Raw genomic sequence first — 45,098 nt, 5'->3', positions numbered from 1 at the left:
TGGTGACAGAAAGTTAAGCAAGTGAGCGTCAACTGATGTGAGCAATCTGGTGACAGCTCATGAAATCACTAACAATATTTTGATTCACATAATTTCAATGAGGATATTTTTATTGGAAACGGAGTGGTAAATATTATTTTATAATGGAATCTTTCTTCCTAGTTGATTTTGAAGGATTAGGAGTAGAAGGGGAGTGTTGTTGAATCCTAGAAGTCAATTGCTCTGGTTTAGGGGGCTGGTAACTAAAACCAGCTGAAGGTAAACCTCCTCCGATTATAGCTACATGATTAATTAATTTTGCTACATAATTCAGTAAATTACGCATTACGTTTTCTCCTTCCTACTTTTGGGAATTAAAATTAATATTACCATAGTTATAGTTGATTCCATTGCAATTATTGAGTATGTTTCTGGAAGTGGAGACAGGCTTAATATAATATACATTGAAAGTTCAACAGTCAACAATAAAAAAAGAGTTTTTTTATAAGAGAAATCTATTAGAAGAATAGTTATAAAAAACAGATATAATATACAAATGGTATAACATAATAAAATTATTGAGTTTAATATTGGGTGTACTATTACAAATTGCGGTAAAAATAATTCGCAAATGAATAACGTGTTAGTTATTAAAAAGCATTTTCCATAAGAAGGTGCATGATAACCTCCGAGAATAAATCTTGGAATTGCAAAATAGCTTATGAATATTAAACCTGAAACTATACTCTGAAGTAGTGTAGCTGTTATAAGTATTGTAATAGCAGTTATAAAAGTTGAGTAAAAAAGATTAAAGCCATAAATATATATATCTTTTTGTTGCAATTTTATACATCCATATCGTATTAGCAAATTCGTGCTTTTTTCAGAGATATATTTTAGCATTATTATTACCTACCAATCTAAATCATTCTATCATAAAATAACACAAATTAATAATATGTCCGTAAATTGTTAAAAATTGACTGCGTATTATGTTCAGGGGTCAAATAAAGCTTAATTACAGACAAAATGATAAATTAAAAAAATATGCTATTATATGTCTGGATAAAGGTTTAATATTAAACGCATGTTTTCTAAAAGATATTTCTTTTGCGTTGGAGTAAGCAATGTTAGCATTTCTAAAATTTTTTGGGAATCATTATCTGAGTAAAGTCCAGCTATATTTATATAATCACAAAGTATAATTTCTAGGCCAGAATTAAGGGCTTCGCAGATATCAAGCAAACGCTCCAGACTGACCATATGCATACCTCGTTCTAAACTACTTATTGTTGACCAGGATACTCCGACTTTTTCTGCCAGCTGTTCCTGCGTTAAACCTATCGACATTCGAGAAGCTCTTATACGAGAGCCTATTTTTACACCTAAATCCGTACTTTGCATTAGGTTTGCCTCCTTTTCGATTAGTGTATCAGTATTTAGACTAATGTTGTATTGAGTAAAATGCGATGTTCTTTACAAATATGCTATATACTGATAGGATTATTATTGGTATATTAGGAAAGGAGAATACAGTAATATGAAGAAACCAGAAGATTTTGTGGAAGAGGTAGAGGCAATAAAATTAGCATTAGGAACAGTTCAATATAGTGGGATATCTATTAAAGTATCGTTTGAGTTATGCCTTAGAAAATATCTTGAGCTATTTGAACATACTGGAGATAGTAGATATTTAAGAAATGCATTGCTGCATATGCAAGCTTTTCTTGAAATGGGATTTGTATATGAAGAATTTGCAGATTTATTTGATAGAATATTAAGTGAAATAGGATTTGACAAAGAAGAAGTGTTTCCAAAGAGATTTTATAGTGCAGCTAAAGTAAAGTTAGTTAAAGGAGAGGTAAGAAAGATGATACCTAGATGGTCAGCTTCAAAATATCATACTTTGCCAATAAATGAAGTTGTGAATGATATTATTGAAAAAGTAACAAAAAAAAGAGAAGGACATTACTATTACCATAGTAATCAAAATCCACAAAAAAAAGATGATGATATTTATGAATTGGTAATTACAAATGAGGAATGTTTTTTTTATGATATTTCCAGGAAAAAATATTATATGTTTGTTGAATGATCGGTGGAGGTTTAAGTTTGAAACAAAGAGGTAGTGGTTAGAGAAAAATAAAATTGCATAACAAACAAACCATCCTTAGGGTGGTTTCAAAAAAAGTAAATATAGACACGACACTTAATTCATGGCAGGTGTGAGATCATCTTTGATAATATAACCACGTTGTTTTAATAAATTAAGAGCCTGTGAGGTGGTCAGTACTTTTGATTCGTTCACAGGACGTGATTCACGAAAGCCTTCCGCTGTATAAGGTTTTAAATCTGAGAGTATGTGCCAGATAGCGGTCAGGAGCATACGGCAGATTGCAATGATGGCTTTCTTGTGACCACGACGTGCTTTTATACGTTTATAGCGGTCAGTTATTTCCGGATGTTTCTTAGAACGTAATAAACCATTTGCAACTTGTACCAGAACTGGTTTAAAATAAGAACCAGCACGGGAAATTCGAGTTGATTTGATTTTTTTGTTGCTTTGGTCATTGCGCGGACAACATCCTGCCCATGAAACGAGGTGCTTTGCTGAGGGGAAAACAGACATATCACCACCGATTTCAGAAAGGACTTGGATGGCAGTCATAGGATTTTTGTCAAATCCAGGAACTGTGCGGATCAGATCAAGAGCAGCCTGATATTTATCAGAGAGACGAAGGATTTCCTGTTCTATTTCTTCAAGATGCTTTTCTAATTCATCAATGTGGTTGAGACACTGACGAAGTTTTACGGCCTGTTCAGGAGAAATAGCTCCATCAACAGCAGCCTGAATTTCTTCGATTGGCGTCTTACAACGTCTGTCCACAAAAGGAGTCACATCAAATAAATCCCCTGGATGTTCAAGAATATATTCAGTAATTGAATGGGAAGACTTTCCAAACACATCACTGAATACATCGTCAAGCTTAAGATTAGATACAGTAAGACAGTTTTGAGCACGATTCTTTTCACCTGTAATCATACAGATGAGTTTGAAACGGTATCTTACCAAATCTCTTAAGTGGCGGATGTCAGCAGGTGGGATAAAGGAAGGTTTTACCATATCACACATGAATAAATCACATATCCATTTAGCATCCTTACGATCAGTTTTATTTCCTTTTTGTGGTTTGGTATATTTAGGGTGAGAAAGAATAACAGAGACATATGCTTTCTCAAGAACATTAAAAACAGGGATCCAATACTTGCCGGTAGATTCCATACAAACTTCAGTACAGTGATATTTAGCAAGCCAGTCAGACAATTCCTTCAGTCCTTTAGAAAAAGACGAGAAACGAGTTTGCTTATAATCAGTTCTGCCGTTTGTATCGGTAATACCGATACAAGCATAAATCCAGGTTTTGTGGACATCAAGTCCACAGCAATTTTTACGAAAGATTTTAAAAGACAATAAAATAACCTCCTGATTTTGTAGTAATAAAACTGACAGTGACTGGTCATCCGGCAAAATCGAGTCGACTTTGGAAGAGATAAGTTTACGGGCTACTGTTATGCGCCATTCATTGATGCCTTAACGGATGACCGACAACATATAATTATGCGAGGTCGCCGCTATACAGCCCCGCCACTCACCTCCACGTGTTCTGTAGTGTGTCAGTCTTATCAAAAAGATAATATCAGAAGGAAGATAAATTAAAAAGCGGAAGTTAGCCAACGGGTTTCATGACCCCATCGGTGCCTTTCGCAGAAAGGTGGAAAATAATTATGGTACTGAAAATGGCAATTGTTGATGACGATACATTGTTTTTACAGGATATAGAAAAAATATCATATGAATTTCTAAAAAAGGAAAAAGTTATTGCTTCTATCGATACATTTACAAGTCATAGAATGCTTTTATATGAATTGGATGAGGATTCTTATTATGATCTTTTTCTATTAGACATAGAAATGAAGGATGACAACGATATAAACGGAATACAAATTGCAAAAAGAATTCGCGAATACAATAGGGATTCAATTATTATTTTTGTTACATCGCATATGAAATATACATTAGATGCATTTAAAGTCATTGCTTTTCGTTATATTCCAAAGAATGAATTAAAAAAGGGTTTGGAAGAAGCATTGCAAGAAACTATTAAGGAATTACATGAGAGAGAAAAGAGTTTTTATCTGATTGAAACAATAACTAAATATATAAAATTGTATTATACAAATATTTATTACATATATAAGGTTGGAAAATATTCAATATTTGTTTCTACAACTGGAGAATATAAAGTTCGAAAAAGTTTGGCTACAGTATTTAAAGAGCTTAATTCTTTGGAATTTGTATTTGTAGAAAGGGGATTCATTGCCAATATAACACATATAGACCGGATGGAAGATGAAAAAGTATTTATGGATAATGGTATAGTGCTAAAGGTTAGCAGACCACAGATACATATGGTAAAAGAAAAGATAGCAGAATACTGGGGAGAAAATACATGATTGTTTTATACAATGTAATAGAATTTTTGATTTCCTTTGTAGAAACGTTAATTTGCTATAGATTTGTTAATCTTTTTTTCAAAGACAGATTAAATACTAAAAGAAAAAAAATTATGGAATTGTTATATTCATTACTTATAACAATTTGTATTTTTTTAAATAATCAGATTAGTCTTTTCTCAAATTTTTTGTTGATTTTTGTAATTGTGGTTATGGGGATCTCTTCCATGCTTTTATTTAAAGCAAAGTTCTTTCAAAGCGTAACAGTGGTAGGAGTATACTATCTAGGAATTATGATTTTCGATTTGTTTTCAATTTTTATAATAAGTGTATTAACAGCTAATGATAAAGTTGGGGGAATTTTAATCAGCCAACAAGGATTGGAACGAATTCTGTATATCTGTGCGATGAAATTATGCTTAATTGTTTTTTATTTATTCTTGAGAGATAAAAACATTAAGTATGAAGTGTTTTTAAAATATTGGGGATTCTGGCTTACATTATGCCTTATTGGATATAGCGCTCTATTTTATTTTCAGAGGTTTGCAGTTCGCAATCTAACAGAAGTATTGGCCTCAAATTGGCTTTTCTTTTTAGCTATTTTATTAATGTTTCTGTTATTGTTTTATATGTATATTAAATATAGAGACTATGAGGAAAAAAACGCTATTATTAACGTGAGAAATGAAGTGCTGGAAAAAAGTTATGCAAATATACGAAAATTGTATAAGGATAATGGACATGTGATGCATGATTTTAAAAATCATATTGCTATTATCTCAAACTATATAAGAAGTTCAGATTATCAAAAAGCACTAGACTACATTGATAGTATTGCACAACCTATTCGTAAGATTGAAAATACAGTATGGTCTGGCATTGAAATTGTTGATATCGTATTAAACTGTAAAATTGCTGAGGCTGAGATGTATAATATAAAAGTGACGATCGATGTTAATATTGCATCGCCACGTGTAATAGATATGGATTTTTGTACGATATTATCGAATCTTATGGATAATGCTATAGAAGCATCTATGGAAGATGTGGAAGCAAGAAGATACATTAAATTTACTATGAAATCTGTAAATAATATGCTTGTGATAAAGGTCAAGAATAATGTTGCAGAAAAGCCGAAACTATTAGAGGGTTCGAGACTTGAAACAACAAAAAAAGATAAAAAAGCTCATGGTATTGGTTTGGAAAGTGTGGAGTTTTGTGTTAACAAGTATAATGGTAATATGAAATTTAATCTAGGAGATACTTATTTTGAGGTGCGGGTTTTGCTTCTTTCAACATAATTGCGGTCAAAAAACTACAATTCACAGCCAAATTTGACTATAAAGATAGTAAATATGGTAAATTTGAAACTAAAAAGAAAGGAGACAATAAGTTTGAAACAAAGAGGTAGTGGTTAGAGAAAAATAAAATTGCATAACAAACAAACCATCCTTAGGGTGGTTTCAAAAAAAGTAAATATAGACACGACACTTAATTCATGGCAGGTGTGAGATCATCTTTGATAATATAACCACGTTGTTTTAATAAATTAAGAGCCTGTGAGGTGGTCAGTACTTTTGATTCGTTCACAGGACGTGATTCACGAAAGCCTTCCGCTGTATAAGGTTTTAAATCTGAGAGTATGTGCCAGATAGCGGTCAGGAGCATACGGCAGATTGCAATGATGGCTTTCTTGTGACCACGACGTGCTTTTATACGTTTATAGCGGTCAGTTATTTCCGGATGTTTCTTAGAACGTAATAAACCATTTGCAACTTGTACCAGAACTGGTTTAAAATAAGAACCAGCACGGGAAATTCGAGTTGATTTGATTTTTTTGTTGCTTTGGTCATTGCGCGGACAACATCCTGCCCATGAAACGAGGTGCTTTGCTGAGGGGAAAACAGACATATCACCACCGATTTCAGAAAGGACTTGGATGGCAGTCATAGGATTTTTGTCAAATCCAGGAACTGTGCGGATCAGATCAAGAGCAGCCTGATATTTATCAGAGAGACGAAGGATTTCCTGTTCTATTTCTTCAAGATGCTTTTCTAATTCATCAATGTGGTTGAGACACTGACGAAGTTTTACGGCCTGTTCAGGAGAAATAGCTCCATCAACAGCAGCCTGAATTTCTTCGATTGGCGTCTTACAACGTCTGTCCACAAAAGGAGTCACATCAAATAAATCCCCTGGATGTTCAAGAATATATTCAGTAATTGAACGGGAAGACTTTCCAAACACATCACTGAATACATCGTCAAGCTTAAGATTAGATACAGTAAGACAGTTTTGAGCACGATTCTTTTCACCTGTAATCATACAGATGAGTTTGAAACGGTATCTTACCAAATCTCTTAAGTGGCGGATGTCAGCAGGTGGGATAAAGGAAGGTTTTACCATATCACACATGAATAAATCACATATCCATTTAGCATCCTTACGATCAGTTTTATTTCCTTTTTGTGGTTTGGTATATTTAGGGTGAGAAAGAATAACAGAGACATATGCTTTCTCAAGAACATTAAAAACAGGGATCCAATACTTGCCGGTAGATTCCATACAAACTTCAGTACAGTGATATTTAGCAAGCCAGTCAGACAATTCCTTCAGTCCTTTAGAAAAAGACGAGAAACGAGTTTGCTTATAATCAGTTCTGCCGTTTGTATCGGTAATACCGATACAAGCATAAATCCAGGTTTTGTGGACATCAAGTCCACAGCAATTTTTACGAAAGATTTTAAAAGACAATAAAATAACCTCCTGATTTTGTAGTAATAAAACTGACAGTGACTGGTCATCCGGCAAAATCGAGTCGACTTTGGAAGAGATAAGTTTACGGGCTACTGTTATGCGCCATTCATTGATGCCTTAACGGATGACCGACAACATATAATTATGCGAGGTCGCCGCTATACAGCCCCGCCACTCACCTCCACGTGTTCTGTAGTGTGTCAGTCTTATCAAAAAGATAATATCAGAAGGAAGATAAATTAAAAAGCGGAAGTTAGCCAACGGGTTTCATGACCCCATCGGTGCCTTTCGCAGAAAGGTGGAAAATAATTATGCAAAAAGAAAGCAAAACAGATATTCTTAAACAATCAGGAGACTTACTAGGAGAAGTTTGTGAAGCGAAGAAACTGAGTAAGGCTTCAGATGATGAAATTATTACACTTACTGTTGAATGTAGTGCCTTTTTTACTCTTGTTTGTTGCTGATATAGTATGCCAAAGTGGGAGCAATGCTGAAAAACATTTGCTCCCGCTTTTTAGGAGTTGCAAATGCGAAAAGATAAAAATTTGTATGAAGTTACATTTGAAAAAAATAATATAAATTTGAATTTAGATTTATTAGAGTACTGGCAGAGGATAATTGGCATTTCGAGCGTTGAATATGTGAAAAAAAAGTGGCCATTTGTTTTCACTTGTCTAAATAATTATTTAGATAAAGATAGTGAAAATTTGAAATACGAAAAAATCAAGGAATATTATTGGGAACATGAAATAGAAGTGGATAAATGCATTGTAGAGAATTATAAAAGTAAAAATCTGGGATGCTTTTTTTATGATTTTTTATCATTAACTTTTAATATTCTGAAGGATAATAATAATTTAATCTATATTTGCAAGGAAGTATACTTAAACTATTTGGATTCAATTTATAGTAGGTTAATGCTTGTTACTGTACGCTCATTAATATTTGAAATGAATTTATGGAATAAAAGCCATTCTTTTGCCGGTACTGCAAATGAGGCATATCAAAATTATTGTAATAGATGTTTGCTAGATAGAAACTATCGAATTTCTTTTTATAATAAATATCCCGCAGTGTTTCGGGGGGTACTGGAAACAATAATTTTTTCGATTGAAAATTTCAACACGTTTATCAAAAGACTTTTGAATGATAAAAATCAGATTGAAAATGTTCTTTGTCAAGAAAATAAATTCTCTAAGATCGTAAAATTGGAAAGTAATTTTTCAGATTTACATTGTGGCGGGAAAAGTGTTTTTAAAATACAGCTAGATAATGATTATACAATAATTTACAAACCACATTCAGTTAAGAATGAAGTTGTATATCAACAAATTACAAAAAAAATAGGAAGAAAATGCGGAATACGGATGTACACTTATAAATGTATTGAACATGCAAATTATGGATGGACAGAATATGTAGATTATGTACCCTGCAAGAATTTGGCTGAGGTGAGACGTTATTATAGAAGGATGGGAATCCATATTTTTGTATGCTATCTTTTAAATTCTTCAGATATACATGCAGAAAATCTTATTGTCCATGGTGAGTATCCAGTAATTGTTGATATGGAGACGATTATTTCACCGTATGAAAATAATAAATTCATAGAGCTAGAAGATAAAATAGATGTTATGATTCATCAATCTGTTTTACATTCAGGATTATTACCTTTTTACATATGGTCACAGGAAAATGAAAGTGGGGTTGATGTTAGTGCATTGAACAGGAGTTTAGGTCAAGTTTTGCCAATTAAAGTGCCTGCTATTGATAATGCATTTCGTATAGATATGAAAATAAAATATGTTAAAGCTATTAGCAATATAAGAAATAACTTATTATTTTTGGATGGAGAGCTTATGGCTCCATATGAATTTCGAGAATTAATAATTGAGATGTTTAGAGAGGCATATTTAGTATTTCTCAAAAATACAAATGATATTCTTAAGATATTTAAAAGACTCTCAAGTACAAAAATTAGAGTTGTTATGCAAAATACTCAGCAATATTCTATGATGTTATCTTCATCTTTTCATCCTGAGTTGACGAAAAATGTGATAGATCGACAGATATTTCTTTATGGATTATACGATATGAAGAAGAAATGTAATGAAGATGTATTAGAGTCAGAAGTGAAAGATCTACTACAAGGAGATATACCATATTTTTATTGCAATATGAATAGTTTAGATATATACGATTCAAGAAATGACAAAATTGAGGGATTTTTTCAGCATAGTATCATGGAACAAATCATAAAACATATTCAATTTTTGAATAGGAAAGATATAGAAAGACAATGTATTTTTATACGAATATCACTGAGTATGACAAAATATTCAGAACTAAAACATAAACTTAACGTATCTGCAGTATATAAATCAGAGGTTGGATTTAAAAAAGAAAAAGTAATTACATTAGCAAAGAAATATGGCGATTTTTTAATTAACTCAGCAATATATAACAATGATAAAACAGATGTTAATTGGATAGGGATTAAGGTACAAGATAATGATAGAAGTGATTGGCATTTGGCTCCACTTAATAGGTACTTTTATGACGGGAAGGCGGGAATAGCATTTTACTTTCATGTATTAAAAAAAGAAGGTATGAAAGAATTTAACCATATATGTGATATACTTGATGAAAGTTATTTTAGATATACAAATCAAATGCTAGCAGATTGCAAACAAGAGAAAGTATGTATAGGTGCCTATTATGGTGAAGCATCAATATTATATCTATATGAATTATGTTATCATCTTTATAAAGATGATAAGTATTTATTTTATTGTGAAAAACAAGTAGAAGTGTTGGAAAAATATTTTAAAAAGGATAATAAATATGATTTGATTTTCGGAAATGCGGGAGCGATTCTAACAATAATTAATTTATATGATTTGACAAATAAAAGTAAATATTTGTCTCTTGCAAAGGAGATGGGAAACTATTTATTAAAAAAAAGTAGTTATTTGGATAAGGGTATTGGTTGGAAAAGTGATATTAGCCCGAATTATCTGGCAGGACTTTCTCATGGGAACAGTGGATTCTCTTTAGCTTTTGCTTATTTATATAGTAGGACAAAAGAAAAACAGTATATAGAGATTATAAAGGATATTTTAGAATATGAAAATTCGTTGTATAATCCGGTCACTAATAACTGGAAGGATCTTCGAAGAGGAGATTTTGATAATAACATCGATAGTATGGCATGGTGTCATGGAGCTTCAGGCATTTTAATGTCGCGACTTAAATTGCTAGAATTAATGAAAGGAACTGTATTAGAGAGCCTTATTTTAAATGATGTTATAAGAGCTGCGCAAAAGGTGATGAAGCTTCAGATATTGCAAGGAAACTGTTTATGTCATGGGAATTTTGGTACAATCAGTATATTAAGACATTATGGGGAAAAAATGGGATGTTATGAAGCTATTGAATTGTCAAAGTTCATGTTAAATTATATTATGAAATCTAATGAAGATGATTTTATAAAAGATTGTGAAAGATATAACCCAGGTATTATGATTGGCGCAACAGGAATCTATTATGCAATGCTTAAGCAAGAAATATCCCTGTTACCAGAAATACTATTATTGGAAATTTAACTATAGGATAGAGGTAGTGCTCTGAGTTACAGGAATGAAGTATAATCGATGGTGTCAAGCGATTTATGAAAAACTGAATTAAAAACTATGAATGAGTAAATCTCAAATATTGCACAAAATAAAGACACCCTCTATTGAATGATGTATAATTGTAATAACGACAAAACAATCTTACACATACAACAAGGGGGTGCCTGTTGCAAACAGTATACATTGTATACATCATTCTAATCATATTTACAATTACTTTAAATCTTTAAAACTCGGATTATTCTTATCCGATGTGTACCTCAACCATTTAATGACTATCATGGTCTCGATTTTCTTGCGTGGTTATCGAGGAAAAACCATTGATTTCGCTGAAGTCAGCTGTCAGCACAGAACTACAACCGCTTATTTCCTGAATCATGGAAAATGGAATGATTCTGAACTCCAAGATGTTTTGAAACGCAGCGTGATACAGACTATTTACCGGGAGGCACTGCTCTCTGGTAAGCCCATTTTCTGTATTGTGGATGATACAATCGCTTCGCATACAAAGCCCTCGTCACAGCCATTGCATCCTATTGAAGCGGCGTATTTCCATCAGTCTCATTTAAAGGGCTGTCAGGATTATGTGCATCAGGTCGTTTCTGTCATGTTATCCAGTAATGGCATCATCTTGAACTATGCAGTTATCCTGTACGACAGATCAAAATCAATCAAAAATCCGAATTGTACAGAAGTTTGCGGAAGAACTTCCTGTGGCACCTGTGATCTCTTACTTTCTGAATATTCTTGTGCGGGAGGAGCCGCCAGTCCGGTGTGGCGAGGTTCTTCCGCAATTATCCGTTTTTATCTTGCCTCATATAGCACAGTTTTGCTTCCAGCAACTCTCTGTTACATTTTCCGTGACAGAAACAGGTTCCCTTTTTGCCGGAAGTAAGTCTGAACTGATTTCTGGAGCATCGAGTAGCGCAGTGAAATTCTGCTGAATGATTTCCAGGGTTTTCTGCTTTTTCTGTAATTCCTGTTTTTCCCGGAGGGTAGCAGCCTGTTCAGATTCAAGATTTTCAATCTGCTTCTGGATTTTATTAGAGCTTGGGATTTTGGTAACACCGAGATCCTGAAGCTCTTTTTTTAGTGAATCGTGGAGCTGGTATTCTGCCAGATGCTTGGAACGGTATTCTTTTGGATTTTTTGCAGATTTGCAATCTTCTATCACTTTACGACAGAGCCGGTAAGAATCACAGTGTTTCTGAATGACTTTCTGCGTGCTCAGATCACTGGTGATTTGTGCTATTCTCAGATCAGCCGCTTTAACAGAAGCATCAACATCAGAAATATGCTGTTGGAAATCTTCATAATTCAGCAGGTTATTTTCAGAAAGATAGTTGAAAGTACGAGCCGCTTCTTTCAGGTTATTGAGTTTTGCCCATCGTTCAAATCCTTCTCGATTGCCGGTCGTAACATACGTGGAGATATTGATATACAGGCGGGCTTCTCTGGACAGATGCTTTGGAGCTTTCGCTTTGCTACGATTTTTAGCCAGACGGATACGGACATTTTCTTCCGAATAATAGCTTCCGAGAGATTTCATATAAGTGAAGTTTTTCTGTTCCGGTGCACGGAAGGACAGATGTTTTCCCTGTCGAACTTCATATCCTGCTAACTGCATCTTTTGTAGAAATTCCTCATAGTTGATGGAAGTCCAGATTGCCTTATCAACTGCAACACGCAGTTTGGCTTTCCAACTGGTGCCACGATGATATTCCATATTCTCTTTATAGCTTTTACCTTTTTCTCCGGTTGGCATACTGGTGGCGAGTCCATTTTCATAGCAGATACAATTACTGATTCTGCAGAGTTTGTGGTAGCTTCGCTTATTGGAAACATACTTGTGATGGTCAACAAAGCTTGCGGCATTGAAGATGATGTGATTGTGTATATGATTTTTGTCAACATGGGTGCTGATCACGTATTCATATTTTCTTTTCAGTACTTCGTCTGCAAATTGCTGTCCTAAGCGATGGGCAGTTTCGGCATCAACTTCTCCAGGTTTAAATGACTGGATCAGATGAAATGCCAGGTTATCACCTTTGTCCATTCCATTCTTTTTTGCCATTTCTCTAGTCATAGAAAATTCAAGATCTGCAGTTTCCGGGGAGCAGCCAAAACTGGAAACTAACAGTTTTTCATCTGTCTTATCTGGATTTGTAATATAGTCCAGAGCTTTCTTGTCTGTTACTTTAATTGGGAAGATCTTAAGATACGCCATAATTCTTTCACCATCTCTTTCAATTCTTGCATTTCTTCCGGATATAGATCTCCGGTGGTATTTACTTTCTTTGCAATCTGATTAATATTCACACCAATCTTGTGCATTTCCTCATACTGTTTCTTCAGAGGAGTTGTATCTGTGTTGACGATGTAGCCGTCGATTGCCATCTTACGCAGATAAGCTCCCATGTTCTTGGTTTTTGATTCTATCATCTTCCTGCGGATTAGCTTTCGTTCTTCTTCGGTGACATAAAAATGAATTTCTTTGTTTCTTTTTCTTTCAGCCATTAGCAGTTCCTCCTTTCTGCGAGGGCAGTATTACCGTTGCTTTCAGCATTTTCAATTTAGGGCAGGGTACCCTAAATTGGGATTTTCCGGAAGTGTATCCTCACTTCCTGTCCTTGCTGTTTTACCCCTCTATTAGTTAAAGTCAGGAGATAAAGAGAAATGCAAAAGAATTTGGCAGGTAGTATGCTATACGAAAATGTGATATGATTATGGACAGGACATCAGAAGAAGCAGGAGTTGAACAGATTTTGAAAAAGGAAGAAATATTTGATTATGTGAAGAAGCAGTACGGTACAGTTCCAGAATATCTATGGAGTAAACTGCCGGACAGTGCAGTTCTTCGCCACAAAAATGGAAAATGGTATGCGGTGCTCATGACTGTTGAAAAATCGAAACTTGGATTAGATGGAAATGATACAGTTGATATCATGGACGTAAAGTGTGATACGGAAATGACCAACATGATTATTCAGACTTATGGGTTTTTACCAGGATACCATATGAATAAGCAACATTGGATTACGATTTTACTGGATGGTTCAGTCAGTGAAGCTAAGACACTGGACTTTTTGGATATGAGCTATGACCTGATTGACGGAGCAGGCAGAAAGGAAGAAAAATGAGAAAAGCAATCGTATATGCATCAGTACATCATGGAAATACAGAAAAATTAGTAAAGAGGATAGCAGAAGAGTGTCAGGTAGATTTAATTGATACAGTAAAACAGCAGAAGGCAGACTTGAGTGACTATGATATGATTGGATTTGCGTCAGGAATCTATTATTCAAAATTTCATCAGTCGATTCTGAAATTTGCAGAGAGAAATTTGCCGGAAGATAAAAAAGTATTTCTGATCTGCACTTATGGCGGAAGTGAGAATTATAAATCCATAGAACAGACTTTGAAGAAAAAACATGCCAGCGTAATTGGAAAATTTGGCTGTAAAGGCTATGACACATTCGGACCGTTTAAACTGGTTGGTGGTATCGCAAAAGGACATCCGAATGAAGAAGATATGAAGAATGCAGTAGACTTCGTAAAAGGATTACATTGATTTTTGAGCAAAAGGAAACCGGGGCTTTTTTTGCGCCTCGGTTTTCTGGCTGCTGTGCTTCAGTCTTCAACTTGAAAAATATCTTCTACTGGCACTTTCAGGTAATGTGCCAATCGGATTGCAATCTCAAGGGAGGGATTGCGTTCCCCACGTTCGATGCGGCCTATGGTCTGGCTGCAGGAACCGACAGCTTCTGCCAGATCTGCTTGAATGAGATTTCGCTCTTCACGAATGTCTTTCAGGGTATTATTGATCGCCATTCAATCACTTCCTTTACTTATTGTTATCAGCAGAATCATGAATCTGCTGTTGAAATCTAATGAAATCCTGGAATTTCTTCACCTTTGCATTTCCCAATTACTTTTCCAAAAATCTTAAAAGAGTCAGATTCCAGAACCTGAATAGGACGGTATTTTTTATTTAAAGAGATCAGATAAACACCGTCTGGCTCATCATGTAATTCCTTAATGTAAGTATTGCCATTGAGATAAAAGATTCCAACTTCACCATTGGCAAGGGAGTCTTTTTTCTGAATCCATGCAACATCGCCAGTATGATAAAGTGGCTCCATACTGTCACCGGAGATTCGTACACCAAAGTCTGTCTGATCAGGAGCAAGATGCCCTACATCATAAGTTTCCTTTACAGAATCCTCAAGATAATTTCCGGTACCAGCAGAAACCGATTCCCAGGTAATATCTACAGGATGATGGAACGGGATAATTTTTGCAGACAGAGGAGAGAACTTTTTAGAAGCTTTCAAAATATCTGCAAATTCAATCAATTTATTTCTGCCCTCTTCATTCAATCCATTCATAATGTTATATGGATTTTCTCCAAAGAAGGATTCATATATATCTTCAATATCAAGTAACTGGCAAAGTGTCAGGAAAACATGTAAAGCTGGTTCACGTGCACTAGTCTCCCATTTGGAGATTGCTTTTGTAGTGACCTGAATACCCTCCTGAGAAAGCAATTTTACCAGGTCTGATTGAGAATATCCTTTCTTTTTTCTATTTTCTGCTAATATTTCCCCGAAATCACGCATTTGTTCGCCTCATTTCTATTTGGATTTTCTATATGCATTATACCGCATGTTAGAAATAAAATCAACAACAATCTCCAAAACGGAGAAAAAACAACCAAGATGTAGCTTGACTATCTCCAAAATGTAGATGTATACTAAGCATACAGAAATTGATAAGACATCATGCTGAACGAAACGGCTGGGAGGTGAAAAAATTGAGTGAACGTGTAATCCTGCATAGTGATATGAATTGCTTTTATGCAAGTGTGGAAATGCTGCATCATCCGGAATTTGCCGGAATGCCGTTGGCAGTCGGTGGTGATCCGGAAGCAAGACACGGGATTGTGCTGACAGCAAATTATATTGCAAAGCGAAAAGGTGTAAAGACCGGAATGGCATTATGGCAGGCAAAACAGATTTGCCCGGAAATCATATTTGTACCACCACGGATGGATTTGTATTTACGATTTTCACAGATGGCAAGAGAAATCTATTCGGAGTATACGGACAAGATTGAGCCATATGGGATTGATGAATCCTGGCTAGATGTATCAGACAGCAGAAATCTGAAAGGAAGTGGAATAACGATTGCACGAGAAATCAGCCATCGGATTAAATACGAACTGGGTATAACGGTAAGTATTGGAATTTCCTGGAATAAGATTTATGCGAAACTTGGTTCAGATTACAAAAAGCCAGATGCGATTACAGAGTTTAACCGGGAAAATTATAAAAGTATGATTTGGCAGCTTCCTGCATCGGATCTGCTTTATGTTGGAAGACAGACTCGGAAGAAACTTCAGAAGCTGGGGATCCGAACCATTGGGGAACTTGCAGAAAGTGATGAAGCAATGTTAGAAAGCCATTTTGGAAAGATGGGAATTGTGTTATGGTCATTTGCAAATGGTTGGGACAATGATCCAGTTTGCAAAGACGGGTATGCAGCTCCTGTGAAGTCAATCGGCAATAGTACCACAACTCCAAGAGATTTGGAAGATGATCTGGATGTTTGGATTATTCAGATGGCACTGGCAGAAAACGTTGCAGCAAGATTGAGAAAGCATGGTTTTAAATGCAAAACGATAGAAATTACGGTTCGAGACAATGGCTTGTTTCGTTTTTCGAGGCAGAAACAATTACATCATCCGACAAATATAACAGATGAGATTGTGACAGCAGCATTTCAGTTGTTTAAAGATCATTATAAATGGGAGCATCCAATCAGAAGCCTTGGTATACGAGCAGTAGATCTTGTGTTGGATAATATTCCCGTGCAGTTGGAACTTTTTGGTAATCAAGAGAAACAGGAAAAATTAGAAAAGATGGATCGTACTGTAGATGAGATCAGACGACGGTTTGGATATTTCAGTATACAGCGAGCGGCAATGTACCAAGATAAAGTCTTATCCCACTTGGACGCTGGTACACATACGGTCCATCCACACAGTTATTTTCATGGATAATGGGAGGGATAAATTTGAAACAGACATTAACCAGAAAACAGGAAGAAAGCTATCAGTGCATTTTGAATTATACGAAGGAGCATGGATATCCGCCGACAGTCCGGGAATTTGGAAAACTGATCGGAGTAAGATCAACGTCATCTGCTTCTTCCAGAATCAAGCAGTTGGAACAAAACGGATATATCCGAAGGATTCCGGCATCGCCAAGAGCAATAGAAATCTTATAGTGAGGTGCCGGTATGAATAAAGTATATGTAGATGTAGTGGCAGAGTTTCGGAAAGACGGAAAACTGGTTCCTATATTCTTTACCTGGGAAGATGGAAGAAAATATAACATCGACAGAATTTTGAAAATCGAGCGATGTGCCAGCAGAAAGGCAGGCGGTGTAGGAATGATGTACACCTGTATGATACAGGGACAGGAAAGCCATTTATTTTATGAAGTGGATAAATGGTTTATGGAGAGAAAAACAGCATAAGGAGAGATAGGTATAGACGATATTATTTGGATTATTAACCGGCAGGGATAGTCACTTTCCCTTTATATTCCTGCAGGTTTTACATAAGAAGATGGATTCCGGTCAGCAAAGGCAGCTCCCACAATGTCTTTTGGATATCCGCTTCTGCAAGTTGTAGTGAGTAATTGCTTCCCATCAAAATCATGGGGAAAGCGAACTGGTCTGAAAGACCGCCAGTTAGTGTGATTATGATAAGGAGAATAAGAAACTGATGACAGACAGAGATTATGCAATTAAATCAATGAAAGAAATTACCTTCCAGATGGCAAGCCATGCACAGGATTATCTGGAAGTTACAATCGAAAGACATTATACTGATATTAAAGAACTGATGACAAGTTACCAGAAGCTGATTTTGGAAAATCAGGTCGTATTGGAAGAACTGGATATGGAGTGTCAGGAGAAGATCAATGAAGATATGGCATATGCGTTAAGCTACCTGAGCATTTATAATCATCAGCTTAACGTGCCAAAGATGCACCGGGAGATGAATAACCTGATGATTATTTATGGGCTGTCAGACATGATCTATCGGGGAATGACACTGGTGAAATTTTATGCTCCCAATGGTGTGACACTCAGTGAAATTCTTCATTCCTGCTTTTGCAGTCATTACAATAAGACAGATGTGGAAGTGCAGCAGGAACTGGGAATAGGCAGGACTTCTTTTTATAAAATGAAGAAGCAGGCACTTGGGTATTTAGGATTTTATTTTTATGAAATTGTAGTGCCACAGGCAAAAGATAAGAGATTCAAACCGTCATTAGGCGTTGAGGAAGAGTAGGTGGGAGTTATGAGATACGAAGATTCGATGAAAGGTGTAGCTGCTCAGATAATCAAAGAACAGCAGCGAGCCAGTAAAATAAAAAACAATCCAGAAGAGTTCCATTGGCATGACGAATATACAACGTTGAATTTCTTTCGGTTTATCTGCGAAAATATCGGTAACTTGGGAAATGGAGAAATTGAGAAAATGGTCACACGCTTGAAAAGCATAGATCAGAAAGCAGTGGAAAACCATGTGAATGGTGCTGTTTGGGCATTTGATTATGATAAGATGTTCTGTGTACTGATGGAAAATGAAATTTGCCGAAAAGTGTGTGAAAAGAATAAATATAATAGTTGGATGAAGCTGATTGGAAATTATTGTTTTCAAGTGATGTAGGATAAAATAGTGGCTTGTGAAAAGCTGGTTTTGATGTTAAGATGAAATTGGGATAGGAGACATCTAGGAACCTATCTTGACACAGCAAAGAATGGAGGCGGGAGTGAACGTGGCAAAGGAAGAAATCGTGAAAACAGAAGAATTAGAAACACGTTACGAGAGATACAAGGGTATCTTAAAAGACCTTACCATCATGAGCGATGTGTTCATGCGGAATGTATTTAAGAAACGGGAATGTACGGAATATGTGCTGCAGGTGATTATGGATAAAAAGGATCTGAAAGTTATCGATCAGGTTCTTCAGAAGGACTATAAGAATTTACAGGGGCGTTCAGCTATTCTGGATTGTGTTGCCAGGGATTCAGATGGCAAACAGATGGATGTGGAAATCCAGCAGGACAATGAAGGAGCATCTCCAAAACGGGCAAGATATCATAGTGGTCTGATGGATATGAATATATTAAATCCAGGGCAGGATTTTGATGAACTGCCAGAGAGTTATGTGATCTTCATCACCAGAGACGATGCACTTGGTTATGGACTTCCGATTTATCATATAGACAGGAAGATCGAAGAAGTCAGTGAAAATTTCAAAGATGAGGCTCATATTATTTATGTAAATTCTAAGAAGCAAGAAGATACTGAGTTAGGCAGATTGATGCACGATCTTCACTGTAAGAATGCGGAAGATATGCATAGTAAGATACTTGCAGACAGAGTATACGAATTGAAGGAAACACAGAAAGGGGTGGAATTCATGTGCCGTGAGATGGAACAGATTTATAGTGAAGGTATTGAAAGTGGTGAGCTGAAAAAAGCAAAGGCCTCAGCATTATCCATGGCTGCGGATGGAATGAAAGTTGATAAAATAGCCCACTATCTTAATGTGAGTGCTCAAATGGTGAAGAAATGGATCGATGAGAGCATGAGTGTTACAAAATAACAACAGAATCGTAATGAAGCTGCCAGAAAAAATGATTTATCTGGTGGCTTCTTTTTATATTGATATATAAAATATCTGTACTAGTTCTGTAGAACTATTGTAGTATCTGCGGATTCTGTATCTTTTGATTATCTATCGGTATACTAATTTTAGACCGAATTATCGTTCTGAAGGAGGTGTTACGATGGATTTAAAAGCGGTTGGTCAGCGAATCAAGGCTGCAAGAGAAGCAAAAAATCTTACCCAGGAAGAACTGGCAGCGCTGGTAAATTTAAGTACAACACATGTCAGTGTGATAGAAAGAGGATTGAAAGTAACAAAATTGGATACCTTTGTAGCAATCGCCAATGCACTTGATGTATCGGCGGATGCACTGTTGATAGATGTTGTGACACATTCTGTTACAGGTGTTACCAATGAATTGTCTGGTATGATAGAAAAATTGCCAAAGAACGAACAGAAAAGAGTTTTAAATGCGGTCAGAGCTTTGGTAGACTAATAGAATTAATTGCGAAATAGAAGAGCATAAAGCTCTTCTTTTTTTGTCTATTTTTATGAATCCATTTGTAAAACCCGTCTTTTTTCACGATTAAAACCATGGTATAGTAGTTCTAAAGAACTATATCTAATTCTATAAAATTGGAGGCGGACAAATGAGAGAGAAAACTATTTATGAAAAGATTGCAGAAAAGTACAACACAACACCAGAAGAGGTACGCAGAGAAATGCAGATAGCCATAGATGCAGGATTTGATAATCCCGATCCGGCTGTGCAGGAAGAATGGAAGAAAATGACACTTAGAGGAGACAGACCTACACCGGAAGAAGTGATCAATTACGCAGTAAAACAATTAAAAGGAAATTAATGAAAATATGAAGAAAAAGATAATTGCAGTGATCTCTGGAGCAGTGATCATGATAATTGCTGCAGGAAGTATTTATGGGAAACCTGAATCCGGTCATAAGGAAGGTGAACCGGATGTGGTAGGAACATTTTCCGTAAATCGGGATGAAAATCTAACTGTAGTCGCTAACCGGGAAAATATTGAGAATAGAGAAGCGTTTGCAAGAGAACTTTTGCAGATGTACAAGGGTGATTCTTTTCGTTCGACAAAATTCTCCACAGACAGGGGATATGCGACGAGCCTTGATATGAACATCTATTTATGGAAAGAGGATATTGAAGATGGGGAATCGGTAATGACAGCCGAATACAGACCTGTAGAATATGGAAAGGACTATGATGTTGTCAATAATCCTGATAAATTTCAACTATATATAGATGGAAAAGAAGTAGAAGAATAACACGGTGAATTTTTTATACTGAAATATGTACGATTTCAATAATGACGTGAACTTATGGGAACGTATTGCGGATACTTTGTGAACATTATCCTGATACAATGATTATGCTGATGAAAGAAGGCATAGATAACTGAATACAAAAAAGAGACGAAAGCCTCAGTAGTTAAGAAAAAAACTACTGGGGCTTTTTTCGTGCCTGAATTTCTCAGCCAATAACTGCGGGTATGTCCCGGCAGGATAAAGGAGGAGCAGGCATGATTCTAAACAGAGGTCCGCCTTCTGGATTTGAAACGAGCAACAAGATTTCAAATTCAGGAGGAACGGATATGTATATTGAACACCCATATTTTTATGAAGGAAAGTACTACGCAAATATTGATGGAGAAATGATCGAGATTACAAAAGAAGTTGCGTATGCGATGAACAACTTTTACAGAAGCAGCAAGGCAAAAAAAGTTGAGATTAAGAACGAAGAAGGGAAAGTCGTGGATAAGATGCTGCGGGAAGTACCTTACAGTGGTCAGTCCATTGATGGAGAAGGCTTTATGATAGAGGATTTCCCGGATCTGAATTGTGACGTGGAGTACAGTGTACTGACGAAAATGGAACAGCAGGATATTCATAAAGTGATTAATCAGCTGAATACCGAGGAACGCATGATTATTTATGGCATTTTCTTTGAAAATAAGACACAGACACAGATGGCAGAGATTATGGGGATTTCCCGACAGGTATTAGCGTACAAGCTGAAAACAATCCTTAATAAAATGCGTGAAATGTATATGAAAGAATTTTTTTAAAAAATTTTTGGAAAATTTTTTGCATTTGCCGAAGTCATTTGACTTTAGTAATTAGAGGAGCTTTAAGGACTCCCTAAAATGCACCATGATAACTGAATATCCAATAATAACTGACGTGACATTTCATACAGTGAGCACGAGGAAGATGCCGCTATAGGATTAAAAGACGTAAAAACATTTTTAGAGCTAATAATGCTGCGAAAAAGCACTGACCAAAGCCAGTCGGCAGGCTGGTGATGCGATGACATGTGTGAGATGCGATACACTTGCAGACCCTGAGAAGTCTGTAACTGGTAAACCTATGAACTGCCAGAGCCTGGAAACGAGAGTTTTTGGGTTGTGGTCCGGAGTATAGCATTCGGACAGGTTATTATTCCCTTCCTGCAGATGCAGGAGTAACGATTCGGGATATCGAGGATAAATAGAATCGAGCGAGCACTGTTTAATAATCAAATTGGCTATAGAGGTTATGCGGCAGAGCTTTCTATCTTGGAAAGGAACTCTGCCGTATTCCTGTGGAGCCAATATAGCGCTATGAATGCTTTACAAATAAAAAAAGATTGGAGAGATGACAAGTGACGATTCGAAGAGGAGATATTTTATGGGCGGATCTCGGTATGTTTCCGACAACCTCGGTTCAGGGTGGAGTACGACCGGTGATCGTGGTAAGTAACAACAAAGCTAATACATACAGTTCAGTCATTACAGTAGTTCCGCTGACGTCAAGAATATATAAGAAGCGGTATTTACCAACACATGTATTTATCAGTAAGTACGATATGACAGGGATCCGAAAAGGAAGCCTGGCATTGGCTGAACAGGTTATGAGCATTTCTACAAAATGTATTATTGAGAAATGCGGAAGAGTAAATAAGTGGAGCCTGGATCGGGTACTGAAAGCAGTACGGATTCAGATGGGAATGGAAGGAGAAGGGCATGACAGCAGAGGAATATAGAAATTATCTGGATCAGGATTTCAGTGATGTGGATATCAATGAAATGACTGATCTACGGATGATAAAAGCAGACAGAAATAAGCCGCTTCAGGAACGGAGAGATATTTTTCTGAATAAAGTAGGAAATCCTTATCTGGTCCGGATCGGTAATATGAAAGTAAAAGTCAGATTTGCAAATAACGGTATATCTATGGAGCAGGCATTTGAGAATATGCTTCTGAGTGTCTGAAAAAGTATGCTTCTGAGTGTCTGAAAAAGTACTGGTAAAATTGAGGGGACTGTGTTAGAATGTCGGTAAGGACAAATTATGCAGCCCCCTTTTATTACATGGATTTTCTGACGTAATAAAAGGAGGTAAGATATGTATCAGAATATCAACAAAATCTATCATGCCGCCATCTATGTCAGATTATCTAAAGAAGATGGCGATATTTCCAGTTCAGCAAAACTGGAAAGTAACAGCATTTCTAACCAGAAAGCTTTGATTCTGGATTTCCTGAAAGACAAAAAAGATATTGAAGTTGTTTCAGTCCGAGTTGATGATGGCTACTCAGGCTCTAATTTTGAGCGCCCTGCATTCCAGGCAATGCTGGAAGATATCCGGCGTGGGATTGTAGACTGCGTAGTGGTAAAAGATTTATCACGATTTGGAAGGGAATATATTGATTCCGGGAAGTATATCGAGAGATTATTCCCGGCTCTTGGTGTGCGTTTTATTGCCATCAATGATAATTATGACAGTCTTAAGGGAAAGAATCAGGCAGACGAAATCATTATCCCATTTAAAAATTTAATCAACGATGCTTATTGTCGTGATATTTCTATTAAGATCAGGAGTAATCTTGAGATTAAGAGGAAAAAAGGCGAGTGCGTGACTCCGTTTGTAGCATTTGGATACAGGAAGACAAAGACAGATAAGCATAAATTAGAGATTGATCCATCGGCGGGCAGTGTAGTACAGGATATTTTTAAGATGAAGCTGCAGGGAATGAGTCAGGATGCGATCGCTAATCGTTTAAATGAACTGGGTATTCTTTCCCCATTTGAGTATAAAATAAGCAGCGGCAGTCGTTATGAAACAGGTTTCCGGCAGAAAGAACAGGCACTTTGGAGTTCCGTTACGGTCCGCAGGATACTGGAAAACGAGGTTTATATCGGAAATCTTGTGCAGGGAAAAAGGACAACACCGAACCATAAAGTGAAGCAGACTTATGTGAAACCGGAAGATGACTGGATCCGAATTGAGAAAAATCATGAGCCACTGGTGAGTGACCGTGATTTTGAAATTGTGCAGAGGCTTCTGGGCATGGATACACGTACTTCACCTGACCAAAAGCAGGTATATCTGTTATCCGGAATTGCTGTATGTGCGGATTGTGGAGCACCTATGACAAGAAAGGTTTCTACTGTGGCAGGAAAAAAATATGCTTATTATCTATGTTCCACAAATAAAGAAACAAAACGCTGTTCCAGTCATAGAATACCGGAAAAGGATCTGGAAGTTGCCGTATTGGTGATGTTGAAACAGCATATCCAGAATATCCTGCACCTGAAAAGAGTCCTGGAATTTATTGGTACTGTGCCATTTCAGGAGATCAATATGAAAAAGCTGCAGGACAGGCTGGAGAAGAAAAAGCAGGAGAAAGAACGCTGTAAGGAGTTACGGATGATGCTCTATTCGGATATGAAAGAGGGCATTGTATCAAAAGAAGACTATGTAGAGCTTCATGCAGCATATGGAAAGCGGCTTAGAAATGCGGAAGAGAGTATCCGTGCGATCCAGAAAGAAATGGATAACGAGCTGGAAAAAGCAGACAAAGCCAATACCTGGCTGGATTATTTTGTGAAATATCAGGATATTGAAGAACTGTCCCGCACTGTGGTGGTAGAACTGATCAGGCAAATCCGAGTATATGATAAAAAGAATATAGAGATCACTTTTGATTTTGATGATTGTTATCAGACATTGCTGAATCAATTACCTGCTATGGGAGTTGATATGGTAATAGATGATAATAACAATCTGCAGGTCAAGGTAAAGGAGGTTGTATAAAATGGCACGAAAGAGCAGGAAAAACATTCCGGAAGTAGTCAGCAGTGCAACCGTCCAGACAGAGGTGAGCAGACCGTTCCGGGCAGGATTGTATGCCAGAATTTCAATGGAAACAGAAGAAACCTTAGAAAGAGGAACGATAGAAACCCAGGTGGAACTGATGAAAAACTTTGTGGCAGATACGGAAGATATTTCGGTTGCGGAAGTTTATAAGGACTCTGACTATTCCGGTACAAATTTTGACCGTCCTGGATTCGTACAGATGATGGAAGATATCAAGCATGGAAAAATCAACTGTGTGATCGTAAAAGATTTGTCCAGACTTGGAAGAAATTATGTCGAAACCAGCAATTATATTGAACGAGTATTTCCGTTTTTCCATGTAAGATTCCTGGCTGTGACAGATGATTTCGATTCTTTCAGAGAAGGTGTGGATCTTACAGTTCCACTGAAGAATATCATCAATGAATTCTATTCGAAAGACCTTGCCAAGAAGAGTAGCAGCGCAAAAAAAGCACTCTGGAAAGAGGGAAAATTTACAAGTGCCTGGGAACCGTATGGTTACAGAAAGTCAGAAGAAGACCATCATCAGCTGATTGTTGATGATGAAGCTGCAGAACATCTGAAAAGTATATTTTCTATGTATATGGATGGCAGGAGTTATAGTGATATTGCAAGACAGCTCAATAAAGATGGAGTTTTATCGCCGACTTTACAGAGAAAATTCTATAAAACCGGTGAAAAGCCGCTTCCGGAGTCAAAACCCTGGAACAATTATGAAGTAAAACGAGTTCTTCAGGATGTTCATTGCACAGGTGATTCGGTATATGGAAAGTATCAGTATAGCGTTTTTCAGGGAAATAAACAGAGAAACCGACCAGAGAGTGAATGGCTGCATGTGGAGAACACACATGAAGGAATTATAGATAGAGAGTTGTTTCAGCAGGTACAATCTAAAATCCAGGAATATACGGAAGCATATAAGAAGAAACATCAGCAGAACAATGGGGCTAATCGAAATCATAATTTCTATACAGGAAAGATATGGTGCGGAGGCTGTGGCAACCGCATGACGTTGTCCAGAGAAAGAAATGGCACATTCTTTTATATCTGCGGAGCCAATACGAACCATAAATCCGGGGGAAAGCAATGCAAAGGGCACAGAGTCAGAAAAGAATATGTGGATGATGATGTGCTTCGCCTGATCCAAACGCATATGAAAACCGTATTGGATACAGAAAAAATGATTCGGGAAATGAATGCAGCTTCCAAAAACCAGACACAGTACCTGCTTTTGGATAAAGAAGTGGGGAAACTTCGACGGGAACTAAGCCGTATCAGTAAGCGAAAATCGGATTTATATGAAGATTACTCGGAACGTTTGATTACAGAAGAAGAGTACATACAGTTTTCTCGGATTTATTCCAATGAAATTGAGAATATCAAGAGCCGTCTGGACACAGTATTGGCGGCACAGGTTCGGTATTCCCAGGATTACCACATTGAAGAAGGCTGGGGAAATGTGATACATACTTATATGTCAAAGCGTAAGCTGACAAAAGAAATGGCAGATGCTTTTGTGGATTCAATTATTATCCATGGTAAGTATGATTATGAGATCAAGCTGGTATATGACGATCAGTTTGCAGATTTACAGAAATTAAAGAAAGAGAAGGAGGCGCAGTCGAGATGACAGATCATAGAAAAACAGCTGTTTACATCCGTTTATCCGCAGAAGATGACAATGTAGATGGCAGAGCCAAAAAAGAAAGCGACAGTGTAACTTCTCAGAGAATTCTGTTAAAATCATTTGTGATTGATCAGCTGGGTGTAGATGAGGCAGATATCCTGGAATATGTGGATGATGGTGTCAGCGGTACTCATTTTAAACGGCAGGGATTTCAACAGCTGCAGGAAGACATGAAAAGCGGAGAAATTGGCTGTGTAGTTGTAAAAGACTTTTCCAGATTCGGAAGAGACTATCTGGAAGTTGGATTTTATATTGAATATATTTTCCCACTTCTGCAGATTCGATTTATTTCGATTAATGACAGCTATGACAGTGCAGCAAGCAGCGGAATGACTGGTGGAATGAATGTAGCATTGCAGAATCTGGTATACAATATGTATAGCCTGGATTTGTCCAAAAAAATTTCATCAGCAATGCAGACAAGAACAAAAAACGGCACACGCCTTCCAGTAAATGCCAGATATGGCTATAAAAAAGGAAAAGATGGAAGGCTGGAAGTTGATCCGGAGGCTGCAAAAGTCGTAAAAATGATTTTTCAGATGGCAGCGGAGGGAACAAGTTTTGCAGATATTACAAGGGAATTGAACAGACAGGCGATTGCTACTTGTGATGAGCAGAAAATATCAAGAGGGGATCAGGTGCAGTTCCAGAGGTTTGACACGATCAAAAAGAAACACTGGAGCCCTACGACAGTATCGGCAATTGTCCGGGATGAGATTTATATTGGAACCAGAATCTGGGGCAAAACACGTTGCAGTATGCATACGGGCCATAAAGCAGTTCTGAATGATGAAACAGAATGGGTTCGCCTGGAAAATCATCATACGGCAATTATAGACAGGGAATTGTTTGAAAAAGCAAATGAAATGCATCCGAAAAAGAAGAGAAGTGTTGCGGAATCACGCACCAATTTTACTCTGGAAAGACGTAAAAAACAGCCGGCATTGCTGTTATGTGCCAACTGTGGGCATGCTCTGTTAAAAGAAACAGAGCATCTGCTGAAATGCTCAGATGCCAGAACCAATGGCGATCCTGTGTGCCGAAGTCTGGTGATTCGTAGGGAATCGATGGAGGAGAATATCCTTGGACTTGTCCATCAGTATGCAGCGTCAATGTTGGAAAAAGGAAAGAAAGCATCTTCCAAAAGTCAATGTGAATACAAAGAGATTAATACTGCAGAATTGCAAAAACAGAGCCGACAGTTGACCTCAGAAAAGATGAAGCTCTATGATGATTACAAAGATGGTCGTATGGATCGTGATTCGTATAAGCAGAGAGCTGAAAAGGCAAGTGTACAGTTGGAGGAAATAAAACGAAAAATAGAAGATGCGGAGAATAGCAAAAAGCTTCTTGAACAAAATGAACTTTCTGATAAAATAAAACTAAAAGATTTCTTGGGAATTCAGAAGTTCGATACAGAGAAGCTGCGTGAGGTTATCAAGGTGATCCGTGTTCATAGTCAGGATGAAATTGAAATCGAATGGAATTTTGACGATATTTTTTCAGAACAGAGATAACTTGAGCAGGACAAGAATGACTTTTCAAAAGATAATAAAGGTGCTGGGACTACCTGATGGAAGCGTCAGATAGTCTTCGGCAGAAAAAAATAAAATTTTTTTTGTCCTATACTTGACACATCCACATACTCTTCGTCATACGGGATGTACCAGGCTGGGTGAGAACAATGTCAATCCCAAAGTTATGCAGTATGTGATGGGGTGCTGGATGTCCGGTGGAGATCCGTTTAGCACCGACCGTAGCGGAGCGAAGAACATTCAGATGCACAGATCACAATGAATGTCTACAATCATATTGCAGAGAAGCCTCATGTGGAGAACGAGATGTCTAAAATGAACCTGCAGAAACTGTGACTGCTGTGGTATAAACCAGAAGTCGTTGTTGTAAAATGTGGTCAAATCAAGAAAATCGAGTGCGAAAGCAAGTGAAAAATCCCTGTGAAGCCCGTAAAATCAAGGCTTCACAAATTCTTCACAAAATAATTAGCACTCACCTCTTTACATTGCTAACAAAATGTGATATGTTATACAAGAACTAGAACAAGACAACAATGTTACGGTCCAAAGGATCAGAAGTAACCAGTTATATTTTTATTTGCAGATAGAGGAGGAGAGCCTATGAATATCAGTAAATTTACGCAGAAATCCATACAGGCTGTTCAGGATCTGGAAAAGATTGCCTATGAATACGGCAATCAGGAAGTGGAGCAGGAGCATCTTCTGTATGCTCTTCTCAGTCAGGAGGACAGCCTGATTCTCAAGCTTATTGAGAAGATGGAGATCAATAAGGAATATTTTGTTAATACAGTAAAAAAAGCCCTGGATGCCAGGGTAAAGGTAAGCGGCGGAGATCTCAGGTTCGGACAGTATCTGAATAAATCCCTTGTCAGTGCAGAAGACGAAGCCAGAGCTATGGGAGATGAGTACGTTTCCGTAGAGCATCTGTTTCTGTCTCTTCTGAAACAGCCAAGTCCCAGTATGAAAAAGATTTTTGACGAATTTGGAATTACCAGAGAACGTTTTCTTCAGGCGCTTTCTACAGTAAGGGGAAATCAGAGAGTCGTCAGCGACAATCCGGAAGCAACCTATGATACTCTCAATAAGTACGGAGAGGACCTGGTGGAAAAAGCCCGCAACCAGAAGCTGGATCCGGTAATTGGCCGTGATGCGGAGATCCGAAATATTGTCAGGATTCTTTCCCGTAAGACAAAGAACAATCCGGTTCTGATCGGTGAACCGGGCGTAGGTAAAACCGCTGCCATTGAAGGACTGGCGCAGCGAATCGTTGCCGGAGACGTTCCTGAGGGACTGAAAAACAAAAAGATTTTTGCCCTGGACATGGGCGCCCTTGTAGCAGGAGCCAAGTACAGAGGCGAGTTTGAGGAACGTCTGAAGGCGGTTCTGGAGGAAGTGAAAAAAAGCGAGGGAAATATTATTCTCTTTATTGATGAGCTTCACCTGATCGTAGGCGCAGGAAAAACAGACGGAGCCATGGATGCGGGAAATATGCTGAAGCCGATGCTTGCAAGAGGAGAACTTCACTGTATCGGAGCAACCACTCTGGATGAGTATCGTCAGTATATTGAAAAGGACGCCGCTCTGGAACGTCGTTTCCAGCCGGTTATGGTTGACGAGCCTACTGTGGAGGATACTATTTCCATTCTTCGTGGACTGAAGGAGCGTTATGAGGTATTTCACGGAGTAAAGATCACAGACAGCGCTCTTGTGGCGGCAGCAACACTTTCGCACAGATATATTACAGACCGCTTTCTTCCGGACAAGGCCATTGACCTTGTGGATGAGGCCTGCGCGCTGATCAAGACGGAGCTGGATTCCATGCCTACCGAGCTTGACGAACAGAGACGTAAGATCATGCAGATGGAGATTGAAGAGTCTGCCCTTAAAAAAGAAACAGATAATTTAAGTAAGGAGCGTCTTGCTGACCTTCAGAAGGAGCTTGCTGATCTTCGGGATGAATTTAATACTCAGAAGGCTCAGTGGGACAATGAAAAGCATTCTGTAGAAAAACTTCAGAAGCTTCGTGAGCAGATCGAGGATGTGAATAAGCAGATACAGAAGGCAAAGCAGAGCTATGACCTGGAAAAGGCTGCAGAGCTTCAGTACGGAGAGCTTCCAAGACTTCAGCAGCAGCTTGAGATCGAGGAACGCAATACAAAGGAAAGTGACAACCGACTTGTGCATGAGGCTGTGACAGATGATGAGATCGCAAAGATCATTTCCAGATGGACAGGAATCCCTGTTACCCGTCTGACTGAGGGCGAGAGGACAAAACTTCTGAGCCTTGAAGATGAGCTTCATAAACGGGTGATCGGTCAGGATGAGGGTGTGCGCCTTGTGACAGATGCCATTCTGCGGTCAAAGGCCGGAATCAAGGACCCAACCAAGCCTATTGGTTCTTTCCTGTTCCTGGGACCTACCGGCGTAGGTAAAACGGAGCTGGCAAAAACACTGGCAGCAACGCTTTTTGATGATGAACAGAATATGGTCCGCATTGACATGAGTGAATATATGGAGAAATATTCTGTATCCCGTCTGATCGGAGCGCCTCCGGGATATGTGGGCTATGAGGAAGGCGGTCAGCTGACAGAGGCTGTCAGAAGAAAGCCGTACAGCGTTGTGCTGTTTGATGAGATTGAAAAGGCTCATCCGGACGTGTTTAATGTACTTCTTCAGGTGTTGGATGACGGACGTATCACAGATTCTCAGGGAAGGACTGTGGATTTCAAGAACACCATTCTGATCATGACCTCCAATATAGGTTCACCCTATCTTCTGGACGGTATTGATGAAAAGGGAGATATAAAACAGGAAGCTCAGGATATGGTCATGAATGATTTGAGAGGTCATTTCCGACCGGAGTTCCTGAATCGTCTGGATGAAATAATTTTGTTTAAACCCTTGACAAAAAATAATATTGGTAACATAGTAGACCTGATGGTGGCAGAGCTTGACAGGCGTCTGTCTGACCAGGAGCTTTCCCTGACTCTGACAGAGGCGGCAAAAGCGCAGGTTGTGGAAAACGGCTATGATCCTGTGTATGGAGCCCGTCCTCTGAAGCGCTATCTTCAGAATTATGTGGAAACACTTGCTGCGAAAAAGATTCTTTCCGGCGATGTTCATGCAGGAGATACGCTGGAGTTGGATGTAAGGGACGGCCAGTTTATTATCAATGTAAAGGACGGAAACAGATGATACCCAAGGACCCGGTAATTTTACTGAGTTATGTGAACACGCAGCTTCGGGATTATTATGATTCCCTGGAAGCACTCTGTACCTGCAGAGGTCTGAAAAAACAGGAACTGGTAGAAAAACTCAGAACCATTGATTATGAGTATGACGAAAATACAAACCAGTTTATATGATGGAGAGCCGGAGAAGATTTCCTGATAAAGGAGGTCTTTCTCCGGTTTTTCTTTTTGAGAAATATTCGTGTTGTTAATTTATTGAAAAAATGAATTTTGCATTGTAGGTCTGAATTACTGTTCTGTATTTCTTTTGGAAACCAGAAAAACATTTGTTGAACTAATGATTATTTTGTGAAAAAAGTGTGTTTAAACGGTGAAATAAGTATAAAGTGCACAAAAATAGCTTGCCTTTTTTGTGCAAATGAGTATTATATATAATTAGCCGACTAATTATATATAATGAATACGAGGTGAGATCGTGGAAGATACGCAGACGCAGGAAAAAACAGGTTTTCAGCACCTGTTTATGCAGCTGAACAGAGCTTATGCTGCAAAATGCTTCAGCCAGATGACTGAGCTTGGCATACACCCGGGACAGATCCCCATTCTGCTTCTTCTGGCAAAACGTGTGGAGATGAGCCAGAGGGAGATCGCGGAGGAACTGTGTGTAAAGCCTCCGACAGTGAATGTTATGGTACAGCGTATGGAAAAGGCAGGTCTGATCGGCCGCAGACATGATGAAAAGGATCAGAGAATCACAAGGATTTTTCTTACGGATCAGGGATATGAAATGAAGAAGAAGGTAGCAGAACAGATAGAGCTGAATGAACGTTATGCCTTTATGGGATTCAGTGATGCTGAAAAATGCCTGTTCCGACGTTTTATGGAACAGATCGTTGCAAATATTTCGTGTATTCCGGAGGAAAAAACAGAGAATCTACAGGAAAAGGAGAGGCTGACAAGTGATTAAATTAATGAAATATCTGAAAAAATCAGCCGGATATGTGGCGCTGATCATTGCCCTTTTGTTTTTGCAGGCATATTGTGATCTGTCCCTTCCGGACTATACATCAAAAATTGTCAACATAGGTATCCAGCAAAAAGGAATTGAAGACGGCGTTCCGCAAAAAATAAGAAAGACCTCCATGGACGCTCTGGAGCTTTTTATGAGCCAGGAGGATATTTCTGAGCTGGAAACCGCTTACACAGAAGACGGAGAGCTTTATGTACTGAAGGATATTGATAAAGACACACGGTCTTCCCTCAATGAAATACTTGGAAAACCCATGCTGATGCTGGGCGGACTGACCATGGAAACTGAAGCATCCGGGGAAATGCTGGCACAGATGGGAATACCGGAAGGAGCAGATCCGGTGGAGGCTATTGCACAGATGCCGGAGGATGCGAGAGCGCAGATGACAGAGAGCATGGGCGAAAAATTCCGGGATATGCCGGATTCCATGATAACCCAGGCAGCTGTTTCCTATGTTCAGGCTGAGTATGAGGCTCTTGGCGAGGATGTGGACGGACTTCAGATGAAATACATCGGAAAAGCAGGGCTTAAAATGATCCTGATGGCGCTTCTTATCATGGCAGCTTCCATTTCCGTAGTTTTCCTTTCGGCAAAGGTGGCTGCAAGTCTGGGCCATGATATCAGAGGGGATATTTACAGGAAGGTGATCGGATTTTCCAGCAATGAGTACAACAAATTTTCCACGGCATCTCTGATCACCAGAAGCACCAATGACGTGCAGCAGGTACAGATGACCATGGCAATGATGTTCCGTATTGTTCTGTATGCTCCAATCATTGGAATCGGAGGAGTGCTTCGAGTGCTGGAAACAGATTCTTCCATGACCTGGATCCTTGGTGTGGGCGTTGTACTGATCCTTGTTATCATCGGACTTCTGTTTTCCATTGCTATGCCCAGATTTACAAAGCTTCAGACACTGATCGACAGGCTGAATCTTGTTACAAGAGAAATACTGACCGGTATTCCTGTGATCCGCGCCTTCAGCAGAGAAAAACATGAAGAAGACAGATTTGAAGATGCAAATAAGGTACTGACAAAAACAAACCTGTTTGTAAACCGCTGCATGACCTTTATGATGCCTTCCATGATGCTGATCATGAACGGAATTTCAGTTCTGATCGTATATAATGGCTCCTATGCAGTGGATGCAGGAAACATGCAGGTTGGAGATATGATGGCGTTTATCCAGTATGCCATGCAGATCATCATGGCCTTTCTGATGATCACTGCCATGTCCATTATGCTTCCAAGAGCAAATGTTGCAGCAATGCGAATCGTGGAAATTCTGGAAACAGAAAACAGCCTGAAGGAGCCGGAAGCTCCGGTTCATCCGTCACAGGAAATAAAAGGAACCGTAGAGTTTGACCATGTATCCTTTGCCTATCCGGATGCCGGAGAAAATGTTCTTACTGACATCAGCTTTAAAGCGGAAAAAGGCCAGACACTGGCTGTGATCGGAAGTACCGGAAGCGGAAAAAGCTCTCTAATCAATCTGATCCCCAGATTTTATGATGTGACACAGGGATGCGTAAAGGTTGACGGAGTGGATGTAAGAAGCATGTCCCAGAAAGAGCTTCGTGATCGCCTTGGATATGTTCCGCAGAAGGGAGTCCTTTTTTCCGGAACTATTGATTCCAATATCCGTTATGGAAAAACCGATATTTCAGAGGAACAGGTAAAGAAAGCGGCCATGGTTGCCCAGGCGCAGGATTTTATTGAAGAAAAACCTCATGGATATGAGTCTCCGGTCGCTCAGGGAGGAACCAATGTTTCAGGCGGACAGAAGCAGAGGCTTTCCATTGCAAGGGCAGTGGCAAAGGATCCGGAGATCTTTATTTTTGACGACAGCTTTTCTGCTCTGGACTTTAAAACAGACAAGGCCCTTCGAAAAGCTTTAAAGGAGCATACAAAAAATGCGACGACCATTATCGTTGCCCAGCGTATCAGTACGATTCTGAACGCAGATCAGATTCTTGTACTGGATGACGGAAAGATGGCGGGACTGGGAACTCACAGAGAACTGATGGAAAACTGTGAGGTTTATCGTCAGATCGCCATGTCACAGTTATCAGAGGAGGAACTGGCAAATGAGTGAAAATAGAAGAGGCCCCATGGGCCATGGAAGAGGAATGCATGGAGGGGAAAAGGCAAAGGATTTTAAAGGCTCCATGGCAAAGCTGTTCCGGTATATGGAACGGTATAAATTCCGGTTTATACTGATGTTTGTTTTTGCAGTGGCAGGTACGATTTTTAACATATGGGGACCGAAGATTCTGGGAAAAGCTACCACAGAGCTGTTTTCCGGACTGGTAGCCAAGGTAAACGGAACAGGAGGGATCAATTTTGAAAAGATCGCAATGATCCTTCTGGGAGTTATGATTCTTTATCTGGCAAGTTCCGGTTTTTCCTTTATCCAGGGCTTTGTGATGACAGGAATTTCCAATGATGTTACCTATAATCTGAGGAAAGATATTTCAAAAAAGATCAACCGTCTTCCGCTGAATTATTTTGAGAGCAGGACAAACGGTGAGATTCTTTCCAGGGTAACAAATGATGTGGACACTTTGCAGATGAGCCTGAACCAGAGTATGACACAGCTGATCACCTCAGTTACTACCATTATCGGTGTACTGTTTATGATGCTGTCCATTAACGTCTGGATGACGCTGGCAGCGCTTCTGATCCTGCCGGTTTCCATGGTGATCATTAATTTTGTCATGAAACATTCTCAGAAATACTTCCGTGATCAGCAGAGCTATCTTGGAAAGGTCAACGGACAGATTGAGGAAAACTACGGCGGACACAATGTAGTCAAGGTATTTAACAAAGAGCAGGATGTTGTTGCTGAATTTGAAAAGGACAACAAAAAGCTTTATGAATCTGCATGGAAATCACAGTTTTTCTCCGGAATGATGATGCCGGTCATGCAGTTTGTAGGAAACCTGGGATATGTAATGGTTGCTTTCCTGGGAGGAATCTTCACTATTAAGGGAAGCATTGAGGTGGGAGATATCCAGTCCTTTTTCCAGTATATCCGTAACTTTACCCAGCCTATCCAGCAGATCGCCCAGGTGGTAAATCTGCTTCAGTCCTCAGCGGCAGCTTCTGAGCGTGTATTTGAGTTTCTGGAGGAGCCGGAGGAAGAGCAGACTGCAGAGAATCCTGTTTCTGTAAAAAATCTTACAGGGGATGTGCAGTTTGAGCATGTTTCCTTTGGCTACAATCCGGAAAAGATCATCATCCATGATTTTTCTGCAGAAGTCACAGACGGACAGAAGATTGCCATTGTAGGACCTACAGGCGCAGGAAAAACAACCATGGTGAAGCTTCTGATGCGTTTTTATGATGTAAACAGCGGAGAGATCATGGTTGACGGACATAATATCAGGGATTTTAACAGAAGCGAGCTTCGTGAAATGTTTGGAATGGTACTTCAGGACACCTGGCTGTTTTCCGGAACCATCATGGAAAATATCCGGTACGGACGGCTGGATGCCACAGATGAAGAGGTGATCGCCGCTGCAAAGGCAGCCCATATCCATAATTTTATCATGCAGCAGCCCGGTGGCTATCAGATGGTCCTTGATGAGGAGACCAGCAATATTTCTCAGGGACAGAAGCAGCTTCTGACAATTGCAAGAGCAATTCTGGCAGACAATAAAATCCTGATCCTGGATGAGGCAACCTCATCTGTGGATACCCGTACAGAAATGCAGATTCAGAAGGCCATGAATAACCTGATGAAAGGCAGAACCAGTTTTGTGATCGCCCATCGTCTTTCTACCATCAAGGATGCGGATCTGATCCTTGTAATGAAGGACGGAGATATCATTGAGCAGGGAAATCATAAGGAACTTCTGGAAAAGGGCGGTTTTTATGCAGAACTGTATAACAGCCAGTTTGAGCAGAAGGCTCAGTGCTCCTGAGAAAATAAAATTTTGACTGCCGCAGACAGGCAGAACAGATTTCGGGCAGGGCGGCAAAAGGTACAGACAGCAGAACAATAACCCAGGGCAGTGGACTGACTGAGGAATAAATCCTTGTCAGCCACTGCTCTTTTGGATATAATGAAAAATACAGAAAATTCTTTATTACTGTGAAAGACAATAATTCTTTCAGGCAGGTATGGATTACAGCAGTTTACGCAAAATATATTATAATATCAGCAGCTGTTCACAGGGCAAATTGCTGTGAAAAGAGCGAACAGTAACGAATATACCGTAAACAGATGGAATGAGTTTCGTACATCAGAGCTGTATAGAGAAATCAGCCGGAAGATGAAGGGAGGAACATCAAATGATCGTAACAACAACTGCAAATGTAGATGGAAAGAAAATCGTAGAATATAAAGGAATTGTTTTTGGCGAGGTGGTCAGCGGAGTAAATGTGCTGAAGGATTTCACAGCAGGAATGAGAAACTTTTTCGGCGGAAGATCCGCAAGCTATGAGGATGAGCTGATGCACGCAAGAGAAGAGGCGTTAAGAGAAATGGAAGAAAGGGCAGCACAGAGGGGCGCAAATGCCGTAGTGGGTGTGGATGTGGACTATGAGGTTCTCGGATCTGACAATGGAATGCTTATGGTAACTGTCAGCGGTACTGCTGTTGTGGTAGCCTGAGCGTATGCAGACAGAAAAATCCGGACAGGAATATCTGGAACAGGTGCTTGCATGTCTTGAAAAAAGGCTGGAAGAAGTAAATGCTTCCATTGAGGCCGGTGCCAGGGAAATTGAGGACATGCATGAATATTACTGGGAAAATTATACAGAAATGGACCAGTACGGATATGAGGAATTTGATAACAGACAGGCTCTTCTGGCCCAGGTAAATGCCAATCAGGAGCAGCTTCTTCTGAGGAAAAGATTCCGCAATATGCAGGATTCCCCGTTTTTTGGCAGGGTGGATTTTATTTATCAGGGAGATGAGGAGCCGGAGCAGTTTTACATTGGGATCGGAAATCTGGCGGAAAGAGCAGGAAGCCGTCCTCTTGTAAATGACTGGCGTGCTCCTGTCAGCGGCCTTTTTTATGATTATGACAAAGGGCTGGCTTCCTACGAAGCTCCTCAGGGAGTTTTTGAAGGGGAGATAAGCTCTAAATGGCAGTATAAGATCCGCCGGGGAAAGCTTGTTTATGAATTTGAAAGCGACATTAAAATTGATGATGATATTCTGAAAGCAGAGCTTGGAGGAAGCGGAGAGGTTCAGCTTAAAAACATTATCCGTACTATTCAGAAAGAGCAGAATGCCATTATCCGCAATACAGAGGACAGGATCATGGTGATCCAGGGAACAGCAGGAAGCGGAAAAACCTCTGTGGCTCTTCACAGAATCGCTTATCTTCTTTACCATGACCGCAAAAACCTGAAATCTTCCAACATTCTGATCCTTTCTCCAAACAGTGTGTTTGCAGATTATATCTCACATATCCTGCCGGAGCTGGGAGAAGAAAATATCCGTGAAATGAGTTTTGATCTTTTTGCTTACAGAGAGCTGCAGGATGTGGCAGCAGACTGTGAGGACAAGTACGATCAGATTGAAAAGGCAGTAAAAAATCCGGATACCTGGAAACAGTACAGAGAAAAACAGTCTCCGGAATTTGTTTCACGGCTGCAGGGATTTATGATGAGCCTTGAAGATGAACTGATGAATTTCCGGGATGTGGAGTATAAAGGCTGTTCCATAAAAGAATCTGAGATCATCCGTCTGTTTTATTTCAGGTTTCAGGACATTCCCCTTTTATCCAGAATGGAAGCTGTTGCAGAATATTTTATCGACCAGGTGGAAACACTGAGGGACAGAGACCTTTCAGAGGAAGAAAAGGATGAGGTAACAGAAAAGTTTCTGGGAATGTATGGAACAAGAGACTTTTATGTCCTTTACAGCCGTTTTCTGGACAGAGAGGGGTTTCGTCCTCTGCCCAGACGTCCCCTGGAAAAACGAAGGCTGAAGTATGAGGATGTTTACCCTGTTTTATATCTGAAATATCATTTGACCCGGTGCAGGGAGCATCGGGATATCCGTCACCTTGTTGTAGATGAAATGCAGGATTATTCCTGGATCCAGTATCTGATCCTGAAGAAGCTTTTTCCATGCAGAATGACCATACTGGGCGACAGGGCTCAGACCATGGAGGAAAAGCAGCAGGATGTTATGAAGTTTCTGCCCGGAATTTTCGGCAGAAATATCAGAAAAATCTATATGAACAGAAGCTACAGGAATACAGTGGAGATCGCAGAGTATGCAAACCGGCTTGCGGGGATTACCGGTATGGAACTGTTTGAGCGGCATGGAGAGCCTGTACGGGAAGAAACATTTGAAAGTACAGAAAAGGCTTTAAATGAAGTTCTTAGAATCTGGTTCAGAGACAGGGAGCGCCTGGAGACAGGGGCAGTGATCTTTATGACAGAAAAGGAAGCGGAAGCTGCAGGGGCTTATCTGAAGCAGAAGCTGGAAACGGAAGCGCCGGAGCAGAGGGATACGATTTCTTATCTTGACCGGAACAGCGGAAAGTTTTGTAAGGGCCTGACAGTTACTACGTTTTATCTTGCAAAAGGTCTGGAATTTGACAGAGTATACGGTGTGTTTATGGATTCAGACAAAAGCCCGCTGAAAATTCAGGCAGAATATATTACGGCAACCAGAGCGCTTCATGAACTGTTTATGTATACAGTCAGAGGCTGAAAAGCCGGACTTCAACTAAGGATATGACAGAAATTTATACTTTTTTCATAGGAATTTCACATCATGCCGGGGAAAATTTATTGACATGTATGTAATAAAATTGTAAAATGTGAAACAAAGAGTTTGAGTAGAGTTCAGAATTTTTTTAGGAGGATATTATGAAGAACAAAAAATTACTTGCTGTTTTAGCGGTTACAATATCAGCATCTGTCTTTATGGCAGGCTGCGGTTTCGGTGAGGACGAGCCGGAAGCTCAGAAGGTTGTCAGCGTAACACCGGCGCCGGAGGTGACAAAGGCTCCAACAGCTACACCTACCATTGCCCCCAATGTACAGGATACCACTTATACCTCCGCAGATAAATCTGTTTCCATTAATCTTCCGGATGCTACCTGGGCAAACAAAACTGACGAGACAGATACCATCAGCTTTGAGTCCCCGGACAATGGCAATATCCTTATTCTTCATGGTCAGGGAGAAGAGACAATGGCTGCTACTGTGATTCCAAGCACACAGGATATGGCTGTTTCTCTGGATCAGGCAGACGGAGATAAGGTTCAGGGCACTGATTTTGAGATCCAGGACTATAAAGCTGAGGATGTGAACGGAATCGGTGTGTACAGCTATGTGACAAAAATGCTGAATACAGAAAAGAGTGACGGAGCTCTTTATGTGGTTCATAAAGTATTTGCAAATGCCAGTGAATACTATTCTATTGAAGCTTCTGTAAAAAAAGAAGAAGCCCTGGCATCTGTAAAGAGCGCAGTGGATTCCTTTAAGATTCTTGGAAATTCTTCACTGAAAGAGGCGGCTCCGGGAACAGCAGCACCGGCCGGAAATACAGAAAATAAAGACGCGGCAGGCGCAGACGCAACAGGAAACGATGCGGCAGCAAATACAGGAAACACTGATGCAGGTGCAGCAGATACAGGAAATACAGATGCGGGAGCAGCTGATACAGGCGCTGATTCCCAGGAAAGCGGAGAGTCTTCTTCTGAAGGAACAACAAATTCTGCAGGCTTTACAGAAGAACAGCTTTCCAATACAGATGAAACAAGAACTATTTACAGAAACTCTGACGGTAAGCCGCTGGTAATTCAGCCGGACGGAAACGGAAACTGGGTTGATTTTGACGGAAATACCTACAGCTTTGCAAATGACCAGGATGTGTATACAGAGGATGGCACAAGCTATTACTGGCATGGAGAGGCTGCTGACGTATACTATATGCCGGTTCAGTAAATAAGAGGCAGAGGCGATCATAGAGCGGAATATTTAAGGCAGGTGAGCGATCATCTGCCTTTTCCTCTCATTCAGAGAGTCTGTTCCGGGCAGATTTCCCGGGCGTATTATTACATAAAAAGGAGAAGTGCAGTGGAAGCATACGGAAAATTTGCACAGGTGTATGACCTGTTTATGGACAATATTGATTATGAAAGCTGGGCAGCTTATGTAGAAAAGCATCTGAAAGCCCGGGGAATTGAGGACGGACTGGTTCTGGAACTGGGCTGCGGCACAGGCACCATGACGGGATTGCTTGCACAAAAGGGATATGATATGATTGGTGTGGACAATTCTGAGGAAATGCTTGCGGAAGCAATGAAGAAAAAAATGGAGACCGGGCAGGATATTCTCTATCTTCTTCAGGATATGCAGGAATTTGAACTGTATGGAACTGTACGGGCGATCATCAGTGTGTGCGACAGCCTGAATTACATTACAGACAGGAAGGAGCTGCTTCAGGTATTCAGACTGGTAAATAATTATCTGGATCCGGGCGGTATTTTTCTGTTTGATATGAATACAGTTCACAAATACCGGGATATTCTGGGAGAGACAACCATAGCAGAAAATCGGGATGAAGGAAGCTTTATCTGGGAAAACAGCTATGATCCGGAAAATGGTATAAATATCTATGAGCTGGCAGTTTTTTTGCCGAGAGAAGACGGGCTTTATGAAAAATGTGAGGAGCTTCACTGCCAGAAAGCATATGAGCAGTCAGAAATAGAGGCTCTGATCGCTGAGGCAGGGATGGAGCTTGTGGCTGTTTATGACGCCTATACTATGAATCCGGCATCCAAAGACAGTGAAAGACTGTTTTTTGTGGCAAAGGAAAAAGGCAAGCATACAGCCTGAAGGATAAATATAAAGGATTATTTTTATAAGACAAAATTTAAGAGATACAGATTCAGGAGGAATAAAATGAGTGATTATATTGTAAGAGCAACAGCGGCAAACAGTCAGGTGCGCGCCTTCGCGGCAGTGACGAAAGAAACAGTGGAGACAGCCAGGAAGGCTCATAATACCAGTCCTGTGGCGACGGCAGCTCTTGGAAGACTGCTTACTGCAGGGGCTATGATGGGTGTGATGATGAAGGGTGATAAGGATATTCTCACACTTCAGATTCAGGCCAGCGGCCCTCTGGAAGGAATTACTGTAACTGCGGATTCTCAGGGAAGAGTGAAGGGTTACGTGGGAAATCCTGAGGTGATCATTCCGGCAAATGACAAAGGCAAACTGGATGTTGCCGGCGCAGTAGGGATCGGCCTTCTTAATGTAATTAAGGATATGGGGCTGAAGGAGCCTTATTCCGGACAGGTAGTCCTTCAGACCAGTGAGATTGCAGAAGACCTTACGTATTATTTTGCAGTCAGCGAGCAGGTTCCCTCTGCAGTAGGACTTGGAGTTCTGATGAATAAGGACAATACTGTGCAGCAGGCAGGAGGATTTATTATTCAGGTTATGCCTTTTGCAGAAGAGGAAACCATTGCAAAGCTGGAAGAAAATGTACAGAAGATCCAGTCTGTAACCACTCTTCTGGAGCAGGGACATACTGCAGAAAGTCTTCTGGAGGCAGTGCTGGACGGATTTGACATTGAATTTACAGACAAGGTTCCAACAGAATTTTACTGCAACTGCAGCAAAGAACGTGTGGAAAAAGCGCTGATCAGTATTGGCAGAAAGGATCTGAATGAAATGATCCAGGAGGGAAAGGAAGTAGAACTGAACTGCCATTTCTGCAATACAAATTATGTGTTCAGTGTTGAAGAGCTGAAAGAGATTCTCAGAAAGTGCAGATAGCAAAGCTGTCAGGCTGGTAAGAGATGCCTGGCGTCCGTTGTATGCGGACAGGAAAGGGGAAAATATGAAAGACGGATTTATTAAAGTCAGTGCAGGAACACCTGATGTGCGGGTAGCGGACTGTGAATATAATGCCGGAGAGATTATCTGTATGGTACATGAGATGGCAGAAAAGGGAGCAATGGTCATGGTGTTCCCGGAGCTGTGCATTACAGGTTATACCTGTGGGGATCTTTTCTGGCAGGAAACACTTCTGAAAGAAGCAAAGTCTCAGCTTCTTCGTATTGCAGCTGAGACAGAGGATATAAACGGACTTATTTTTGTGGGGCTGCCGCTGGAATACCAGGGAAAACTTTATAATGCTGCGGCAGCGCTGAATCGTGGAAAAATTGTGGGTTTTGTGCCAAAGGTGAATATTCCCAATTATAATGAATTTTATGAGGGACGTTATTTTTCCCCGGGAAAAGATGTGGATGGAAAGATTCTGCTGAAAGGGGAAGACTACTGCGGTGCATATGCAGAAAAGGATCCTGAAATTGAGATACATTTTTTCGGAGAAGAAGATCTGCAGGATGTGGATGCCCGGGAAAATACTGAGGATGGGCTTGATTTTGAAGAGGATGATTTCCTGGATGAGCTTGACATGGATGATGCGGACTATATAGACGAAGGTGATCTGGAGGATGACCCGGAAGAATATGAAGTGCCTGTTTCTCCGAACCTTATATTTACCTGTCCGGAGTTTCCGGAGCTTAAGGTTGCGGCAGAAATTTGCGAAGACCTGTGGGTGGCAGCTCCGCCAAGCAATTTACATGCATATCGTGGAGCAAATATGATCGTAAATCTTTCTGCCAGTGATGAGCTGGCAGGAAAGGATACTTACCGGAGAAATCTGGTAAGCAGTCAGTCAGCCAGACTGGTGTGCGGATATATCTATGCTTCTGCCGGACCGGGAGAGTCCACTCAGGATGTGGTTTACGGAGGCCATGATCTGATCGCAGAAAACGGAACCATTCTTGCAGAAAGCAGACGCTTTGAAAACGGAGCTGTTTATGGAATTATGGATATCCATAAACTGAATAATGAACGCAGGAGAATGACTACCTGTGGATTTGCTTCAGACAGAGAAAGAGAAGGCTTCAGAGAGGCGCTGTTTTATCTGGAAAAAACAGAGACAAAGCTGGAACAGAAATTTGACTCCAGACCTTTTGTGCCTTCTTCTGAAACAGAAAGAGCCCGCCGCTGCGAGGAAATCCTGAACATTCAGGCAACAGGTCTGAAAAAACGTCTGGATCATATTCACTGCCAGAATGTTGTGATAGGACTTTCCGGAGGTCTGGATTCCACACTTGCCCTTCTTGTAACAGTCAGGGCTTTTGATATGCTGGGACTTTCAAGAGAAAAAATCACAGCAGTGACTATGCCGTGCTTTGGAACTACAGACAGAACCTATTCCAATGCCTGTGAACTGAGCCGCTGTCTTGGTGCGGAGCTTCGAGAGGTAAATATCAGAGAGGCAGTCAGTCTTCATTTCAGGGATATCGGTCATGATCCGGACAAACATGATGTAACCTATGAAAACGGACAGGCAAGAGAGAGAACCCAGATTCTTATGGATATTGCAAATCAGTCAGGAGGAATCGTGATCGGAACAGGAGATCTGTCAGAACTGGCTCTCGGCTGGGCGACCTACAACGGGGATCATATGTCCATGTACGGGGTGAACAGCTCTGTACCCAAAACTCTTGTGCGCCATCTTGTAAAATACTGTGCAGATACCTGCGAGGATAAGAAATTGTCAGGTATCCTTCTTGATATTCTGGATACTCCGGTAAGTCCGGAGCTTCTTCCGCCGGAAGACGGAGTGATCGCCCAGAAAACAGAAGATCTTGTAGGCCCCTATGAGCTTCATGACTTTTTCCTTTATCATATGCTGCGCTGGACCTGTCCGCCTGAAAAAATCTTCCGTATGGCCAGGGTGGCTTTTGAGGGAGAATATGATGCAGAAACGATTCTGAAATGGCTGAAGATATTTTACAGACGATTCTTTACCCAGCAGTTTAAGCGTTCCTGTCTGCCGGATGGACCGAAGGTAGGAAGTGTGGCTGTTTCTCCAAGGGGAGATCTTCGTATGCCGAGCGATGCCTGTGGAACATTGTGGCTCAGGCAGCTGGACAGAATAAAGATCTGAACCGGAGAAGAAAAGCCGGGGAAAAGACAGGAAAGAAATCGTCCACAGAAACGATTCTGAAGATTATATCAGTTAAAAAACAAAAGAGCTTTCAATTTTGATTTATACAGAATGAATGCCCGTTATCGAAGGAAAAACGATAATGGGCATTTTTGTCTGTTTTATTTTTTTAACTCAGCTTTGCTGACAGCCTCGTCAATGGCTTTGATCAGCATAAGAGAGGTGTATTTCTGATCGCTGGAATACTTCAGTTCATCCAGAGACTGACCGCTGTAAATCTGGCTTGATAATTCTTCAAGGGTTGGTTCTACAAGCGGAAACATGGCGGCAGTACTTTCGCTGAGATTTTCCAGATGGATGGAACGGATTTTCTGTGCATCGACAGTAACTTCCACGTCAAAGCTGTTTCCGTTAAGTTCAATGGAAGAACGGTAGATGCCGGGAGTATAAACGGAAGCCGGATCCGTGGACACGGATTTAGCTTTGCCGGGATCAAACATAAAAAACATCAGAACTCCCAGAACGATCAGAAACAGGAGGAAGATTCCTGTATAAATGATCTCTTTCATATGTAAAACAACGATTTTGGTTTTGGAACTCATAGAGTGCGCCTCCTGGTCAGAATATGTACGTGCTGCACGGGGTGTCGGTGAATGGAAAATACCGAATATAAAAAGCTTCTGATTAATCATATGAAGTGCCGGGAGATTTTATGACGGAACAGAGAAACTTCCCGGCAGCCTGGTTAAAAGGCATTTCAAATGATCTTCGGCAATGACAGGTTCACCTGTTATCGTAGGATTTTGGCAAAACAAGACAATAGAATTCAAAGAATATGACCGGTAAACAGCTATATCGACCAAAGTATTTTAAAGTGCAAAAAACAGTTGACAGAGGCGGAAGAAAGTGGTAAATTAATCTGGCTGTCACAAAGAAATGATTCTTTTGAAGAAAC

43 protein-coding genes are annotated in these 45,098 nt (G+C 39.8%); 33 read left to right on the top strand and 10 right to left on the bottom strand.

The window, feature by feature from the left end:
- Positions 1–133 precede the first annotated feature (133 nt).
- The 3 genes from NSA57_RS15615 to NSA57_RS15610 form a co-directional block, all read right to left on the bottom strand.
- On the bottom strand, positions 134–325 hold the full coding sequence (locus NSA57_RS15615; protein ID WP_257465358.1) for a hypothetical protein: 192 nt from the start codon (positions 323–325) through the stop codon (positions 134–136).
- Complete coding sequence (locus NSA57_RS19980) at positions 325–882, bottom strand: accessory gene regulator B family protein (RefSeq protein ID WP_354184320.1); 558 nt, start codon at positions 880–882, stop codon at positions 325–327. The genes NSA57_RS15615 and NSA57_RS19980 overlap by 1 nt, the downstream gene beginning before the upstream one ends.
- A 150-nt stretch (positions 883–1,032) precedes the next feature.
- A complete protein-coding gene (locus NSA57_RS15610; RefSeq protein WP_257465357.1) occupies positions 1,033–1,383 on the bottom strand; it encodes a helix-turn-helix domain-containing protein in 351 nt (116 codons plus the stop codon).
- Positions 1,384–1,519: 136 nt separating this feature from the next.
- Here NSA57_RS15610 and NSA57_RS15605 point away from each other — a divergent pair, with 136 nt between their 5' ends.
- The gene (locus tag NSA57_RS15605; RefSeq protein ID WP_257465356.1) at positions 1,520–2,074 is read left to right on the top strand and encodes a hypothetical protein; all 555 of its coding nucleotides are present in this window, start codon (positions 1,520–1,522) and stop codon (positions 2,072–2,074) included.
- 114 nt (positions 2,075–2,188) lie between these two features.
- Here the strand turns inward: NSA57_RS15605 and NSA57_RS15600 are convergent, their stop codons facing one another.
- Positions 2,189–3,451, bottom strand: a complete 1,263-nt coding sequence (locus NSA57_RS15600) for an IS110 family RNA-guided transposase (protein WP_257465355.1) — start codon at positions 3,449–3,451, stop codon at positions 2,189–2,191.
- Positions 3,452–3,765: 314 nt separating this feature from the next.
- Here NSA57_RS15600 and NSA57_RS15595 point away from each other — a divergent pair, with 314 nt between their 5' ends.
- Positions 3,766–4,494 (top strand): LytR/AlgR family response regulator transcription factor, encoded by a 729-nt coding sequence (locus tag NSA57_RS15595; protein ID WP_257465354.1) that lies wholly within the window; start codon positions 3,766–3,768, stop codon positions 4,492–4,494.
- Positions 4,491–5,795: a sensor histidine kinase gene (locus NSA57_RS15590; protein ID WP_257465353.1), complete on the top strand. Its 1,305-nt coding sequence runs from the start codon at positions 4,491–4,493 to the stop codon at positions 5,793–5,795. The genes NSA57_RS15595 and NSA57_RS15590 overlap by 4 nt, the downstream gene beginning before the upstream one ends.
- 190 nt (positions 5,796–5,985) lie before the next feature.
- Here NSA57_RS15590 and NSA57_RS15585 read toward each other — a convergent pair whose 3' ends face one another.
- A complete protein-coding gene (locus NSA57_RS15585) occupies positions 5,986–7,248 on the bottom strand; it encodes an IS110 family RNA-guided transposase (RefSeq protein WP_257465352.1) in 1,263 nt (420 codons plus the stop codon).
- Between the two features lie 314 nt (positions 7,249–7,562).
- On the opposite strand from NSA57_RS15585, the gene NSA57_RS15580 reads away from it, so the two are divergent.
- Both NSA57_RS15580 and NSA57_RS15575 read left to right on the top strand, forming a co-directional pair.
- Positions 7,563–7,715 (top strand): hypothetical protein, encoded by a 153-nt coding sequence (locus NSA57_RS15580; protein WP_257465351.1) that lies wholly within the window; start codon positions 7,563–7,565, stop codon positions 7,713–7,715.
- A gap of 63 nt (positions 7,716–7,778) precedes the next feature.
- Positions 7,779–10,856: a type 2 lanthipeptide synthetase LanM family protein gene (locus NSA57_RS15575; RefSeq protein ID WP_257465350.1), complete on the top strand. Its 3,078-nt coding sequence runs from the start codon at positions 7,779–7,781 to the stop codon at positions 10,854–10,856.
- 844 nt (positions 10,857–11,700) lie between these two features.
- On the opposite strand, the gene NSA57_RS15570 is transcribed toward NSA57_RS15575, so the two are convergent.
- Entirely contained in the window at positions 11,701–13,113 is a 1,413-nt protein-coding gene (locus NSA57_RS15570; RefSeq protein ID WP_257465349.1) for a relaxase/mobilization nuclease domain-containing protein, read from the bottom strand.
- Positions 13,080–13,403 (bottom strand): MobC family plasmid mobilization relaxosome protein, encoded by a 324-nt coding sequence (locus NSA57_RS15565; RefSeq protein WP_257465348.1) that lies wholly within the window; start codon positions 13,401–13,403, stop codon positions 13,080–13,082. The genes NSA57_RS15570 and NSA57_RS15565 overlap by 34 nt, the downstream gene beginning before the upstream one ends.
- 209 nt (positions 13,404–13,612) lie before the next feature.
- On the opposite strand from NSA57_RS15565, the gene NSA57_RS15560 reads away from it, so the two are divergent.
- Positions 13,613–14,026: an MmcQ/YjbR family DNA-binding protein gene (locus tag NSA57_RS15560; RefSeq protein ID WP_330671365.1), complete on the top strand. Its 414-nt coding sequence runs from the start codon at positions 13,613–13,615 to the stop codon at positions 14,024–14,026.
- Positions 14,023–14,457, top strand: coding sequence for a flavodoxin family protein (locus tag NSA57_RS15555; protein ID WP_257465347.1), 435 nt, complete (start codon positions 14,023–14,025; stop codon positions 14,455–14,457). Before NSA57_RS15560 ends, NSA57_RS15555 begins: the two co-directional genes overlap by 4 nt.
- Before the next feature lie 59 nt (positions 14,458–14,516).
- On the opposite strand, the gene NSA57_RS15550 is transcribed toward NSA57_RS15555, so the two are convergent.
- On the bottom strand, positions 14,517–14,717 hold the full coding sequence (locus tag NSA57_RS15550) for a helix-turn-helix transcriptional regulator (protein ID WP_257465346.1): 201 nt from the start codon (positions 14,715–14,717) through the stop codon (positions 14,517–14,519).
- 56 nt (positions 14,718–14,773) lie between these two features.
- A complete protein-coding gene (locus NSA57_RS15545; RefSeq protein WP_257465345.1) occupies positions 14,774–15,505 on the bottom strand; it encodes an XRE family transcriptional regulator in 732 nt (243 codons plus the stop codon).
- 194 nt (positions 15,506–15,699) lie between these two features.
- Here NSA57_RS15545 and dinB point away from each other — a divergent pair, with 194 nt between their 5' ends.
- From dinB to NSA57_RS15410, 26 genes are all read left to right on the top strand, one after another.
- The gene (gene dinB / locus NSA57_RS15540; protein ID WP_257465344.1) at positions 15,700–16,947 is read left to right on the top strand and encodes a DNA polymerase IV; all 1,248 of its coding nucleotides are present in this window, start codon (positions 15,700–15,702) and stop codon (positions 16,945–16,947) included.
- 14 nt (positions 16,948–16,961) lie between these two features.
- Positions 16,962–17,174: a LexA family protein gene (locus NSA57_RS15535; RefSeq protein ID WP_257465343.1), complete on the top strand. Its 213-nt coding sequence runs from the start codon at positions 16,962–16,964 to the stop codon at positions 17,172–17,174.
- 12 nt (positions 17,175–17,186) lie between these two features.
- The gene (locus NSA57_RS15530) at positions 17,187–17,426 is read left to right on the top strand and encodes a hypothetical protein (RefSeq protein WP_054335621.1); all 240 of its coding nucleotides are present in this window, start codon (positions 17,187–17,189) and stop codon (positions 17,424–17,426) included.
- A 250-nt stretch (positions 17,427–17,676) separates the two neighbouring features.
- Positions 17,677–18,249, top strand: a complete 573-nt coding sequence (locus NSA57_RS15525) for an ArpU family phage packaging/lysis transcriptional regulator (protein WP_012744267.1) — start codon at positions 17,677–17,679, stop codon at positions 18,247–18,249.
- Positions 18,250–18,258: 9 nt separating this feature from the next.
- Positions 18,259–18,630, top strand: a complete 372-nt coding sequence (locus tag NSA57_RS15520; RefSeq protein WP_257465342.1) for a hypothetical protein — start codon at positions 18,259–18,261, stop codon at positions 18,628–18,630.
- A gap of 91 nt (positions 18,631–18,721) precedes the next feature.
- Entirely contained in the window at positions 18,722–19,573 is an 852-nt protein-coding gene (locus NSA57_RS15515) for a PD-(D/E)XK nuclease family transposase (protein ID WP_257465359.1), read from the top strand.
- A 184-nt stretch (positions 19,574–19,757) separates the two neighbouring features.
- Positions 19,758–20,072, top strand: coding sequence for a helix-turn-helix domain-containing protein (locus NSA57_RS15510; protein ID WP_227596989.1), 315 nt, complete (start codon positions 19,758–19,760; stop codon positions 20,070–20,072).
- 154 nt (positions 20,073–20,226) lie between these two features.
- Complete coding sequence (locus NSA57_RS15505; protein WP_257465341.1) at positions 20,227–20,439, top strand: sporulation initiation factor Spo0A C-terminal domain-containing protein; 213 nt, start codon at positions 20,227–20,229, stop codon at positions 20,437–20,439.
- A gap of 7 nt (positions 20,440–20,446) precedes the next feature.
- Positions 20,447–20,878: a hypothetical protein gene (locus tag NSA57_RS15500; RefSeq protein WP_257465340.1), complete on the top strand. Its 432-nt coding sequence runs from the start codon at positions 20,447–20,449 to the stop codon at positions 20,876–20,878.
- Between the two features lie 254 nt (positions 20,879–21,132).
- The gene (locus NSA57_RS15495) at positions 21,133–21,678 is read left to right on the top strand and encodes a sigma factor-like helix-turn-helix DNA-binding protein (protein ID WP_257465339.1); all 546 of its coding nucleotides are present in this window, start codon (positions 21,133–21,135) and stop codon (positions 21,676–21,678) included.
- Between the two features lie 575 nt (positions 21,679–22,253).
- Positions 22,254–22,634: a type II toxin-antitoxin system PemK/MazF family toxin gene (locus tag NSA57_RS15490; RefSeq protein ID WP_012744261.1), complete on the top strand. Its 381-nt coding sequence runs from the start codon at positions 22,254–22,256 to the stop codon at positions 22,632–22,634.
- Positions 22,615–22,863, top strand: a complete 249-nt coding sequence (locus NSA57_RS15485; protein ID WP_055152282.1) for a DUF6870 family protein — start codon at positions 22,615–22,617, stop codon at positions 22,861–22,863. The genes NSA57_RS15490 and NSA57_RS15485 overlap by 20 nt, the downstream gene beginning before the upstream one ends.
- A 132-nt stretch (positions 22,864–22,995) precedes the next feature.
- The gene (locus NSA57_RS15480; protein WP_257465338.1) at positions 22,996–24,687 is read left to right on the top strand and encodes a recombinase family protein; all 1,692 of its coding nucleotides are present in this window, start codon (positions 22,996–22,998) and stop codon (positions 24,685–24,687) included.
- A 1-nt stretch (position 24,688) separates the two neighbouring features.
- Positions 24,689–26,380 (top strand): recombinase family protein, encoded by a 1,692-nt coding sequence (locus tag NSA57_RS15475; RefSeq protein WP_257465337.1) that lies wholly within the window; start codon positions 24,689–24,691, stop codon positions 26,378–26,380.
- On the top strand, positions 26,377–27,954 hold the full coding sequence (locus tag NSA57_RS15470) for a recombinase family protein (RefSeq protein ID WP_257465336.1): 1,578 nt from the start codon (positions 26,377–26,379) through the stop codon (positions 27,952–27,954). The genes NSA57_RS15475 and NSA57_RS15470 overlap by 4 nt, the downstream gene beginning before the upstream one ends.
- Before the next feature lie 618 nt (positions 27,955–28,572).
- Positions 28,573–31,167: an ATP-dependent chaperone ClpB gene (gene clpB, locus NSA57_RS15460; protein ID WP_257465335.1), complete on the top strand. Its 2,595-nt coding sequence runs from the start codon at positions 28,573–28,575 to the stop codon at positions 31,165–31,167.
- A complete protein-coding gene (locus tag NSA57_RS15455) occupies positions 31,164–31,337 on the top strand; it encodes a DUF4250 domain-containing protein (protein WP_022066609.1) in 174 nt (57 codons plus the stop codon). Before clpB ends, NSA57_RS15455 begins: the two co-directional genes overlap by 4 nt.
- A 301-nt stretch (positions 31,338–31,638) precedes the next feature.
- Positions 31,639–32,130: a MarR family winged helix-turn-helix transcriptional regulator gene (locus NSA57_RS15450; RefSeq protein WP_257465334.1), complete on the top strand. Its 492-nt coding sequence runs from the start codon at positions 31,639–31,641 to the stop codon at positions 32,128–32,130.
- Entirely contained in the window at positions 32,123–34,288 is a 2,166-nt protein-coding gene (locus NSA57_RS15445; RefSeq protein ID WP_257465333.1) for an ABC transporter ATP-binding protein, read from the top strand. Before NSA57_RS15450 ends, NSA57_RS15445 begins: the two co-directional genes overlap by 8 nt.
- Positions 34,281–36,119, top strand: coding sequence for an ABC transporter ATP-binding protein (locus tag NSA57_RS15440; RefSeq protein WP_257465332.1), 1,839 nt, complete (start codon positions 34,281–34,283; stop codon positions 36,117–36,119). The genes NSA57_RS15445 and NSA57_RS15440 overlap by 8 nt, the downstream gene beginning before the upstream one ends.
- A gap of 370 nt (positions 36,120–36,489) precedes the next feature.
- Positions 36,490–36,810 carry a putative heavy metal-binding protein gene (locus NSA57_RS15435; RefSeq protein ID WP_147598640.1) on the top strand — a complete coding sequence of 107 codons (321 nt, stop codon included), beginning with the start codon at positions 36,490–36,492 and terminating at the stop codon, positions 36,808–36,810.
- Positions 36,811–36,814: 4 nt separating this feature from the next.
- Positions 36,815–38,872 carry a HelD family protein gene (locus tag NSA57_RS15430; RefSeq protein ID WP_257465331.1) on the top strand — a complete coding sequence of 686 codons (2,058 nt, stop codon included), beginning with the start codon at positions 36,815–36,817 and terminating at the stop codon, positions 38,870–38,872.
- Positions 38,873–39,030: 158 nt separating this feature from the next.
- Positions 39,031–40,113 carry a PsbP-related protein gene (locus tag NSA57_RS15425; RefSeq protein ID WP_257465330.1) on the top strand — a complete coding sequence of 361 codons (1,083 nt, stop codon included), beginning with the start codon at positions 39,031–39,033 and terminating at the stop codon, positions 40,111–40,113.
- A 132-nt stretch (positions 40,114–40,245) separates the two neighbouring features.
- Complete coding sequence (locus NSA57_RS15420) at positions 40,246–41,007, top strand: class I SAM-dependent DNA methyltransferase (protein ID WP_147598787.1); 762 nt, start codon at positions 40,246–40,248, stop codon at positions 41,005–41,007.
- 66 nt (positions 41,008–41,073) lie between these two features.
- Positions 41,074–41,952, top strand: a complete 879-nt coding sequence (hslO, locus tag NSA57_RS15415) for an Hsp33 family molecular chaperone HslO (protein ID WP_147598637.1) — start codon at positions 41,074–41,076, stop codon at positions 41,950–41,952.
- A gap of 64 nt (positions 41,953–42,016) precedes the next feature.
- The gene (locus NSA57_RS15410) at positions 42,017–44,143 is read left to right on the top strand and encodes an NAD(+) synthase (RefSeq protein WP_257465329.1); all 2,127 of its coding nucleotides are present in this window, start codon (positions 42,017–42,019) and stop codon (positions 44,141–44,143) included.
- Positions 44,144–44,304: 161 nt separating this feature from the next.
- Here NSA57_RS15410 and NSA57_RS15405 read toward each other — a convergent pair whose 3' ends face one another.
- Complete coding sequence (locus tag NSA57_RS15405) at positions 44,305–44,745, bottom strand: hypothetical protein (RefSeq protein ID WP_022066599.1); 441 nt, start codon at positions 44,743–44,745, stop codon at positions 44,305–44,307.
- Positions 44,746–45,098: the final 353 nt, after the last annotated feature.

The organism is Blautia caecimuris (assembly GCF_024622975.1).
GTDB lineage: Bacteria > Bacillota > Clostridia > Lachnospirales > Lachnospiraceae > Blautia_A > Blautia_A caecimuris.
Note: the sequence above shows the minus strand (reverse complement) of the source record. Positions and strands in the feature narration are given on the sequence as shown.

Bases quoted from the DNA above. Each gene is read 5' to 3' on its own strand.
- NSA57_RS15470 (WP_257465336.1), top strand. From the start codon at position 26,377: ATGACAGATCATAGAAAAACAGCTGTTTACATCCGTTTATCCGCAGAA.
- NSA57_RS15560 (WP_330671365.1), top strand. From the start codon at position 13,613: ATGGACAGGACATCAGAAGAAGCAGGAGTTGAACAGATTTTGAAAAAG.
- NSA57_RS15440 (WP_257465332.1), top strand. From the start codon at position 34,281: ATGAGTGAAAATAGAAGAGGCCCCATGGGCCATGGAAGAGGAATGCAT.
- clpB (WP_257465335.1), top strand. From the start codon at position 28,573: ATGAATATCAGTAAATTTACGCAGAAATCCATACAGGCTGTTCAGGAT.
- NSA57_RS15580 (WP_257465351.1), top strand. From the start codon at position 7,563: ATGCAAAAAGAAAGCAAAACAGATATTCTTAAACAATCAGGAGACTTA.
- NSA57_RS15505 (WP_257465341.1), top strand. From the start codon at position 20,227: ATGAGAGAGAAAACTATTTATGAAAAGATTGCAGAAAAGTACAACACA.
- NSA57_RS15530 (WP_054335621.1), top strand. From the start codon at position 17,187: ATGAATAAAGTATATGTAGATGTAGTGGCAGAGTTTCGGAAAGACGGA.
- NSA57_RS15500 (WP_257465340.1), top strand. From the start codon at position 20,447: ATGAAGAAAAAGATAATTGCAGTGATCTCTGGAGCAGTGATCATGATA.
- NSA57_RS15405 (WP_022066599.1), bottom strand. From the start codon at position 44,745: ATGAGTTCCAAAACCAAAATCGTTGTTTTACATATGAAAGAGATCATT.
- NSA57_RS15510 (WP_227596989.1), top strand. From the start codon at position 19,758: ATGGATTTAAAAGCGGTTGGTCAGCGAATCAAGGCTGCAAGAGAAGCA.
- NSA57_RS15565 (WP_257465348.1), bottom strand. From the start codon at position 13,403: ATGGCTGAAAGAAAAAGAAACAAAGAAATTCATTTTTATGTCACCGAA.
- NSA57_RS15610 (WP_257465357.1), bottom strand. From the start codon at position 1,383: ATGCAAAGTACGGATTTAGGTGTAAAAATAGGCTCTCGTATAAGAGCT.
- NSA57_RS15430 (WP_257465331.1), top strand. From the start codon at position 36,815: ATGCAGACAGAAAAATCCGGACAGGAATATCTGGAACAGGTGCTTGCA.
- NSA57_RS15605 (WP_257465356.1), top strand. From the start codon at position 1,520: ATGAAGAAACCAGAAGATTTTGTGGAAGAGGTAGAGGCAATAAAATTA.
- NSA57_RS15425 (WP_257465330.1), top strand. From the start codon at position 39,031: ATGAAGAACAAAAAATTACTTGCTGTTTTAGCGGTTACAATATCAGCA.
- NSA57_RS15435 (WP_147598640.1), top strand. From the start codon at position 36,490: ATGATCGTAACAACAACTGCAAATGTAGATGGAAAGAAAATCGTAGAA.
- NSA57_RS15515 (WP_257465359.1), top strand. From the start codon at position 18,722: ATGGAGGCGGGAGTGAACGTGGCAAAGGAAGAAATCGTGAAAACAGAA.
- NSA57_RS15590 (WP_257465353.1), top strand. From the start codon at position 4,491: ATGATTGTTTTATACAATGTAATAGAATTTTTGATTTCCTTTGTAGAA.
- NSA57_RS15575 (WP_257465350.1), top strand. From the start codon at position 7,779: ATGCGAAAAGATAAAAATTTGTATGAAGTTACATTTGAAAAAAATAAT.
- NSA57_RS15480 (WP_257465338.1), top strand. From the start codon at position 22,996: ATGTATCAGAATATCAACAAAATCTATCATGCCGCCATCTATGTCAGA.
- NSA57_RS15485 (WP_055152282.1), top strand. From the start codon at position 22,615: ATGACAGCAGAGGAATATAGAAATTATCTGGATCAGGATTTCAGTGAT.
- NSA57_RS15615 (WP_257465358.1), bottom strand. From the start codon at position 325: ATGCGTAATTTACTGAATTATGTAGCAAAATTAATTAATCATGTAGCT.
- NSA57_RS15495 (WP_257465339.1), top strand. From the start codon at position 21,133: ATGATTCTAAACAGAGGTCCGCCTTCTGGATTTGAAACGAGCAACAAG.
- NSA57_RS15570 (WP_257465349.1), bottom strand. From the start codon at position 13,113: ATGGCGTATCTTAAGATCTTCCCAATTAAAGTAACAGACAAGAAAGCT.
- NSA57_RS15525 (WP_012744267.1), top strand. From the start codon at position 17,677: ATGACAGACAGAGATTATGCAATTAAATCAATGAAAGAAATTACCTTC.
- NSA57_RS15520 (WP_257465342.1), top strand. From the start codon at position 18,259: ATGAGATACGAAGATTCGATGAAAGGTGTAGCTGCTCAGATAATCAAA.
- NSA57_RS19980 (WP_354184320.1), bottom strand. From the start codon at position 882: ATGCTAAAATATATCTCTGAAAAAAGCACGAATTTGCTAATACGATAT.
- hslO (WP_147598637.1), top strand. From the start codon at position 41,074: ATGAGTGATTATATTGTAAGAGCAACAGCGGCAAACAGTCAGGTGCGC.
- NSA57_RS15595 (WP_257465354.1), top strand. From the start codon at position 3,766: ATGGTACTGAAAATGGCAATTGTTGATGACGATACATTGTTTTTACAG.
- NSA57_RS15545 (WP_257465345.1), bottom strand. From the start codon at position 15,505: ATGCGTGATTTCGGGGAAATATTAGCAGAAAATAGAAAAAAGAAAGGA.
- NSA57_RS15555 (WP_257465347.1), top strand. From the start codon at position 14,023: ATGAGAAAAGCAATCGTATATGCATCAGTACATCATGGAAATACAGAA.
- NSA57_RS15455 (WP_022066609.1), top strand. From the start codon at position 31,164: ATGATACCCAAGGACCCGGTAATTTTACTGAGTTATGTGAACACGCAG.
- NSA57_RS15410 (WP_257465329.1), top strand. From the start codon at position 42,017: ATGAAAGACGGATTTATTAAAGTCAGTGCAGGAACACCTGATGTGCGG.
- NSA57_RS15475 (WP_257465337.1), top strand. From the start codon at position 24,689: ATGGCACGAAAGAGCAGGAAAAACATTCCGGAAGTAGTCAGCAGTGCA.
- NSA57_RS15550 (WP_257465346.1), bottom strand. From the start codon at position 14,717: ATGGCGATCAATAATACCCTGAAAGACATTCGTGAAGAGCGAAATCTC.